52 protein-coding genes (1 of these 52 only partly in view) are annotated in these 46384 nt (G+C 35.0%); 24 read left to right on the top strand and 28 right to left on the bottom strand.

The genetic code is table 11. The annotated features are described in order from the left end of the window. The first annotated feature begins 156 nt into the window (after nt 1-156). From PXC01_RS16710 to PXC01_RS16690, 5 genes are all read left to right on the top strand, one after another. Nucleotides 157-1146 (top strand): AbiH family protein, encoded by a 990-nt coding sequence (locus PXC01_RS16710; RefSeq protein WP_276473419.1) that lies wholly within the window; start codon nt 157-159, stop codon nt 1144-1146. A 253-nt stretch (nt 1147-1399) separates the two neighbouring features. Next, complete coding sequence (locus PXC01_RS16705) at nt 1400-2008, top strand: hypothetical protein (RefSeq protein ID WP_276473418.1); 609 nt, start codon at nt 1400-1402, stop codon at nt 2006-2008. A 169-nt stretch (nt 2009-2177) separates the two neighbouring features. Further along, nucleotides 2178-3017 carry a class D beta-lactamase gene (gene blaOXA / locus PXC01_RS16700; protein WP_276473417.1) on the top strand — a complete coding sequence of 280 codons (840 nt, stop codon included), beginning with the start codon at nt 2178-2180 and terminating at the stop codon, nt 3015-3017. A 254-nt stretch (nt 3018-3271) separates the two neighbouring features. Next, nucleotides 3272-3886 carry a hypothetical protein gene (locus PXC01_RS16695; protein WP_276473416.1) on the top strand — a complete coding sequence of 205 codons (615 nt, stop codon included), beginning with the start codon at nt 3272-3274 and terminating at the stop codon, nt 3884-3886. Nucleotides 3887-4060: 174 nt separating this feature from the next. Continuing rightward, nucleotides 4061-5608 carry a hypothetical protein gene (locus tag PXC01_RS16690; protein WP_276473415.1) on the top strand — a complete coding sequence of 516 codons (1548 nt, stop codon included), beginning with the start codon at nt 4061-4063 and terminating at the stop codon, nt 5606-5608. 125 nt (nt 5609-5733) lie between these two features. On the opposite strand, the gene PXC01_RS16685 is transcribed toward PXC01_RS16690, so the two are convergent. Then, entirely contained in the window at nt 5734-6573 is an 840-nt protein-coding gene (locus PXC01_RS16685; protein ID WP_276473414.1) for a DUF4249 family protein, read from the bottom strand. Nucleotides 6574-6577: 4 nt separating this feature from the next. Then, nucleotides 6578-8986 carry a TonB-dependent receptor gene (locus PXC01_RS16680; protein ID WP_420828595.1) on the bottom strand — a complete coding sequence of 803 codons (2409 nt, stop codon included), beginning with the start codon at nt 8984-8986 and terminating at the stop codon, nt 6578-6580. Nucleotides 8987-9213: 227 nt separating this feature from the next. Here PXC01_RS16680 and PXC01_RS16675 point away from each other — a divergent pair, with 227 nt between their 5' ends. Genes PXC01_RS16675 through PXC01_RS16665 form a run of 3 tightly spaced genes read left to right on the top strand, consistent with a single transcriptional unit; the run spans nt 9214 to nt 11367 of the window. Then, a complete protein-coding gene (locus tag PXC01_RS16675; protein ID WP_252736432.1) occupies nt 9214-9756 on the top strand; it encodes an RNA polymerase sigma factor in 543 nt (180 codons plus the stop codon). After that, complete coding sequence (locus PXC01_RS16670; RefSeq protein WP_276473413.1) at nt 9756-10295, top strand: hypothetical protein; 540 nt, start codon at nt 9756-9758, stop codon at nt 10293-10295. The genes PXC01_RS16675 and PXC01_RS16670 overlap by 1 nt, the downstream gene beginning before the upstream one ends. Next, nucleotides 10279-11367 (top strand): hypothetical protein, encoded by a 1089-nt coding sequence (locus PXC01_RS16665; protein WP_276473412.1) that lies wholly within the window; start codon nt 10279-10281, stop codon nt 11365-11367. The genes PXC01_RS16670 and PXC01_RS16665 overlap by 17 nt, the downstream gene beginning before the upstream one ends. A gap of 63 nt (nt 11368-11430) precedes the next feature. Here PXC01_RS16665 and PXC01_RS16660 read toward each other — a convergent pair whose 3' ends face one another. Continuing rightward, on the bottom strand, nt 11431-11943 hold the full coding sequence (locus tag PXC01_RS16660; protein ID WP_276473411.1) for a VOC family protein: 513 nt from the start codon (nt 11941-11943) through the stop codon (nt 11431-11433). 116 nt (nt 11944-12059) lie between these two features. Between PXC01_RS16660 and PXC01_RS16655 the strand changes: the two genes are divergently transcribed. The 5 genes from PXC01_RS16655 (at nt 12060) to PXC01_RS16635 (ending at nt 14562) form a co-directional block, all read left to right on the top strand. Next, nucleotides 12060-12380, top strand: coding sequence for a winged helix-turn-helix transcriptional regulator (locus PXC01_RS16655; protein ID WP_071342139.1), 321 nt, complete (start codon nt 12060-12062; stop codon nt 12378-12380). 129 nt (nt 12381-12509) lie between these two features. Continuing rightward, entirely contained in the window at nt 12510-13178 is a 669-nt protein-coding gene (locus PXC01_RS16650; protein WP_143751755.1) for a hypothetical protein, read from the top strand. Then, complete coding sequence (locus PXC01_RS16645) at nt 13175-13369, top strand: hypothetical protein (RefSeq protein WP_058102640.1); 195 nt, start codon at nt 13175-13177, stop codon at nt 13367-13369. The genes PXC01_RS16650 and PXC01_RS16645 overlap by 4 nt, the downstream gene beginning before the upstream one ends. Before the next feature lie 43 nt (nt 13370-13412). Beyond that, nucleotides 13413-13832 carry a GNAT family N-acetyltransferase gene (locus PXC01_RS16640; protein ID WP_276473410.1) on the top strand — a complete coding sequence of 140 codons (420 nt, stop codon included), beginning with the start codon at nt 13413-13415 and terminating at the stop codon, nt 13830-13832. Further along, nucleotides 13825-14562: a class I SAM-dependent methyltransferase gene (locus PXC01_RS16635; protein ID WP_276473409.1), complete on the top strand. Its 738-nt coding sequence runs from the start codon at nt 13825-13827 to the stop codon at nt 14560-14562. Before PXC01_RS16640 ends, PXC01_RS16635 begins: the two co-directional genes overlap by 8 nt. 3 nt (nt 14563-14565) lie before the next feature. Here PXC01_RS16635 and hisIE read toward each other — a convergent pair whose 3' ends face one another. From hisIE to PXC01_RS16530, 21 genes are all read right to left on the bottom strand, one after another. Then, nucleotides 14566-15174, bottom strand: a complete 609-nt coding sequence (gene hisIE, locus PXC01_RS16630; protein ID WP_276473408.1) for a bifunctional phosphoribosyl-AMP cyclohydrolase/phosphoribosyl-ATP diphosphatase HisIE — start codon at nt 15172-15174, stop codon at nt 14566-14568. Nucleotides 15175-15269: 95 nt separating this feature from the next. Then, nucleotides 15270-15962 (bottom strand): aspartate/glutamate racemase family protein, encoded by a 693-nt coding sequence (locus PXC01_RS16625; RefSeq protein WP_276473407.1) that lies wholly within the window; start codon nt 15960-15962, stop codon nt 15270-15272. A gap of 175 nt (nt 15963-16137) precedes the next feature. After that, on the bottom strand, nt 16138-16893 hold the full coding sequence (gene hisF, locus PXC01_RS16620; RefSeq protein ID WP_276473406.1) for an imidazole glycerol phosphate synthase subunit HisF: 756 nt from the start codon (nt 16891-16893) through the stop codon (nt 16138-16140). Nucleotides 16894-17008: 115 nt separating this feature from the next. After that, nucleotides 17009-17524, bottom strand: a complete 516-nt coding sequence (locus PXC01_RS16615; RefSeq protein WP_276473405.1) for a DinB family protein — start codon at nt 17522-17524, stop codon at nt 17009-17011. Continuing rightward, nucleotides 17517-18248, bottom strand: a complete 732-nt coding sequence (hisA, locus tag PXC01_RS16610; protein WP_276473404.1) for a 1-(5-phosphoribosyl)-5-[(5-phosphoribosylamino)methylideneamino]imidazole-4-carboxamide isomerase — start codon at nt 18246-18248, stop codon at nt 17517-17519. Before hisA ends, PXC01_RS16615 begins: the two co-directional genes overlap by 8 nt. A gap of 108 nt (nt 18249-18356) precedes the next feature. Continuing rightward, nucleotides 18357-18650: a four helix bundle protein gene (locus PXC01_RS16605; protein ID WP_276473428.1), complete on the bottom strand. Its 294-nt coding sequence runs from the start codon at nt 18648-18650 to the stop codon at nt 18357-18359. Nucleotides 18651-18766: 116 nt separating this feature from the next. Beyond that, nucleotides 18767-19348: an imidazole glycerol phosphate synthase subunit HisH gene (gene hisH / locus PXC01_RS16600; RefSeq protein WP_276473403.1), complete on the bottom strand. Its 582-nt coding sequence runs from the start codon at nt 19346-19348 to the stop codon at nt 18767-18769. A gap of 83 nt (nt 19349-19431) precedes the next feature. Then, nucleotides 19432-20568 carry a bifunctional histidinol-phosphatase/imidazoleglycerol-phosphate dehydratase HisB gene (gene hisB / locus PXC01_RS16595; protein WP_276473402.1) on the bottom strand — a complete coding sequence of 379 codons (1137 nt, stop codon included), beginning with the start codon at nt 20566-20568 and terminating at the stop codon, nt 19432-19434. A gap of 1 nt (nt 20569) precedes the next feature. Next, on the bottom strand, nt 20570-21616 hold the full coding sequence (hisC, locus tag PXC01_RS16590; protein WP_276473401.1) for a histidinol-phosphate transaminase: 1047 nt from the start codon (nt 21614-21616) through the stop codon (nt 20570-20572). A 43-nt stretch (nt 21617-21659) separates the two neighbouring features. Next, a complete protein-coding gene (gene hisD, locus PXC01_RS16585) occupies nt 21660-22943 on the bottom strand; it encodes a histidinol dehydrogenase (protein ID WP_276473400.1) in 1284 nt (427 codons plus the stop codon). Between the two features lie 126 nt (nt 22944-23069). Further along, on the bottom strand, nt 23070-23927 hold the full coding sequence (gene hisG / locus PXC01_RS16580) for an ATP phosphoribosyltransferase (protein WP_276473399.1): 858 nt from the start codon (nt 23925-23927) through the stop codon (nt 23070-23072). Nucleotides 23928-24161: 234 nt separating this feature from the next. Next, nucleotides 24162-24977: a prohibitin family protein gene (locus PXC01_RS16575; protein WP_276473398.1), complete on the bottom strand. Its 816-nt coding sequence runs from the start codon at nt 24975-24977 to the stop codon at nt 24162-24164. Nucleotides 24978-24987: 10 nt separating this feature from the next. Beyond that, nucleotides 24988-27015: a VWA domain-containing protein gene (locus tag PXC01_RS16570; protein WP_276473397.1), complete on the bottom strand. Its 2028-nt coding sequence runs from the start codon at nt 27013-27015 to the stop codon at nt 24988-24990. A 162-nt stretch (nt 27016-27177) separates the two neighbouring features. After that, entirely contained in the window at nt 27178-27927 is a 750-nt protein-coding gene (gene fabG / locus PXC01_RS16565) for a 3-oxoacyl-[acyl-carrier-protein] reductase (protein ID WP_276473396.1), read from the bottom strand. Nucleotides 27928-28033: 106 nt separating this feature from the next. Continuing rightward, the gene (sucD, locus tag PXC01_RS16560; protein WP_276473395.1) at nt 28034-28906 is read right to left on the bottom strand and encodes a succinate--CoA ligase subunit alpha; all 873 of its coding nucleotides are present in this window, start codon (nt 28904-28906) and stop codon (nt 28034-28036) included. Between the two features lie 70 nt (nt 28907-28976). After that, nucleotides 28977-29912 (bottom strand): UDP-3-O-(3-hydroxymyristoyl)glucosamine N-acyltransferase, encoded by a 936-nt coding sequence (locus tag PXC01_RS16555; RefSeq protein ID WP_276473394.1) that lies wholly within the window; start codon nt 29910-29912, stop codon nt 28977-28979. A 41-nt stretch (nt 29913-29953) separates the two neighbouring features. Next, nucleotides 29954-30520 carry an elongation factor P gene (gene efp / locus PXC01_RS16550; protein ID WP_276473393.1) on the bottom strand — a complete coding sequence of 189 codons (567 nt, stop codon included), beginning with the start codon at nt 30518-30520 and terminating at the stop codon, nt 29954-29956. Nucleotides 30521-30565: 45 nt separating this feature from the next. Then, nucleotides 30566-31351 carry an acyl-ACP--UDP-N-acetylglucosamine O-acyltransferase gene (gene lpxA / locus PXC01_RS16545; RefSeq protein WP_276473392.1) on the bottom strand — a complete coding sequence of 262 codons (786 nt, stop codon included), beginning with the start codon at nt 31349-31351 and terminating at the stop codon, nt 30566-30568. 1 nt (nt 31352) lies between these two features. Then, on the bottom strand, nt 31353-32753 hold the full coding sequence (locus tag PXC01_RS16540; RefSeq protein ID WP_276473391.1) for a bifunctional UDP-3-O-[3-hydroxymyristoyl] N-acetylglucosamine deacetylase/3-hydroxyacyl-ACP dehydratase: 1401 nt from the start codon (nt 32751-32753) through the stop codon (nt 31353-31355). Between the two features lie 2 nt (nt 32754-32755). Beyond that, nucleotides 32756-33772 (bottom strand): UDP-3-O-(3-hydroxymyristoyl)glucosamine N-acyltransferase, encoded by a 1017-nt coding sequence (lpxD, locus tag PXC01_RS16535; protein ID WP_276473390.1) that lies wholly within the window; start codon nt 33770-33772, stop codon nt 32756-32758. A 23-nt stretch (nt 33773-33795) separates the two neighbouring features. Then, on the bottom strand, nt 33796-35025 hold the full coding sequence (locus PXC01_RS16530; protein WP_276473389.1) for an HD domain-containing protein: 1230 nt from the start codon (nt 35023-35025) through the stop codon (nt 33796-33798). A gap of 86 nt (nt 35026-35111) precedes the next feature. Here PXC01_RS16530 and porX point away from each other — a divergent pair, with 86 nt between their 5' ends. The 6 genes from porX (at nt 35112) to PXC01_RS16500 (ending at nt 39936) form a co-directional block, all read left to right on the top strand. After that, complete coding sequence (porX, locus tag PXC01_RS16525; protein WP_276473388.1) at nt 35112-36656, top strand: T9SS response regulator signal transducer PorX; 1545 nt, start codon at nt 35112-35114, stop codon at nt 36654-36656. A gap of 7 nt (nt 36657-36663) precedes the next feature. Next, nucleotides 36664-37077: a tRNA (adenosine(37)-N6)-threonylcarbamoyltransferase complex ATPase subunit type 1 TsaE gene (gene tsaE, locus PXC01_RS16520; protein ID WP_276473387.1), complete on the top strand. Its 414-nt coding sequence runs from the start codon at nt 36664-36666 to the stop codon at nt 37075-37077. A gap of 223 nt (nt 37078-37300) precedes the next feature. Continuing rightward, nucleotides 37301-37432, top strand: coding sequence for a hypothetical protein (locus PXC01_RS16515; protein WP_276473386.1), 132 nt, complete (start codon nt 37301-37303; stop codon nt 37430-37432). A gap of 107 nt (nt 37433-37539) precedes the next feature. Next, entirely contained in the window at nt 37540-38181 is a 642-nt protein-coding gene (locus tag PXC01_RS16510; RefSeq protein WP_276473385.1) for a hypothetical protein, read from the top strand. Nucleotides 38182-38277: 96 nt separating this feature from the next. Then, the gene (locus tag PXC01_RS16505; protein ID WP_276473384.1) at nt 38278-39477 is read left to right on the top strand and encodes an alanine dehydrogenase; all 1200 of its coding nucleotides are present in this window, start codon (nt 38278-38280) and stop codon (nt 39475-39477) included. Nucleotides 39478-39546: 69 nt separating this feature from the next. Further along, on the top strand, nt 39547-39936 hold the full coding sequence (locus PXC01_RS16500; protein ID WP_338089479.1) for a DUF4258 domain-containing protein: 390 nt from the start codon (nt 39547-39549) through the stop codon (nt 39934-39936). A gap of 8 nt (nt 39937-39944) precedes the next feature. Here PXC01_RS16500 and PXC01_RS16495 read toward each other — a convergent pair whose 3' ends face one another. Continuing rightward, a complete protein-coding gene (locus tag PXC01_RS16495) occupies nt 39945-41111 on the bottom strand; it encodes a proline dehydrogenase family protein (protein ID WP_276473383.1) in 1167 nt (388 codons plus the stop codon). 110 nt (nt 41112-41221) lie between these two features. Here PXC01_RS16495 and aroB point away from each other — a divergent pair, with 110 nt between their 5' ends. Further along, entirely contained in the window at nt 41222-42283 is a 1062-nt protein-coding gene (gene aroB / locus PXC01_RS16490; RefSeq protein WP_276473382.1) for a 3-dehydroquinate synthase, read from the top strand. Nucleotides 42284-42391: 108 nt separating this feature from the next. Next, complete coding sequence (locus PXC01_RS16485) at nt 42392-42721, top strand: hypothetical protein (RefSeq protein WP_276473381.1); 330 nt, start codon at nt 42392-42394, stop codon at nt 42719-42721. Here PXC01_RS16485 and PXC01_RS16480 read toward each other — a convergent pair. From PXC01_RS16480 to PXC01_RS16470, 3 genes are all read right to left on the bottom strand, one after another. Continuing rightward, nucleotides 42718-43239: a DinB family protein gene (locus tag PXC01_RS16480; RefSeq protein WP_276473380.1), complete on the bottom strand. Its 522-nt coding sequence runs from the start codon at nt 43237-43239 to the stop codon at nt 42718-42720. The two genes, PXC01_RS16485 and PXC01_RS16480, sit on opposite strands and share 4 nt — an antisense overlap. 80 nt (nt 43240-43319) lie before the next feature. Beyond that, nucleotides 43320-43799, bottom strand: a complete 480-nt coding sequence (locus PXC01_RS16475; RefSeq protein WP_027066901.1) for an Lrp/AsnC family transcriptional regulator — start codon at nt 43797-43799, stop codon at nt 43320-43322. A gap of 119 nt (nt 43800-43918) precedes the next feature. Then, complete coding sequence (locus PXC01_RS16470; RefSeq protein WP_276473379.1) at nt 43919-45019, bottom strand: M14 family metallopeptidase; 1101 nt, start codon at nt 45017-45019, stop codon at nt 43919-43921. A gap of 259 nt (nt 45020-45278) precedes the next feature. Between PXC01_RS16470 and PXC01_RS16465 the strand changes: the two genes are divergently transcribed. The 3 genes from PXC01_RS16465 to PXC01_RS16455 all read left to right on the top strand — a co-directional run. Then, entirely contained in the window at nt 45279-45635 is a 357-nt protein-coding gene (locus PXC01_RS16465) for a helix-turn-helix domain-containing protein (RefSeq protein ID WP_276473378.1), read from the top strand. Between the two features lie 70 nt (nt 45636-45705). After that, on the top strand, nt 45706-46083 hold the full coding sequence (locus tag PXC01_RS16460; protein ID WP_338089478.1) for a hypothetical protein: 378 nt from the start codon (nt 45706-45708) through the stop codon (nt 46081-46083). 2 nt (nt 46084-46085) lie between these two features. After that, on the top strand, nt 46086-46384 hold the 5' end (the start) of the coding sequence (locus PXC01_RS16455; RefSeq protein WP_276473377.1) for a TerC family protein. Its footprint extends 511 nt past the window's final position; the window shows 299 of its 810 coding nt (coding positions 1-299); its start codon is at nt 46086-46088; the stop codon falls past the right edge of the window.

The following is a 46384-nucleotide window of genomic DNA, read 5'->3' as shown; positions in this document are numbered from 1 at the left end:
GTCGCTAAATCTTATGGATTTAGCTTTGAACAAGAAAAAATAAAACTAAACAATAAGCTTTAGCTTCGTGCGCAGACGGCAACGAAAAGTTTCCTTACTTCCGCACTACGCTTAGCCCAAACGTTAGCAACTATACTAAAAGAACATTAGTAATTTATGAAAATTATTTACCTATTAGGAAATGGATTTGACGTTAATCTAAAACTACAGACAAAATACACAGACTTTTATAAACACTATAGAAAGGTCGTTTCAGAAAAGGAAGTAATATCAAAAATAAAAAAAAACATAGAATCAGAAAATACTTGGGCAGATTTAGAATCGGCATTAGGTCAATATACCTCGCAAGTAAATAGCATAGCCGAATTCATAGAAATCTTTGAGGACATTGGTGATAATTTAGCAGAATATCTAAGAGACCAAGAGGAGAAAATAGAGGCTTTAAAAATTAATAAAGAAAAATTTTATGGTTATCTCTCTTTTCCAGAGAATTCTTTACCAGTAGCACAAAAAAATAAAGTAACTGCTATAAGAAACAAATGGGCGAACCACCAATGGGAGACTCACGTTATTACATTCAATTACACAAAAACGTTCGAAAAACTAATTGGTGAAAATATTAAAGCTCTACAACTAGGAAATCATCACAATGCAAAAATATTTTATCGTGGGATTCAACATGTACATGGATTTATTGATGATTCAATGGTTATGGGTGTTAATGATATTTCTCAAATAAAAAATGAATTATTTCATAATGAGACCGAATTAACAAGTGCTTTTATAAAATCTGATTGTAATCAAGCAATGCAACATACGATTGATGAACAATGTAAAAAACATATCTCATCCGCAAACTTGATTTGCATATATGGCTCTTCATTGGGAATTACGGACAAAATATGGTGGGAATCGATTGGTGAAAGATTAAAAAGTGATTGTTATCTTATTATTTTTAGCTATTCCAACGAAAAAATATCGCGCCGAAGAGATTATAAAAAAAAATCTTTAAGACATGAAATTAAAACATCATTTCTACAAAAAACTAATTTAACAGAACAGGAAAAAGAAAAAGCTTATTCTAAAATATTTGTTGGAATAAATAGTGACTTATTCAACATAATCCAAAATGAAGACAAGAAATAAGTTCAGTTGCTGACAAAACCTAAACGTAATGCGGACTTTAGGGTAAAACCGAAAGGTCTGTGTATATTTATGAGGTCGCTAAATCTTATGGATTTAGCTTTGAACAAGAAAAAATAAAACTAAACAATAAGCTTTAGCTACGTCGACAGACCTGCCTGCCGGCAGGCAGGCGGAAACGAAAAAATTTCCTTGCCTCCGCACTATGCTTAACCGACACCTTTTAAAACATTCAAAGCTTAACAATTAAAATTTTATGAAAAAAATATACTATCTATTTTCAATTGTCATTTTATGTTCATGTGGAGGTGGGAAATACAATTATCTATTCGATACCGGTAAACAACTTGATTTTGGAGAAGGACTATGGGTACTCAATAGAACGGAATCCAATTCAAAAATATTCGACAATGAATTGTATGATGCTTCCTACGAACAATTCAAAAAAATTCTTGGAGACTCTTTGATTGACATGAATACATTAAGAATGGACAAACTTATTTCGCCTAAAATTGGATTTGAGCTAAACAAAACGGAATTGGAAACGCTTAAACGAGATACAGATTGTGATTTTCTGATCAACATAAGAGGGAATGTCATTAGTAATGGAGCCGGAACTGTATCATTTGATAGTGGTAATGGCCATTACAGCGCAAGTAATCAATCTTCCGTTTCCATTATGATATATGATCTTAATACGGGCGAGATTATTTCTTCATCTCAGGCCATGGCGAAAGTTACCTCAGATAATTCCCATTTTGAAGATAACAAAGGAGTACCTAGCATTAATTCTAGTGCGGAAACCTTAATGGTAAAGGCTGCTAAAAAACTAATAAAGAAATACGAAACAAATAGACTTGACTAAATTAGTACGGAAATAAAAAAGTTTTACATTGATATCTATAATCCATTGCAAGCGAATTTCCTAGTCGGAAAACTTTTACTTTAGGCAATGGCATGGGACTGGACATGAAAATCCATAAGAATTTCCCCGAAACACGATTATAGCCAAGAAGTTAGCACCACTATAAAAAATGAGAATAACATCGATAGCTGTATTTTTAATTCTTTTTATTTCTTGCAAAGAAAGAAAAGGAACCAATACTCTAAATAACGAGCAATTGGTGAATAGAAACATTATAAAACCTGAATTTCAATCAATTATTGATTCTGCAGATGTTAAAGGTTCAATATTAATCTATGATTTAAACAAAGACATGTACTATTCAAATGACTTTGAATGGTCTAACAACGGAAATTTACCGGCATCTACCTTCAAAATTGCCAATTCTATTATTGGACTTGAAACTGGTGTGATAGAAAATGATAGTGTCATATTTAAATGGGACGGTGAAAAAAAATGGTTAAAAAGTTGGGAACAAGACCTAATTCTTAAAGATGCTTTTCAATTTTCTTGTGTTCATTGTTATCAAGAAGTTGCAAGAAAAATTGGTTCAAAAAGAATGATCGATTATGTCTCCAAACTTAACTATGGGAATCTAGAAATTGATTCTACCAATATTGATAAATTTTGGTTAGAAGGAGAATCAAAAATAAGTCAAATGCAACAAATCGACTTCCTGAAAAGATTCTACAATTTTGAACTTCCTATTTCCAAAAGAACTGATAGTATAATGCGAAAGATTATGCTCATTGAAGAAACTGACCAATATAAACTTAGTGGAAAATCTGGTTTATCAAATTATAACGGAGAATATAATGGTTGGTTTATTGGGTTTGTTGAATTTGAATACAACACATACCTATTTGCCACAAATCTAGAGCCTAAAAAAGAGTTTGATTTAAATTCTTTTATTAAAAAAAGATTGGATTTAACTCTGCTAGGTCTTAGAAAATTGAATGATCTATACTAAATACCGGTGCTAGCCAAACCTGAACGTAATGCGGACTTATGGGCTAAATCGAAAAAATCTGTATAAATTTATAAAGTCGCTAATCCCGATAGCTATCGGGAATGGATTTAGCTTTGGACAAGAAAAAATAAACTGAACAATAAGCTTTAGCTTCTTGCGCTGACCTGCCTGCAGGCAGGCAGGCGGAAACTAAAAATTTCCTTGCTTACCGCACTACGCCTAGCTAAAACGTTGTAAACAAGCTAAACCAACATATGAATTTCTTTAAAAAACTTTTCGGATTAAATAAAAAAAAGGAAGAAGAATACTCTGGAAATTTTATTGTCGCAACTCTAAATGATAAAGTAATGCCAATTGATAGAGGAGAAATTTATGAAGACCCATTAGATGAATTTCTTCAAGCTAATGGAATTGGAGAAGTTACAGGTGGAGGAACTATGCAATTAGAATCTGGAGAATTGGAATACTGTGACATAGAAATCCAACTAAATTCTGATGAGATTAATGAAAATCATATTAAATCAATCATTGAGAAACTTGAAGAGCTTGGAGCACCAAAAGGTTCTAAACTGACAATTGAGAAAACGGAACAGAAAATTGAATTTGGAAAACAGGAAGGTTTAGGAATTTATCTTGACGGAATAAATCTATCCGATGAAGTTTATAAAAATTCTGACTCTGAAGCTTTGGCTATAGAGATTAGACGATTAGCGAATATAAAAGATAATGTTCTTCGATATTGGAAAGGAAATACAGAAACTGGATTATATTTTTATGGAGAATCATTTGAGAAAATAAATGAATCGATTGCTGACTTGGTAAACACTCATCCTGAATGTGAAAATTGCCGAATTGAAAGAGTCGCATAAAAGCCAGTTTACACCGCAATTACGGCAGATTCGACTACGTCCTAATCCACTCGGAATTATTAAAGCCTCTGTTATAAAAAAAATAAACACTAATTTACCTTCTGTAAAATAAAATTTTCGAGCACGTCAACTTAAATTTGTATTGTATTTAACCGCTCAAATATCTAACAACCTATGTTAAAAAAAATACTATTCTTATTATTCATTGCCCTATACATTAGCTGTTCAAAAGATAACTCAGAGAATAACCAACCAGAACCTAACCATAACGAAGATGTTTTACCGGTAATTTCAATCTCTGAACTTGAGAATTTAATTGAGACAAAATCAAGCTTTAATGTTACCATTTCCGGCACAGAAGCACAAACCAACACCACAGTTCTAATTAATGATATTGAAGTGGCTTCTACCGATCAGAAAGATTTTGAGTTAGAAATAAACCCTTTTGATTATCCTAACGGTAAAACATCACTTAAAGTAAAATCAGTAACGGCAGGAAATCTAGAAAGTGTAAAAGACGAAGAAATTGAAATCAATAAATTACTTTTTAGATCTTTTGGAGGGTTGTCTAGCGAATCTGTAGATTCTTATTTAGCCATAAATCTTCAAAGTACAGGAGAACTAGTTGGTTTTAAAAAGATAATTACATATGACGACCCTATCTTTTTGCACGCCGAAGATAATTTTATAGAAGAAAATATTATAGTTACCCAATACATAATTAGTAACAATTCTAGTTTTCAAATGGCTAGAATGTTTGGTAATGTAAAACCTGGTACAGAATTAATAAGTATAGAAGAAGTTGCTAATCAATTAGGTATTGATGTAGTATGGCCAAGTAATCAAACGGCATTTAATGTGACTATTGAAGGGACATCTAATTCAGGTTTCATTTCACTTCTTGGAAGAGATTATAACTTTGGCAATTCATCCTTTCCTACGTTAGAAATTATGTATGATGAAGCACTAACAGAGAATGTTTTTTTGTATTATTATAATCAATACGATAATAATATTTTAAATAATTACCGCTATTCCTTTATCGATAATTTAGAAGATCAGAGCATACAATTTGAAGAAATGACCATGCTTCAAGAAGAGGATATAACTACCTTTCAAATACCCAATACAGTAGATAGTGCCAGTATTACCCTTTTTGGCTTCAACAATGAAGAAAGTTATAGAGAAAATTTATATAGGCTTCTGTTTGTCAATAGCATTCAAACAGGCACCTCTGGTTACACGGCAAGTTATCCATATATAAAAGAATACCCTATTGTTGTAAAAAGCATAGGATTAGATTTTCTAGATGGCAGTAACCTTATTTTAGATCAAAAAAACACCCTAGATATTACTATTCCTGATATTACAGTTCAAAAAAATGAAGGAGATATAGAGATAAATGGAGCGCATGATTTTTCTGAGCTGAACTTAGAAGTTTTGCACCCTGACCCAGCAAAGAACGATATTTTTCGAATGTCGTATAAAAATCTTGGATTGGATACTATTGACATTCCCTTTGATACTTTTGAAATACCAGAAGAAATTGTCCAAATTTTGAATGAGCGAGGATTGGGAATTACTACCACCAATCATACCGGTGAATTGAATATTCGAATCACTAATTATGATGACAATTTGTTTCCCAATGGCGTATTCCATTATTCTTTAGGTCGTGAAAACGGTGATGCATTTTATTGGACAATCCCACTTGATAATTAATAATTTAATTTCTTTTGAAATTATAAAAAGGTACGATTGACATTCGGTTAAACTTCATATTCAAAACTAAAAAACCAAGCACTAATTGCTGTAGCGCTTGGTTTTTCTATTCTTAAAAAAGACTTCTACTCTACCGTATAACTTACCTTATTAGTTTCCGTTACCCTAAAATAGCCATGGGCATAATTATCTGGGTTGGTCGTATTAATGCAATTGCCACGAACATCTACCGGTGTAGCTTCAAAAATACCTACGCCGCCAATTTGGTCTATAACAATATCCATGTAGTTATAGTAAGCTCTAGAAATACCGTTCATGGTAATGTTTACCACATCACCTGGCTGTAACGGTTGTATATCACCTTCCTCATCATCATCGATCTCATACCACCAGTCCACTTCGTTCCCGTTTATAAACTCATCATCACCTGTTTCCAAAGTAGGTAACAGGTCTTGTGGTCGTTCAAACTTAAAAAGGTAATTATCGCCTTCGTCCTCAAAATCGGTAAATACAATATGTAATTCTATTGCCTCATCATCAAACCCATCTTCCGTATCTTGATAGATTTCGGTAATATTGGGAACAGGATTCATAGTATCTTCAGCAACATACCGTTCTCCATTATATACAATTTCCAAAGTATAGGTGGCAAACAATTGAGGTTGAAAGGCACTTGTGGTATAGGTGCCATCATTCTGATCGGTAAAACGAAAAACTTCTCCCGTAGCGTTATTGGTCACAGTAACTTCCGCACCCGTAACATTGGTACTTTGAGTGTCAAAAAAAGGTGTAGACGTACGTAGGGTAATCACTTGGTCATTACCCGTAGTTCCTTTTTCCCAGTCTAAGGAAGCTTCCACCACCAAACGTAAGGTATCTGTTTGTACGTCAACATCTATAACATCTGTACAGCCCGTAAGAATAACGGAGAACAGGGCTATTATTGGTTTTATATAATTTTTCATCGTATTAAAATTTAAAGTTATAGGTAATGGATGGTACAATTCCGAAAATAGCGGTTCTGGTAGCCTCATTTGCTCCCGTTTCTATATTCTGCCCAAAGGATACCGAAGCAGCATTTTTACGATTATAGGCGTTATAAATACCTAGCACCCACTCCCCTTTTAATTTGGCATTTGGCTTTCTGTTGGGCTTATAATTGACCGACAGATCTAAACGATGATACGCAGGTAAGCGATCGGAATTTCTATCGGAATAGCTAGCAATGGAAACGCCCTCATACTCATATTGACCATTAGGATACGTAACAGGTCTGCCCGTTTGAAAGACCAAATTGGTGCCAAAACTCCATTTATCGTTTAATCGATATGACCCGGATATAGAGACATCATGCGTTCTATCATAAGGAGTGTTGTACCAATTACCGTCATTAATACCCAAACCACCCGCATTACCACCAGGAGTTCGCTGCTCTGACTTGGATAGCGTATAGGAGATCCACCCCGTAAATTTACCCTCGTTCTTACGGAATAAAAGCTCTAGTCCGTATGCCCTTGACTCCCCTTTTAATATTTCGGTTTCAATGGTATTCTGTCCAATAAGATCAGAACCATCTATATAATCGATTCTATTATCGGTATTCTTATAATAGATTTCAGCCTCCATGGAATACGCCTTGTTCTTAAAATTACGGAAGTAGCCCAAGGCATATTGATTGGATAATTGCGGGTCTATGTATTGACCGCTTGGTGTCCAAACATCTAATGGCGTAGCAGAAGAAGTGTTGGATAATAGATGTATGTATTGCGCCACCCTAGAAAAGCCAGCCTTTAAAGAAGAATTATCATTTATGGTATATGCCAATGACGCCCTAGGCTCCAAATTGCCAAAGGTCTTAATAGCGTCTCCCTTTTCGTATACCGTTTCACCAATGGCTTCACCACGTTCATAAATACCAAGGTCCTCATTATAGACTACTGGTTGATTATTGGCATATTCCGTCATGGGCTGCCCCCCAAGTCTAGAAAATGCACTGTAGCGCAAACCGTATTGTGCAGTCAGCTTCTCCGTTAATTTATGTTCCGCATTTACATACACTCCAGTTTCCAACGCCCTTTTCTTTTCCAATACTAAAGGATTGACAGATGACGTTTCGGTCGTAGGAATAATTTCACCGGGATCAAACTCATAATGTATGCCGCTTGCTCCAAAATCTAGTTTAAAAGCATCACTGAAGTAATACTTTAAGTCATATTTTAGATTGTAATTGGTAATGGACGACACCCAGTCGAACTCCGCAGAGGTAATACCCAGCTCATAGTCATACTTACTATGAATAGCGGACAGGTTAGAAAAAAGTTTATCGTTAAAAATGTGGTTCCAACGCAGATTAGCTGTTGAATTCCCATAAGAACTACTAAAATTCTCTCCCAGCTCAAAAGCATCGCGTCCAAAATAACCAGAAAGAAAAAGTCGGTTGTTCGTATTGATCTTATAATTCGTTTTTAAGTTTAAATCGTAAAAACTTACGCTATTATCTTCCCCCGCAGCTTTTAATAACAGATCGGCATAAGAACGACGACCGGCAATTAAAAAAGAACCTTTTTCTTTAAACAAAGGTGCTTCTAGTGCCAAACGGCTAGATATGATGCCAATGCCGCCCGTTGCTGCAAACCGTTTACTGTTACCGTCTTTCTGCCTAACATCTAACACTGAAGAAACACGACCACCATACCTTGCCGGTATACCACCTTTGTACAGTTTTACATCTTTAATGGCATCTGCATTGAAGACCGAGAAAAAACCGAACATGTGAGAAGTATTATAAATGATAGCCTCATCCAACAGAACCAGGTTTTGGTCGCCCGCACCACCACGTACGTGAAAACCGCCGGTACCTTCACCGTTATTGGTTACCCCCGGTAGCATTTGTAGCGATTTTAAAATATCCACTTCACCCAGAACCACCGGCATTTGCTTAACCGTTTCAATGTTCATTTTGAGGACGCTCATTTCCGGTTTTCGTAATACGGCAATTTCAGATTCCTCTGCCGTTACCTCTACTTCATCTAACTTGGTAGAAACTTCAGAAATTTCAAAATTGAAGTTTTGGTTTCTGTTCAGGTTTACATCTTGCTTAACATCACCATATCCCATGTAGGTAATGAGTAAACGATAAGATCCTTCTGGTGCGGTCAACGAATAAAATCCGTATTCATTGGTAACCACCCCAATACTGGTACCCTCTAAAAAGACAGATGCCCCAAAAAGAGTTTCACCGTTGTCAATGTCGGTAATTTTACCACTAATGGTATAATTTTCTTGGGCATGCAATTGAATGCTCGCAAATAGTAACATAAGCACTGCCATACGTTTTAGCTGCCTTATGCACACTTGTTGTTTTTGTTTTTTAATCATGCTATTTGTTTAATTGATTGATGAACATTACTAATTGACAACATAATTTGTAAAAGGTTGCACAGCAGATAAAGTTTTATCACAATGGTAACATTCGCCCCTTTGGATCGTACTAACTTACAAGTCTATTAGTTTCAAATAAATTGTAGCAAAATGCAACTATCTAAAAAATTGGTTGTCTTTATTATAGAAACCAATTTTAGAGTACAAATAACCACCTAAATTCATTGGAAACCGAAATTCGTTTTACGCATCGATCCCTTGTTGAGCGCAGCAAGACTGGCGATAGAACCTCGCAGTATCAACTGTACGAGCTCTATGTTGATGCCATGTACAACGTTAGTATGCGGTTTTTGGGAATTAAGGAAGATGCCGAAGATATTGTGCAAGATAGTTTTGTAGATGCTTTCAAAAACCTGGATAGGTTTAAATATGAGTCTTCTTTTGGTGCTTGGTTAAAACGTATTGTCATTAATAAGAGTATTAACCATTTAAAGGTAAAGCGGCTACCGCTTACCTCTATGGATGAGCATGAATACCACCTAACCGATGAAGTGGAAATTGAAAAAGTGAATGCCATGGATATTTTAAAAGTGAAATCTGGTATTGAAAAACTTCCATTAGGGTATAAGCAAATAATAAACCTATACCTATTGGAAGGATATGATCACAATGAGATTAGTGATGTCTTGGGCATAACCACATCTACCTCTAAATCACAGTATCACAGAGCAAAAAAGAAATTAGTAGAAATTATAAACGGATTGTAATGGATCAATTTGAAAAACATATACGGGATAATAAAGCGGTCTTTGTTGATCACAAGGCAGACCGAGCAAAAATGTGGGCAAATATTGCAGCGCAATTAAACGAAAATCCACCAAAGGTGGTACCACTCTGGAAATCGCCCATGGTACGTATTGCTGCCAGTATAGTAATTCTACTGGGAATTACCGGAATTGTTGGGTTTACCTTCTTTGGCAACCCCAATACACCAACCCATTATGTTTCTAAGGAACTACAGGATATAGATATGCATTACAAAGGTTTGGTAACCTACCAAGTACAATTAGTGCAAAACAACAATCAATTAACGGCGGCAGATAAAGAAGAGTTTCTGTCATTTATGGTAGAGCTTGATGCCGAATATGAGCAACTAAAACTTGAAATGCGGAACAATCTAGATAATGAACAGGTTTTGGCAGCCATTGTTTCCAATTATAGAAAGCGCATAGAACTCATTGAAAATCTATTGCAGCAGCTAAACGAATCTAAAATTAAAGAAGAAGATTATGGATATACTTTGTAAAAAGCTTAAGCTTTTCGCCTTGGCGTTACTGCTTGGTTTTACAGCCTTGGCACAAGAAAAGGTATCTAAGGATATCTCTAAAACCTACCCTTTCACCAATGCAGGAGAGCTTCATTTAGAAAATAAATATGGTAATATCAATATCTACGGATGGGTCAAGAATGAAGTCTCCATCACCGTCAATATTACGGTAACCGATAAGAAAAGGGAAAACGCCCAAGAGCTCTTGAATAGAATAAAACCTGTAATAAGACATAGCGATAAATATATATCCGTTAACTATGAAATAGCGGATAAGAACTCCGGATTTTTCTCTAACCTTTTCGAAAAAGCCAATCCGTTCGATTTTGACCGAAGCAATGTGCAAATTGATTATAAGGTTTACGTGCCCCAAAAAGTTGAACTAGAGGTCATCAATAAATTTGGCGATGTTTTTATTGAGGATTGGGTAGGTATATTAATGGCAGATGTACAGCATGGAGATATGTGGATAAGCGATAATTTGAACAAAGCGGATGTAAGTATCAAATATGGAAAGCTTAGGGCAAAAAATATCAATTACGCCAATATAAATATTACCAATGGCGGTTTGGATATGGACCATGCGAATACCATGAGACTTAATAGCAGCGGCAGCAACATAGAAATAAACCAAGTAGAATCCCTTGAATTTTACTCTAATAAAGATGAAGTTGATATACGGGAGATAGGTACTCTTTACGGCAATCTTAAATTTAGTAAACTACGCTTACATCGCCTTAAAAAGGATATTGATTTGAACTTAAAAATTTCAGATTTATGGGTAAAGAATATCCTTTCTGCAACGTCTAAAATAAGCTTGGAGCAAGAATCATCTGAAATACATATCAATGTTATTAACTTTCCACATGTCTTCTCTGCAACTTTAGAAGAAGGTTTGGTCAGATTGCCAAAATCATTTTATGACGTAGATTCCAAAATGTTGGACAAGGGCAAAAAGTTACGTGAAATAAAGGCGAAATATGGTAAAAAAGGACAAGGACATATTTCTATTTCAGGTAAAAAAGGGGTTGTTCTAATAAAAGAAATTTAATGGAATTAGAAAAAGCGATTAGTTATCTTGTATAAGCTAATCGCTTTTATATCATAACCCAATCTATTCTAAATACGCGCCAGACGAATAGGTTAGTTCATAACTGTGCGTGTATACTTCAAAAACAATCCCAAAAGGGTCTTCAACATAACACATTTTATAGGGTTTGTCATTTGGGTAGTATGAACGTATAGGCATACGCTGTTTGCCTCCATATGCCACAATTTTAGCGACCAAATCTTCTATATTTGGGTCTTGAATGCAAAAATGAAATAATCCTGTATTAAACGGATTGAATTCAGGTGCTTCTTTAACTCCATGAGGAAAAGAGAATAATTCTACGCCTATACTATCAGAGGTAGACATATGTGCAATTTCAAACTCTTCCCAGTCATCACCAAAAACATCAATACACATTAAACCGATCGCTGTTTCTTTTTCTTTTTTAATTTTTGATGGTTTCATAATTACGTACCAACCCATTACTTCTGAGTAAAATTCTACCGCTTTCTTTAAGTCCGGTACTGTAATGCCAATATGCGAAAATGATTTTGGGTATTCTTTATTCTTATCCATAGTTCTAATTTTACTACAAAATAAATCTATATTTGCCTTATGGACAATAACTTACCTAAAAGTGCTATAGTTACCAAAAAGAGTAAAATATTGATTTTCAAATAATTAAATTTTAAATGAATACTAAAAAATATTGCCCGTTAGACCATACGATGAATCTAATTGGTACCAAATGGAAACCTATTGTACTTTTTCATTTATTGGATGGCGCATTACGATCGGGAGTATTACAGAAAAAAGTACCGGGAATATCCAATAAAATGTTTACACAAACCGTGCGCGAATTGGAAAAAGATGGCTTGGTAGAACGTATAGTGTATCCTGTTGTACCACCAAAAGTAGAATATGGTTTGACCGAACGTGGAAAATCCCTTAAAACTATTTTGCTTAGTCTTGACTCATGGGGAGCCAATGACACCTCTAATAAGCTCGTTTAAAAGTAATTAGAGGTATGTTTACACAACAAAATGTAGAATTTTGGGTTTTATCTAAAAAATAGTGGTTTTTGGTGCAACTATTTGTTGCTTAGGTTGTCTATTAGATAATCAATCAAAAATCAAACAGTAATGAAACCACTTCAATTTAGCCTTCTATTGTTTTTATTTCTGTCCGCCATGTGTAGCTACGGACAAGAGGAAACTGATGAATACCTTGAATTTAACGATCGCAACAATGTAGTACATGGCGTCTATGTTGGTATTCATATGGGCTTAGGAGAAGTTGAAAATGAAAGGGCCTATTTGGGGGGATTAAAAATTGCCTATGTTGCCAATCAACAGTTCGAAGTTGGATTTGCTGCCAATTTTTTATATTCCGAACAAGATATCTTTAACAATACACTCTCTAGATATGAAGATTTAATTGCTGTTTATGGCGGGTTACATTTAGAACCCATATTGTTCAGTAAGAAAAGAATTAATTTAAGTTTTCCGTTGTTGCTTGGAGCCGGTGCCGTAGGTTACGTGGATGCAAAATATAGACACGACGACAATTTTGAAGAGGAACTTACCGAAGATGATTTTGACGAAGTATTTGTTGCCGAACCGGGAATAAATGCTCTTTTTAATATCTCTAGATACTTACAACTAGAAGCAGGTGTAAAATATCGTTTTTCTAGCAAAATAGAATTACCACCCACCAGAATTTCTAGAATTAACGGCTTTTCAGCCGGTATAGGCATTAAAGTTGGCATATTTAATATGGGACGTAACCGTTATAAGAAAAACGTGCAATGATCAACAGAAGAAAATCAAAAAAGCGTTACGCTAAAAAAGGTATAGACACGCAACACGTATTCACTGAAAACAATCAGGTTTTCGTAAAGAACAAAGCTTCATACAAGGCAAATCCAAAAAGTGAATGGTCACCGATAACTTTTAAATGGGTGTCAATTGAAAAAGTTCAAGATTGTTTAGTACTTGAATAATCCAGAACCTAGTTATATTTGAGGTCAAGCATGCACCATGTCAATGACCACAAAAATAATTGAGATTTCTGCCGCAGACACACTACCTATAAGACATTTGGTTATGTGGCCAAATCAACCATTGGACTACGTAAAGCTTCCAAAAGACCATGAAGGTCTGCATTACGGACTATTTATAGACCACAAACTTATATCGGTAATTTCTTTATTTATTGATGGCGATGAAGGTCAATTTCGAAAATTTGCTACGTTAGAAGACTACCAAGGAAAAGGCTATGGAAGCTTGTTATTAGAAGAAATAATGCACATTGCGAACACAAAAAAAATGACAAAGATTTGGTGTAATGCCAGACAGAACAAAAGCACTTTTTACACCAAATTCCATATGCTCAAAACCAATAAAACCTATGTGAAGGGAGGAATAGATTTCGTAATCATGGAAAGAACTTTTGAATATGAGTAAAGAGTACGACCAAGTAACAGCTTTGCATTATGCAGCGTATAGACCTTCTTTACATGCAAATATTCTAAAAACGTATCTTCCTACTACCCCTAAAAGTAATTATGGATTAGACATTGGTTGCGGTACTGGGCAATCTTCCATGGCCCTATCCAAATTTTGCAATACCGTAATTGGAGTTGACCCAAGTAAGCAAATGATTAAAAAGTCCATTAAACACACTGGTGTTAGCTATGAGTTAATGGAAACCAAAACCCTGAACTTTGACAGTGATAGGTTCGATATCATTACGTTTGCAGGGTCATTATTCTATGCAAAATCTCAAGAACTACTAGATGAATGTATAAGGGTGTCAAAAGCTAATTCCCACATCATAGCTTATGATTTTGAAATTCTTTTGACAGATATATTAAAACTGCTTGGCGTAGGTACAGAAACAGATATGAATTCTGACTATGATCATGAAATCAACTTTTCTGGACTACATACCACGAACGTACATTTAAATAGCCAGTATAAACTGTCAATTCGCTTTGATATCACAGTAGCCGATTTAGCACATATTTTGTTGTCCTCTAAAAACGACTACATAACAATGGCCAATACTTTTGGAACAGAAAACTTATTTGAAAAGCTACAACAAGAATTAGAAAACAAGTTGAATACAACCCATACTACAATAAAAGCGAACACATTTTTAAGCGCATATACGGTAAAAAAATATGGGTTGTAAAGATTATTTTTTACGTTTCATCAATTCAGCCTCAATATCTTTAAGTGTAAAACCTTTTGCTTGTAAGAGCATTAGATAATGAAACAATAGATCGGCACTTTCGTACAAGAAAAGCTCATCATTATTATCCATAGCCTCAATTACAGTTTCAACGGCCTCCTCTCCCACTTTCTGGGCTACTTTATTAATGCCTTTTGCAAATAAGGAAGCTACATATGATTTTTCTCCATCAGCATTCGCGCGTCTTTGTTCAATAGTTGATTCCAATTCAGAGAAGAACCCGAAGTTTGAATCATTGCTTTCTTTCCAACAAGTATCGGCACCTGTGTGGCATGTAGGACCATTAGGATTTACCAATATCAATAAAGAATCTTGATCGCAATCATTTTTAATGGATACCAAATTTAGAAAATTGCCACTTTCCTCACCTTTGGTCCATAATCGGTTTTTAGTTCTACTAAAGAAAGTAACCTTACCCGTTTCGGTGGTTTTACTTAGCGCTTCAGCATTCATGTAGCCCAACATTAATACGTTTTTAGTACGTGCATCTTGTATGATTGCAGGTATTAATCCGTCATTTGTTTTATTCCAATCCGGTGTTTTAAACTCCATATATACTATCTTCTATTTTTACTTTAAATTATTCTAAATCTTGTTAACCGTAAGGTAAACTCAAAATGACATGCAGTTTTGAAAATTGTCTGCTGTTACCCTAATGCAAACTCAACGGCAGCTTTAGCATGCTCCTTTGTTGTGTCAAATGCAGGTATGTCACAATCTGCTTGGGAAATTAACAATGGTATTTCCGTACAACCTAAAATTACGGCTTGTGCACCTTCCTTCTCCCCTTTTTTGATGATATCCACATATTTTTTTCTAGACTCATCTTTAATTACACCTTTTGCAAGTTCATTATAAATGATGTTATGCACTGTATCTCTATCATTCTCGTTTGGCACCAAAGCTTCAATATCAAATTGATATCTAAGGATATCCTTGAAAAAATCCATTTCCATGGTATACCTGGTACCCAACAACAAAACCTTTTTACAACCTTTGGCTTGTATAGCCTTACCGATTACTTCAACAATATGAAGCACCGGAACAGTCAAACTTCTCTTCATTATTGGAGCACTTAGGTGCATGGTATTGGCGCAAATAACGATAATTTCTGCACCGGCATCTTGCAGCCTTAATGCAATATTCGTCATTTCTTTATGCAAAGCATCCCAATCTCCTGCAGCTTGTTTTTTAGAAAACTCAGCAAAGTTCACAGATTCAATAATGCAGTGACAAGAACTTTGTCCGCCAAGTTCTTCTGCCACCATTGTATTTATCAATTGGTAGTACAACTGAGTAGACTGCCAAGTAATACCACCTATTAATCCTATTTTTTTCATTGTATAACTTCTTCTTGTTGACCCTATTTTTATTCAGTTCACTCAGTGTAACCGATTTGAAAAATTGTGTCCTAAAGCCTTCTAAAGCGTCTGTCTCTGCAGGTAAATTCAGGAGACATTCTGACTACAGAAAACTGTAACCACCTACTAACCAATTATCGACTACTTATTGAAACTAAACCCTCACAGGAATTCCCTTCTCCTGTAATTCAAGTTTCAATTCCTGAATCCCTATTTCCTTAAAATGAAAAACACTTGCCGCCAAAGCTGCATCTGCTTTTCCTTCTATAAAAGTATCTGAAAAATGCTGCATATTACCTGCACCACCAGATGCGATAATCGGGATATTCAATTCTGTGGATAATCTTGCCAAAGCTTCATTGGCAAAACCATCTTTAGTACCATCATTATCCATTGATGTAAATAGAATCTCACCAGCACCGCGCTCTTCAACTTCCTTAGCCCATTCAAACAACTTACGCTCTGTTGGTACTTTGCCACCCACTAAATGCACGATCCATTCTCCATCTATCTGTTTGGCATCTATAGCCACCACAATGCATTGTGAACCAAATTTAGCCACCAAATCATTAATCAACTGCGGATTCTTAACTGCCGATGAGTTTATAGACACTTTATCGGCACCATTTTGCAATAGAACATCTACATCTTCTACCGAGGAAATTCCGCCACCAACGGTAAATGGAATATTAACTTTTTCGGCAACTCTGTACACCAGATCAGCCAATGTTTTGCGTTTTTGTTCCGTTGCAGAAATGTCTAAAAAGACCAATTCATCTGCCCCTTCTTTACTATAAATTTCAGCAAGTTCAACAGGGTCACCGGCATCACGTAAATCAACAAAATTTACGCCTTTAACCGTTCTACCGTCCTTTATATCCAAACAGGGAATTATTCTTTTTGCAAGCATTTTTTTTAAAGTATTAAATACTTAGTATTAAGTACTAAGTATTCTTTGTTAACATCAAGTTGTCAATTACTGTAACCTCAGTACTTCGTACTTTGTACTCTGTACTTTTATCTCGTTACTTATTTTTTATATTCAAATCTACACCGTCATAAAAGCCAAGGTCCTTAATCTTCAGCTGTTTTACCCAAAAGGCTATTTGCCCAGTATGATATGAGTAGTGTTCTATCACGTGGAGAATAATACCTATTCCAGAAAAAGAAAATCCCTGTACTGAACGTTTTTGAACCAATTGAGCTGTTGAAGCATCAAAAATGATTCTTTTTGCCGAGTCTAGCACATCATCCAACTTATTTAGCAATTCTTCTTTGGTGTAACCATTTGTAGCCGCAAATTCTACATCACGATTTCTTGTGTCTTCATTTTCTCCTAAAGAGGATATGGCGTATTGCGATATATTACCACACAAATGAAGAATTAAATTTGCAATGCTATTTAAAGAAGCGTTCGGTTTTTGCCATAGTTCTTCTTCAGAAATATCAGTAAGGCTTTTCTTGATCATACGTGTACTTTCATCTATACGATACAAAGCATTTTGCTTTAGCTCTTCAATAATTTGAAATTCCTTATCCATTGCTTAAAATATAAGATTCCAACTGTTTTAAACTAATTCTGTTCTCGTAAATAGCCTTACCAATAATTGTCCCTTCACAACCCATTTCGGCTAATTTAGGCAACTCATCAAAAGTAGATATTCCTCCGCTTGCAATCAGTTTTATTCCAGATTCCGTTGAACTGATAATTTTTGAGTATAAATTAAAAGACGGACCTTCTAACATACCATCTTTACTAATATCCGTACAAATTACGTATTGAATTCCCTTTTCTTGGTACGATTGTATAAAAGGAATCAACTCTTCTTTAGATTCTTCTAACCAGCCCGAAACAGCTACTTTTTCATCCATGGCATCGGCTCCCAATATTATTTTATCGGAACCATGCTTTTCTATCCAACCCATAAATGTTTCAGCATCCTTAACTGCAATACTACCACCAGTAATTTGCTTGGCACCACTTTCAAAAGCGATACGTAAATCTTCATCGGTCTTTAATCCGCCGCCAAAATCAATCTGAAGTCCGGTCTTGGCTGCAATTTGTTCTAACACTTTATGGTTCACAATGTGCTTAGATTTTGCACCATCTAAATCCACTAAATGCAAGTGTTTTATTCCGTGTGCTTCAAACTCTTTCGCAACTTCTAACGGGTTTTCATTGTATATCTTCTTGGTGTCATAATCCCCTTTGGAAAGGCGTACACACTTACCGTCTATGATATCTATGGCTGGTATTATTCTCATTTTAATAGTTGTGTTAAGTCTTTAGTATTAAGTAAAAAGTACAAAGTATTAAGTCCTTAGGAATAAGTTATTACTAAATTTTATACATCTTACTTATGTTAACTATCATTATTTTAAGCTTTTTTGTAAAGCATAATTCATGTTCTTAATTTCTTGGCATAACACCAATGCTTTATTAATATCGGACTCAGGTACAAATTTTAAGTTTACAATTAGTATTAATTGTGTTTCAAGTTCTGTGGTTGAGCCATTTGCAATACTAAGGAAATGGGCGAATTCTTTATTCGAATTTCTACCTGCTCCCTCTGCAATATTTGATGGTATAGAAACACTACAACTTTTAATCTGAGAAGTCAAACCAAATTTTTCATCATCCGGTAATTTCTTTGATAAGAAATAAATTTCCTCAACAAGCTACATCCCTTTTTTCCAAATATGTAGTTCTCTATAATTATTCATCTATTTAATACCCAGTACTTTTTACTTAATACTTTGTACTCTGTACTTACTACTAAACATTACATTTTTAAAAAATTCTCTAATATTTTTTCTCCAACATCACTTGATTTTTCTGGGTGAAACTGCGTACCGTAAAAATTACCTTTTTGTAATGCTGCGCTATAGTTAAGTCCGTATGAGCATTGAGCTATAGTTTCGTTACACAACGGGGCATAAAAGCTATGAACCAAGTAAATATGCTCATCCTCGGCAATGGAGCCAAACAAATCTGATTTTAGGTTCGATATTTGATTCCAACCAATTTGAGGAACCTTTACGCTAGTATCAAATTTAATGACATCAACATCAAAAATGCCCAATCCTTTGGTATTCCCCTCTTCAGATGAATTACACATTAATTGCATGCCTAAACAAATACCTAAAACAGGCTGTTTTAAGGTTGGTAATATGCTATCCAGACCACTATTCAACAGCATTTTCATAGCACTGCTTGCCTCGCCTACTCCCGGAAAAATTACTTTATCGGCATTTTTTATTTCCTCGGCATCGCTACTTAAAACAGCATCAAAACCTAACCTTTTGATGGCTAATTTTATGCTCTGTATATTTCCGGCGCCGTAATTTATGATTACAATTTTCATTAAAACTAGTATTAAATACATAGTATGAAGTACAAAGTAAATCTTAGAACGATTTAATACTTTATACTTAATACTTTGTACTATTATAGAACTCCTTTAGTACTTGGTAACACCATCTTTTTTACATCTCTTTTTACCGCCATTTTGATGCTTTTTGCAAAGGCTTTGAATATAGCTTCTATTTTATGATGTTCGTTGGTACCTTCGGCTTTAATGTTCAAATTAGCTTTTGCTCCGTCTGTGAAAGACTTAAAGAAATGGTGGAACATTTCAGTTGGCATGTCCCCTACCATTTCACGCTTAAAGTCTGCATCCCATACTAGCCAATTTCTGCCACCAAAATCAATAGCGGATTGCGCCAAACAATCGTCCATTGGTAAACAGAATCCGTAACGTTCTATGCCTAGTTTATTCCCTAAGGCATTATGAAAAACTTCACCTAAGGCAATACCGGTATCTTCAATAGTATGGTGTTCATCAACTTCTAAATCACCATCAACCTTAATGGTTAAATCCATTTGCCCATGACGAGCCAATTGGTCTAGCATATGGTCAAAAAATGCCAATCCGGTTTTGATATCACTTTTACCGGTACCGTCTAAGTTCAATTGTATGGCAATATCGGTTTCATTGGTCTTTCTATGAATTTCAGCCGTTCTATCATTCAGCTTTAAAAACTCATATATCTTTTCCCAATCATTACTTTCAATAGCAATATGGCTATCTAATTCATCACGCTTTACTGTGATTTCACCGGTACCAAGATTGGTATTATCGTTAATGAAAATCCCTTTAGAACCAAGGTTTTTAGCCAATTCCATATCCGTTAATCGGTCACCGATCACAAAGGAATTCTCCAGATCATAATCCTCGGAAAAATATTCGGTCAATAATCCGGTGCCAGGTTTTCTAGTGTCGGCATTTTCATGGGGAAAAGTACGGTCAAGAAAAACCTTATCAAAAACAACGCCTTCATTCTCGAAAGACTTAAGTATGAAATTATGAACCGGCCAAAAGGTATCCTCTGGAAATACATCTGTACCCAATCCGTCTTGGTTGGTAATCATGACCAATTCATAATCCAATTCTTTCGCTATTTTACCTAAATATGTAAATGCCTTAGGATAGAAAATCATTTTCTCAAATGCATCGATCTGCTCATCTACAGTTTCTTTTATAATTGTACCGTCACGGTCTATAAATAGTACTCTTTTTTTCATATTAGCTTGATAGTGCTCTTAAAGCGGTAATTACAATATTATTTTCTTCTGATGTACCCACGGTAAATCTAAGCGTATTTTCGCATAAGGGTTGCGTAGTTCGGTTACGTACAACTATACCTTTTTCCAATAACTGATTATAACGACGTGTAGCATTATCAACCTTGGCCAGAATAAAATTAGCATCGGTAGGATAAATAGTAGAAACAAAAGATATGGTTTTCAATGTTTCCATCAGCTTTTCACGCTCTGCAAGAATGGAAGCAACTTCTGTCTGAACGGCTTTTTGGTCAGACACTCTTTCAATAGCCCTATCTTGAGTAAGCTGATTGACATTATACGGCGGTTTAATTTTATTGATTACCGCGATAATCTCTGCAGATGCCAAACATAAACCCAAACGAATACCTGCCATGCCGTAAGCTTTTGATAAGGTCTGAGTAACAATCAAATTAGAATAATCTGCTAATTTAGATACCCAGCTTTCTTCGGATGAAAAGTCGATATACGCTTCATCGATAACCACTAGCCCATTAAAAGAATGTAAAAGCTCTTCAATGATTGCAGTAGAGAAACTATTCCCCGTAGGATTATTTGGAGAACAGATAAACAACAATTTGGTATGCTCATCAATTGCCTTTTTAATTTCTGCAATATTCGGCTGAAATTCAGTAGACAGTAATACTTCTCTATTTTCGACTAAATTAATACCCGAAAGTACCTTATACATGCCGTATGTTGGTGGCAAGGTGATAATATTATCCTGTTTAGGCTCACAGAAGGCTCTGAACAACAGATCCAAAACTTCATCACTACCATTGCCTAAAAGTATGTTTTCTTCCTGGATTCCTTTCTGTTCAGCTAAAATAGCCTTTAGACCACGTTGTTGTGGATCAGGATATCTATTAACTCCGTTTTCAAACGGATTTTCATTAGCATCTAAGAAAACCATGGTAGAACCATCGGACACATATTCGTCACGTGCCGAAGAATACGGACTTAAACCCTTAACGTTTTCCCTTGTAATATTGTTTAAATTGAAACTCATTAGTTCAACATTGAATTGGTCATAGAGCATAGCCAAAATGACGTTATTTTAAACTGTTTAATCTTAAGGTCACAGCATTCTTGTGAGCCTGCAAGCCTTCTGCTTCAGCCATTAGCTCAATTGCATTACCTATGGTTTGGATTCCTTTTTCATTTATCTTTTGAAAGGTCATACTCTTCATAAAACTATCTAAGTTTACACCGCTGTATTGCTTGGCATAACCATTGGTAGGTAAGGTATGATTGGTACCCGATGCATAATCACCGGCACTTTCAGGCGTATAATTTCCTATGAACACTGAACCTGCATTTTGGGTGTTGTCAATGTAGAAATCTTCATTTTCTACACAAACAATGTAATGTTCCGGTCCGTATTCATTTATTAAATCAATAGCATCTTGATCGTTATCAACATATATTAATTTACTATTTGCAATTGCCTGCTTTGCGATTTCCTTACGTGGCAATTCTTCTAATTGTAGCGCTACTTTCTTCTCAACAGCATCGATCATACTTTTTGAAGTCGATACCAAAATTACCTGACTATCTACGCCATGTTCAGCCTGACTCAGTAAATCTGAAGCAACAAAGGCGGCGTTTGCAGAATCATCTGCAACCACCAATAATTCTGAAGGACCTGCCGGCATATCTATGGCTACACCATACTTAGTGGCAATCTGTTTGGCGACGGTTACATATTGGTTACCCGGTCCAAATATTTTATATACCTGCGGAATAGTGGCTGTACCAAAGGTCATTCCTGCAATAGCCTGTATACCTCCTACTTTTACTATTTTGGTGACACCACATAAATTTGCCGTATATAGTATAGCCGGGTTTAGTTTACCATCCTTATCCGGTGGGGAGCACAATACTATTTCTTTACAGCCAGCTATAGCTGCAGGCACGGCCAGCATTAAAATAGTGGAAAATAAAGGTGCCGTACCGCCAGGAATATACAATCCTACCTTCTGTATAGGTCTTTTCTCTTGCCAGCAAGAAACTCCCGCAGCAGTTTCCACTTCAATACGCTCAGTTTTTTGAGCTTTATGAAATACCTCTATATTAGATTTTGCAAGCTTTATAGCTTCTTTCAAATCATCCGAAACCAATTTTTGAGCATCTTCAATTTCGGTCTTTGTCACAAGCATATTTTCCAAGACCACCTTATCAAATTGTTCGGTATACTTTTTAATGGTATCGTCACCATTTGATCGTACTTCTTCAAAAATACCATTCACCAAACCTTCAATATCAGCAACGGTTTGCGTAGGTCGTTTTAAAACGTTGTTCCAATCTGCTCTCTGTGGATTATATATTTTATTCATTATTTATTTAATTGTTCGTTGATGGTTGTTCGTTTTTGGTTTACGAAATGTAAATAGAACAATGAACATTTCCATCTAATATCAATTCCAAATAATACTACTTAATACTTAGTACTTAATACTATTTTACAATACCATCTTTTCAATTGGGCAAACCAAGATACCTTCTGCACCGGCTTTCTTTAATTCATCTATTACTTCCCAAAAAGTATCTTTATTGATTACGGTATGCACAGAACTCCATCCCGCATCCGCTAAAGGTAAAACTGTAGGACTCCTCATGCCCGGTAGCAATTTCAAAATACCTTCTAATTTATCATTTGGCGCATTCAACAAGACATACTTTGAAGCTCTTGCGCGCAAAACCGATTGAATTCTGAATTGTAGTTTCTCAAGCAATTCTCTTCGCTCTTTTGATATTTTGGGAGAAACCGCCAACACCGCCTCACTGGTAAGCATTACTTCTACTTCTTTCAAGTTATTCTTGAATAAAGTACTACCACTAGATACAATATCACAAATGGCATCTGCAAGTCCAATATTGGGCGCTATTTCAACAGAACCGTTAATAATGTGCAGGTCTGCCTTAACCCCTTTATCCTTCAAATAGTTAAGTACTGTATTTGGGTAAGAAGTAGCAATACGTTTACCCTCAAAATCCTTTACCGAATTATATTTAACGGATTTTGGTACGGCCAAGGAAACTTTACATTTAGAGAAGCCCAATTTTTCTGCAATGGAAATATCTTCTCCTTTTTCAATCAATACATTTTCTCCGATAATAGCAATATCTACTACACCATCTCTTAAGTACTGCGGGATGTCACCATTTCTTAGATAAAAAACCTCCATTGGAAAATTTCTTGAAGATGCTTTTAATTGATCTTTGCCGTTATCAATTGAAATTCCGCAGTCCTTTAAAATTTGAAGGGATTCCTCATTAAGTCTTCCCGATTTCTGAATAGCAATTCTAATTTTTGTCATTGTTTTAATTTAATGCTTGGCAACCAAAAGAGATTTAAATACAAAACCCGTTTGATTGCTCAAACGGGTTTTTAAATATGTTGTTCTACTACAATACATTCCTACCTCGCCTGAGCGTGAATATGGAAATGATGATGTGTAGTTCTGTTTTTCATTCTGATGTAAAAGTAAAAGGTATTTTTCATTTCACAAAACAAAAGTTTAAAATGAAACAAAAATAATGTTACACGTGTATTAGTTGTTACCTAAAATTAAAGGTAGACCAGATTCACCACCACCCACGACAATCACTTTAGAATTAGGTGATTCGGACAACTTTAAAGTAGCATCTATACCTTTGTCCTGGAGTATTTTATCAGTTAAGGAAGCACTTAAAATTCTGTTGGCATCTGCTTTACCTTGGGCTTCAATAGTTACTTTTTCCGCTTCTTTCTTGGCCGTTACCAAACGAAACTCATATTCCAAAGATTCCTGTTCTTGGCGCAACTTTCTTTCAATAGCCTCTTTAATTGTTGGTGGCAAAGTTACATCACGTACCAATATTTCGTTTAATTGAATGTACTCGTCTTCCACAATCTTTTTGGTCTCTTCAAATATTTCAGCTTGAATTGCGTCTCTTTTACTAGAATATAACTGCTCTGGTGTATAACGACCAACAACAGAACGGGCGGCTGAACGTATAGTTGGCAAAAGAACACGTTGTACGTAATCTTCACCCTTTTCTTGATGTAATTTCCCTAATTCATTAAACTTAGGCTGAAACCAAGCCGAAGCATCCAATTTTATATCTAGACCATTACTAGAAAGCACATTCATTTTCTCAAAAACTTCTTGCTGCCTTACTTCATAAATAAAAACTTTATTCCATGGTGCTACAATATGAAAACCTTCTCCCATTGGCGGTTCATCCGTTACTACACCATCGCCAAATGTTTTGTACAATACTCCCGCTTGACCAGAGTCTATTGTTACAGTTGATTTTGAAATTGCAATTACAATTACAATAAAAATAAATATTGCGGGCAACGCAATCTTAGGTAACTTATCCATTAGTGTCTATTTAAATTAATCCGTTATATTTTCTGATAAACCATTCTGCAGCAAAGGCTAATATGATAAGCCCTAATAGCAGTTTAAAGTCTATCAAAGATACGATATTTTCAGTGCTTTTCTCTGTAGGAACATATGCGTTGTTTTCACTCAAAACCTTCAATACTTCATTTATCTGAGAAGGATAAAATAATTTACCTCCGTTATTTTGCACAAGTTTTTCCATTTTTTCATTATCACTTGATACAAACTGATTTTCCATATCAAATTCTGAAATAACAAAATTTCCAGATTCTGATTTAGAATCATTTTTTACAGAAACCACAAACGCATATGACCCGGCTATTAAGTTAGAAAGATCGGCTTCAAAATATCCATTTTTTAAGACCATAGGAATATTCTTCACCTGATCAGTTGAAGTATTAGTTATACGGATACTAACTTTCGCATTTTGATCAAACAAAAATGCTTCATCAAAATACGTAGCGGTAATAACTGCATTACCGTTACCATCGTAAACTTTTTGGTAGTCAACATTTAATCTAGATTTACTCTTAGCGCTTGTTAGGTAACGCACCAATTTGCCAATAAATTCATCAAAATTATTAAAATCGTTAGTATTTCTGAAGGTCTGCATTCTCCATTTCCAAAGATTTTCACCTAATAAAATAGCCTGTTTACTATTATTTTTTTCTGTGACGGCCAGCAACGGTTGTTGTATATCCAAACCTTTTATTCGTGTCCCTAATAGCGTTTCTTGAGTTACATTAAAAGTAACGGGACCAGCATCACTAGCTAAAGGAGGAAAATCCGTAAGATCAAACTTAGAAATATCATATTTAGGAAACCCATTATTCAAAACACCAAAAACCTCTTGCTCAGGATAGCCATTCTCTATTTCAAAACCTAAATCAGCATCATTCAGGAAAGAATAATCGGTTTGTAGCCCTGTAACTATAAAAGAATTAGCATTTTTATTTTTGACAAAATCTATTGTCTTTTTAAACTGTGAAGTTGGTTGGTAGAGCACAAATAAGTCAATGTCATCTAAAATGCTGTTTGCAGTGTTAGATTTTAAAATTTGTACTTCTCGCTGTTTATTACTTTCTATAGCCTTTTTCAGCGCACCCAGATCTGGATGCAAAATATCTGATATTAATGCAATTTTAGTTTTCTCATCAATAACTTCAATACTTGTACTTCTCTTATTATTTTGAACATTACGTTCATTTGGCAGTTTGGTTACTTCTACAACTAAATTTTTAATACCTACGGTATTGGCATCAACATCTAAGGCAATAGTCTTAAAGTTAGACTCTGAATCTAAATTCAAATTTTGCGTATACACTATCTTATCGTTCATTTTTACCGATAAGTTTGCGGAAATTGCTGTATTTCCTTGATAGGAAACATAAGTTTCCAATGGAAATTTATTTTTTAGAAATGCATATTTATTTGTCAGAATAGGTCCTACAGAAATATCTTTATACTTTGTAGTATCACCAAGGACAACTGCATAAATAGTATTGTTTTGATCTGTTTTAAAATAACTGTAATCTTCACCAATGGTTTGGTTACCGTCTGATAACAAGATAATTATAGTCTGTTCTCGTGCATAAATTTCTTTTAAGGAAGTAAGTGATTTATTAATATTGGTATTCTTGTCCGCAAAAGAAAGACTATCAAAAACATCTAATGTTGCTCCAAACTTATAAGACGCAATATCAAATATGTCAGTAACCTGTTCAGCGTTTTTTAATTCTGAAACAAAAAGTTCTAAATCACTTGCATTCTCAGTAATAGAAGTAGAATTATCGGCTAAAATAACCAAATTAGGCTTTTCAAGTGTATAAGATTTTCGTAGAAACTTAGGGTTGACCAAAAGTAATAACAAACCAAAAATACCAACAAAACGCAAAAAGGCTAAAAGTAAATGAATATTACTTTTAGCCTTTTGTTTATATATATACTGAAAAACAGCGATACCGAGCGCTACTATTGCAGCAAGAATGATATACAATACCGTTTTAATCTCCATGTATATTATCAAATTGAACTTAGTAAAACACCTCAGGGTAAGCCCATGAGGCATTCAAAGGAAACAAACTTTTAAATTCGAGACAAGCCTCGGGGTATTATACCTTTTGGCGCAGCCAATAAAACACTTTAATTTGCTGCTCTAAAGGGTAAAAATAATATTTTAGGTTAGCATACCCCCATCAACATTCAATACTTGCCCAGTTACATAACTAGATAAATCTGAAGCAAAATATAAACAAGCATTGGCAATATCCTCCGTAGTTCCACCACGCTTCAACGGAATACCGTCTCTCCATCCCTGAACCGTTTTTTCATCCAATTTTTCGGTCATTTCAGTTTCAATGAATCCTGGTGCAATAGCGTTACATCTAATATTTCTAGAGCCTAATTCCAATGCTACGGATTTAGTAAAACCGATCATACCTGCTTTTGACGCGGCGTAATTGGTTTGACCAGCATTCCCTTTTACACCAACCACACTGCTCATATTAATGATAGAACCTTTACGTTGTTTTAACAAAGTTCTTTGTACGGCCTTGGTCATATTAAAAACAGATTTCAAGTTGATATCTATCACCGCATCAAAATCCGCTTCTGACATACGCATCAAAAGATTATCTTTAGTAATACCAGCGTTATTGATTAGTACATCAATTCTTCCATCAAAATCTTCCAGTACTTTGGCAACCAGCTCTTCCGCTTCTTGAAAACTTGCAGCATTACTTTTATATGCTTTTGCCTTAACGCCTTTCTCTGTTAATTCTTTTTCTAACGCTAATGCAGGTGCCTCACTAGAACTATATGTAAATGCAACATTTGCTCCATGATCCGCAAAAACTTGGGCTATTCCCATACCAATTCCTCTGCTTGCCCCTGTTATAATTACGTTTTTATCTTCTAATAATTTCATAAGTCCGTTGTTTTAAACCGATGTTTATCAAATATACCTTTTGTTTCATTTATAGGCTAAAAAAAATCCCGCTATAAACGGGATTTTATACTATAAAGAGGGATTCTTATCCCATTACTTCTTTAACCTTTAAGCCAATTTCAGCTGGAGAATCTACAACGTGAATTCCACATTCTCTCATAATTCTTTTCTTGGCCTGGGCAGTATCATCGCTACCACCAACAATAGCACCAGCATGACCCATTGTTCTACCGGCCGGAGCAGTTTCACCAGCAATAAATCCAACAACTGGTTTTTTACTTCCACTAGCTTTATACCACTGTGCAGCATCAGCCTCTAATTGTCCGCCGATCTCACCGATCATTACCACACACTCAGTAGCAGGATCATTGATCAATAACTCAACCGCTTCTTTAGTTGTAGTTCCAATAATTGGATCACCACCAATACCAATAGCAGTAGTAATTCCTAAACCTTGGCGAACCACCTGGTCAGCGGCTTCGTAAGTTAAAGTTCCTGATTTGGAAACGATACCTACATTACCTTCCTTAAATACAAAACCTGGCATAATACCAACTTTTGCCTCACCTGGTGTAATCACACCTGGGCAGTTAGGTCCTATTAAACGACAATCTTTATTTTTAATATAGTTGGCTACCTTTACCATATCGGCAACAGGAATACCTTCTGTAATTGTAATAATAACTTTAATACCAGCTTCGGCAGCTTCCATAATTGCATCTGCGGCAAATGCAGGCGGAACAAATATAATAGTAGTATCCGCACCTACTTTTTCAACAGATTCAGCAACCGTATTAAATACCGGTTTACCTAAATGCTCTTGTCCTCCTTTTCCCGGAGTAACACCACCCACGATATTAGTACCATACTCAATCATTTGACCAGCATGGAAAGTACCTTCACTACCGGTGAAACCTTGTACGATTATTTTTGAATCCTTATTTACTAATACGCTCATACTACTGTAGTTTTATTTTTTTGTTAGACAAAAATAAAAGTTGTTAATGAATTTTATAGCATTAATAACCTTATTTCTTATCCATTTTTTTAATTATTTCTGGAATTTTCTTGATATGTGCCAATTGCTTCAGCTTTTCACGAGATTCTTCTATAGGTGTACCAAAATAACTCTTACCTCCTTTTACAGATTTTGTTACTCCTGTTTGTCCCATTATTACTGCTTTGGCACCAATAGTTATTCCGCTATTTGTACCAACTTGACCCCATAATGTTACTTCATCTTCAATAATTACACATCCGGCAATACCGGTTTGAGAGGCAATCAAGCATTTCCGCCCAATAATAGTATCATGCCCCACATGCACTTGATTATCCAATTTAGTACCATAGCCTATAGTAGTATCGCCAGTAACGCCTCTATCTATAGTACAAAGTGCTCCAATATCTACATTATCTTTCAACACTACCCTACCTCCTGATATTAATTTATCAAATCCTTCTGGGCGTTTTTTATAATAAAAAGCATCTGCACCTAAAACACTTCCTGCATGAATGATAACATTATTACCTATTAAGCAATTATCATAAATTGTAACGTTTGAGTGAATTATGCAATTCTCCCCTATTACAACATTGTTACCAATAAAAGTATTGGGCTGTATAACAGTATCCTTTCCAATTTTTGCAGTTACGGCAATCGATAGACTGCTTGGTACAAATGGCTGAAAGAACGTGGTAAGCTTATTGAAATCCCTAAACGGGTCATCTGAAATCAATAATGCTTTTCCTTCAGGACAATCTACTTGCTTATTGATCAATATTATGGTAGCCTTGGACTCCAATGCTTTATCATAATACTTTGGATGATCTACAAACACGATATCCCCTGGTTCCACAACATGAATCTCGTTCATGCCCAACACAGGAAAATCATCATGCCCAACATACTCGCTAGAGATTATCTCTGCGATCTGTTTTAACGAAAAAGTAGTAGGAAATTTCAAATGACTTTTTTAGCTCTAAATAAAGAATTCACCAATGGCAATTATTCCTTTACACGCTCCATGTAAGAACCTGTAGCAGTATCTATCTTTACCTTGTCACCTTCATTGATAAATAACGGAACATTTACTTCTGCACCCGTTTCAACTTTTGCAGGTTTTGTAGCATTGGTAGCCGTATTACCTTTAACACCAGGTTCAGTATACGTAACTTCTAAAATAACACTTGCCGGCATATCAACGGATAAAGGCATGCTATCTTCTGTATTGAACATGATTTTTACAATTTCTCCTTCTTTTAATAGACCCGGAGCATCTAAAGAACTTTCTTGAAGTGTAATTTGATTGTAATCATCCGTATTCATAAAGTGATATGTTTCACCTTCTGGATACAGGTACTGATAAGAACGTGTTTCTACACGAACATCTTCTATTTTATGCCCTGCAGAAAATGTATTGTCCAATACCTTACCTGTAGAAACACTTTTTAATTTAGTACGCACAAAAGCAGGTCCTTTACCTGGTTTTACGTGTAGAAATTCAATTATTTTATAGATATCGTTGTTATATCTTATGCATAGTCCTTTTCGTATATCTGATGTAGATGCCATTCTAAATTTATATTAATGTAGTTAACTTAAGTTTAAAGAAATTGTTTAATTATTGCTGAAATATCCTTTCATGATACCACGCTGAGAGTCGCGAATAAACTGTAATATTTCATCACGTTCAGGTGTTGCTTCCATCTCTGCTTCTATAATCTGAACTGCTTGGGTATTATTATAGTTTTTCTGATAAAGGATTCGGTAAATATTCTGAATTTCCCTGATCTTATCAGAAATAAATCCTCTACGTCTTAATCCAACAGAATTGATACCCACATACGATAAGGGCTCTCTTGCTGCCTTAACGTATGGCGGAACATCTTTTCTCACCAAAGACCCACCTGTTACAAAAGCGTGTTGACCAACAGATACAAATTGATGTACCGCGACCAAACCTGCAAGAATAACATTGTCGCCAATGGTAACATGACCTGCTAAAGTTGAATTATTTGAAAAAATACAGTTGTCGCCCACCAAACAATCATGAGCAACATGGCAATACGCCATAATCAAACAATTTTTACCGATAACGGTTTTCATACGATCAGAAGTGCCTTTATGAATAGTGGCACATTCTCTAATGGTAGTATTATCACCTATTACCACGGTGGTATCCTCACCGTCATACTTTAAATCTTGTGGAGATGCAGATATAACCGCACCAGGAAAAATATTACAATTCTTACCAATGCGAGCGCCTTCCATTATCGTCACATTAGACCCGATCCAAGTGCCATCACCAATTACAACATTGTTATGAATAGTTGTAAAAGGTTCTACTACCACATTTTTGGCAATCTTAGCTCCCGGATGTATATAGGCTAAAGGTTGATTCATTCTATGTTCTTTTTACAATTTGAGCCATCATTTCAGCTTCACTTACCAATTTATCATTGGCATAGGCATAAGCTTGCATATGACAGATTCCCCTTCTAATAGGAGTAATTAAGCTACAATGGAAAATTAAAGTATCTCCAGGTAATACTTGCCTTTTAAATTTCACCTTATCAATTTTCATGAAAAGTGTTAAATAATTTTCTGGGTCCGGAACGGTACTCAATACTAGAATACCACCTGTTTGTGCCATTGCCTCTACTTGCAAAACCCCTGGCATTACCGGAGCACCAGGAAAGTGACCAACAAAAAACGGCTCGTTCATGGTAACATTCTTCATACCTACCACATGTGAATCTGAAAGCTCCAAAATTCTATCTATCAATAAAAAAGGAGGTCTGTGCGGCAACATATCCATAATTTTATGGATATCCATCAATGGCGGCAAACTTAGGTCATACTTAGGTACGTTGTTACGCTTTTCCAATTTAATGATTTGCGCAATTTTCTTAGCAAACTGGGTATTTACATAATGACCCGGTTTGTTCGCTATTACTTTACCCCTAATTCTTGTACCGGCCAAAGCTAAATCACCAATTACATCTAATAATTTATGACGTGCAGCTTCGTTTGGTTGATGTAAGGTTAAATTATCAAGAATACCGTTTGCCTTAACAGAAAGCTTCTTTTTATTGAAGGCCTTCTCTAGCTTTTTCATGGTTTCATCGGAAATCTCCTTATCCACATAAACAATGGCATTGTTAAGATCACCACCTTTTATAAGTCCGTTTTCCAATAAAGCCTCTAACTCATGTAAAAAACTAAAGGTACGGGCATCCGCAATTTCCGACTTAAAATCTGAGAGTTTTTCAAGGGTAGCGTTTTGGGTACCCAATACTTTGGTACCAAAATCTACCATTGTGGTAACTTGGTAGGTGTCAGATGGTATTATGGTTATTTCACTTCCAGTTTTTTCATCTCTATAGGAAATGACTTCTTTAACCACATACTCTTCTCTGTAAGCGTCTTGTTCAACAATACCGGCTTCTTCCAAAGCTTCTACAAAAAACTTGGAAGAACCATCCATAATAGGTGGCTCCGCGGCATTTAACTCAATTAAAACATTATCTATTTCCAATCCTACCAAAGCGGCCAAAACATGCTCTGAGGTTTGAATTTTTACGCCGTTTTTTTCCAGATTTGTTCCTCTCTGGGTATTGTTTACCAAAGCGGCATCGGCAGGAATCACCGGTGTACCCTCAAGATCAACTCTTTTAAAGGCATAGCCATGGTTTTTATCTGCCGGAACGAATTTTATCGTAACGTCACTTCCAGTATGTAAACCTACCCCTGTAAGCGTTACTTCTTTACCTATTGTTCTTTGTTTAATAGTTGTTGTGCTCATCGTCAATCTTTCTTTTCTAAGGTGTCGATTCTACTTATTATTTTTGGTAAATTCTTAAAATGAACGTATGATTTGTTATAATCACCATAATTTAATGCGGGAGAACCTTGTAGCACTTCATTATCCTTCACATTTCTACCGATACCCGACTGTGCCTGTATTTTTACATTATCGCCAATAACAATATGTCCTACAATGCCCACTTGCCCTCCGATCATACAATGTTTGCCGATCTTTGTTGAACCGGCAATACCGGTCTGAGCAGCAATTACGGTATGCTCCCCAATTTCAACATTATGTGCAATTTGTATCTGGTTGTCTAGCTTTACCCCTTTTCTCAAGATGGTAGAGCCCAAAGTTGCCCTATCTATAGTAGTACCAGCACCAACATCTACATTGTCTTCTAAAATTACATTACCGGTTTGTGGTACTTTAGCGAATTCTCCATTTTCGTTAGGGGCAAAACCAAATCCGTCCGCACCCAAGACCACTCCACTATTAACTACACAATTATTACCAATAATCGTTTCTGAATATATCTTGGCACCTGCAAAAATGGTAACGTTATCCGCTATCTTAACATTATCACCTATGTAAACATTAGGATAAATTTTTACGTTATCGCCTATAGCAACATTGTTGCCCAAATAAGCAAAAGCACCAATATACACATTGGCACCATAGGTAGCGGTATCTGATTTAAAGACCGGCTCTTCAATACCTACTTTATTATTTTTAACTTGATTATAATATTCCAATAGCTTGGAAAAAGATTTGTAAGCATCTTCTACTTTAATCAGTGTAGTATTTAGATCCTGTTCCGGAACAAAACTCTTATTTACTATGGTTACCGATGCTTTGGTCTTGTAGATAAAAGAAGTATACTTCGGATTCGCTAAAAAAGTTAGCGAACCTTTTTCGCCTTCCTCGATTTTAGCAAGTTTATGAACGGCTATATCTGGATTTCCATGCACCTCTCCTTCTAAGATTCCTGCAATCTGGCCTGCTGTAAATTTCATGAGCGTAAAAGTAAGAAAAATTGTTAAACCCCTTCTTTAGGATAACACATATAATATTTGGTCACCGTTTTTGAAAGTGCATTTAAATTAAGGTGATCGGATAATTTGGCAACATCGGTTATCTTTCCGTTTTTCCTTAAAATGTTGATAGTCTGGTGTTGCCTATCGTAAGCTTTATTTTTAAGCTCTCCTTTAAACACAAAGTAAGATGCATCTTCATCTGTAAGGTTATACTGATTTTTTACTTTATTTAATTGCATCAAAAACTTGCTTTCCGCAGTAGGTTCTTTTTTAACCTTAATATGAAGCAGTTTTCGATTTATAATCATTTCGCATAAAGAGGCCAGAACAAAATCATCTGAATACTGCCATTCTTTCAATGCTGCAAGAATATCTATATCATCAAGCCTTGCAAATTTTGCCAAGGTTTCATTATTGAAATTGTTGATATCAATATGGTTGGTAAGAAAAAAATGTAGCGCCTCACTAGAATTTAAGGAATCACCCCTTTCTATTAAAAAACGAGCCCTCTTTAGAATACTAATAAGTAATCTTTCAGCAACAACGGCAGTTTTATGCAGATATACTTGCCAATACATAAAGCGGCGTGCCATTAGAAACTTCTCAACGGAGTAAATACCTTTCTCCTCTATGACCAAATCACCTTCTACAACATTTAGCATGGTAATCAATCGCTCGGCATTGGTATTTCCTTCTGCAACACCGGTATAGAAGCTATCTCGTTTTAAATAATCCAACCTGTCCATATCTAGCTGACTGGACACCAGCTGATTTAAGAATTTTTTTTCGTGATTTCCGGTAAATATTGAAATGGCCTCCGTTAAACTTCCGTTAAATCGGCCGTTTAGTTCATGCATAAATTGAAGTGAAATAAACTCATGGCTTACTCCTTCCACAATACTATGTTCCATGGCATGAGAAAAAGGACCGTGGCCAATATCATGTAATAGAATAGCACATAAAAGCCCTTCCTCTTCAGCTTCTGTAATCTCAACACCTTTAAAACGAAGCACTTGAATAGATTTCTGCATTAAATACATACAGCCTAGAGCATGATGAAATCTGGTATGGTGTGCCCCAGGATATACTAAATAGGATAAGCCCATTTGTGAGATCCTACGAAGCCTTTGAAAGTAAGGATCTGCAATGAGGTCAAAAATGAGCGCATTGGGAATTCGGATAAATCCGTAAATTGGGTCATTAAAAATTTTCAATTTGTTTGATGTCTTCAAGATAACGTTGTCTTTTCTGAATTAAACATTTCAAAGTTATACAAAAGCATTAGCATAGAATTTGATTATCGTCAAATAATAATTCAATGAACAAAATAAAAATATTGTGGGTAGATGATGAAATTGATCTACTTAAGCCACATATCATCTTTTTAGAATCTAAAAATTATAGTGTAATTACTTGCCAAAGTGGACAAGAGGCGTTACAAGAATTAGCCGAAACCAGAGTTGATATAGTTTTTTTAGACGAGAATATGCCAGGTATCTCTGGACTTGAAACACTTTCCGAAATAAAAGTTATTGATAATTCTTTACCGGTGGTCATGATTACAAAGAGCGAAGAAGAATCTATAATGGAAGAAGCCATAGGCTCTAAGATTGCAGATTATCTTATAAAACCGGTGAATCCGAATCAGATATTACTTTCGTTAAAAAAGAATTTAGATCATTCAAGACTAATTTCCGAAAAAACCACTAGCAATTATCAGCAAGAATTTAGAAAAATTGCAATGGACCTTTCTATGGTAAGCACTTATCAAGAATGGGCCGATTTGTACAAAAAACTAATTTATTGGGAATTACAGCTAGAACAGATTGAAGATAGTGGAATGTTCGAAATCTTAGAATCCCAAAAAACGGAAGCCAATCAGCAATTCGGAAAATTCGTGGATCGCAACTATAAGGATTGGTTTACCGACAATGATGCTCCCGTAATGTCTCACACCTTATTCAAGAATTGGATAGCACCAGAGCTGAAAAACCAAAAGACCTTACTAATTGTAGTAGATAATTTACGTTATGACCAATGGTATGCTTTTGAAGATTCAGTAAACTCATTCTATAAAAAGAAGAAAGAAGACTCATATTACAGTATTTTACCAACTGCAACCCAATACGCACGTAATGCTATTTTTTCTGGATTGACACCATTGGATATGGAAAAGAAATATCCGGAATGGTGGAAAAACGATACCGATGAAGGTGGCAAAAACCTGTTTGAAGACAAGTTTTTAGATGCACAATTAAAAAGATTAGGGTTAAATTTAAAATGGGAGTATCATAAAATAAGTAGTCTTAAACAAGGAAAGCATCTAAGCCAAAACTTTAAAGGACAAAAAGATAACGACCTTACAGTTATCGTTTATAATTTTGTTGATATGCTTTCTCATTCTAAAACGGAGATGGAGGTAATTAAAGAACTGGCATCAACCGATAAATCTTATCGATCACTAACAACTAGCTGGTTCAAGAATTCACCTATGCTAGAAATTATACAGCAAGCACAGACATTGGGCATGAAATTGATTATTACGACAGACCACGGCACAATCAATGTAAAGTCGCCCTCTAAAGTTGTGGGTGACAGAGATACAAGTTTAAACCTACGCTACAAAACAGGAAGAAGTCTTACCTATGAAAAAAACGATGTATTGGCAGCGAAAGACCCTAAATCAATTCATCTTCCAAGTATTAACATGAGTAGTTCTTTTATTTTCGCAAAAAACGATTTGTTTTTTGCCTACCCAAACAACTACAACCATTATGTTAGTTATTATAGAAATACATATCAGCACGGTGGAGTTTCATTAGAAGAAATGATCATACCTTTTGTAGTTTTGGAACCTAAATAATACGGAAATGGAATTCATTTATCATAAAGGTGAATTAAAGAATATTGCCAAGCAAATAATTAAACACACCAAAAGCAAGACACTTGCTTTCTACGCACCTATGGGCGCAGGAAAAACCACCTTAGTAAAAACACTGATCAAAGAATTAGGCAGTAATGACCATGCTAGCAGCCCAACATTTGGCCTGGTCAATGAATATGCGTTAGAATCTGGTGATGTATTAGGCTATCATTTTGATTTCTATAGATTAGATGATGAAAATGAAGCACTTGATATGGGGTTAGATGATTATTTAGATTCTGGCAACTGGATATTTATGGAATGGCCAGAAAAAATTCCGAACCTACTTCCTACAACGTATCAAAAAATTACAATTGAAGTAATTGATGAAACAAAAAGAAAGCTAACACTATATAAATAAAGTGATTAACCCTTGTATTTATTGATTTCATTGGTAAAATTCTAACTATCGTAGACGCTAAAGATTTATTGTATTTTTTCGATGAAAAACAAGCATTTCGATGAAGTGTGCAATAAATCCGATAAAAACGGCAATTTTAACGTTTAAAAACAAGTTAGTTGTATATTTTTTCTTACGTTTGTAGGAGAACTAAATATTTAGTATAACCAAAAACCCCTTGAAAATGAAAAACAAAAAGACTTTATTAGCATCAATCGCATTAGGCTTATTTCTTTTAGCAATGACTGCACCTATTGTTGATATTGACAATCAAGACACAAATGTTGACAAAAGAAAGTTAACAAAAAGAATATAACTTAAAAGTTTGTTATAATCATAAAGAAGAGAGCATTTGAATGCTCTCTTTTTGTTTATAATAATTAGTAATATCGTTCGTTAGCATATAGTAATACTATTGTGCAAATGATCAATAAAACAAAAAAAAAGAAAGCTAAAAAGAAGATATTTCTAGAAACTCTTCTAGTCTTTTTTATAGCAATTTCTCCTTTTCTATATAAGGTTTACGACTATTTGCCTTATGACGAACATGGTGACGCTTTAATTTTAGGACTCACCTTAGGAAACAATGGATTTCCCGATACTCTAACTTACCTATGGTATCTTACTTCTAAAATAGTTCCTCTTTATTTAATGATTTTTTGGTTCCTTACTTCACGTGATTGGTGGTACCATATCATCATCATTCCAATAGCTATGTACGCATTTCAAATGTTTGAAGTGTTCTATGACTCTGACAATATGATTGACACTGACAATATATGGTGGCTGATTCCAATTTGTATGATTACGATACCATCAGTATATTTTATTCGTATAAAACTTTACGATAAACACGTTCATGGTATAGACCTAGAAGCTATGGAGGCAGAACTTGAAGAATTAAAAGCTAAAGGTTATACCAACGATAAAAGTAAAGATGGTGTACTTAATGAAAAGCAATCTATATCTGACGATATAAATTCTAGTCTCTCTACAGGAAATTTAGAGAACATTTTTAAAACCGTTCAACATCGTATAGAAAGCTGGTTACATTTAAAATCGTAACCATTAAATATCTTTAAATAGGACAAATCATTCATTTCTTTAAAAATTGTACATTTGAGTTTCAAGTCAATGATTTGAACAACTCATTATTAAGTTATGAATCAACCCACCTCCCCTTTTAGTAAGCATCAATTAATTCCGCAAGAAGAAACCTTAGAAGTTTTACGTCAAAAAGGTGAATTGTTCATTGGTATTCCAAAAGAAAACCAATATCAAGAAAAAAGAATTTGTCTTACTCCAGATGCCGTTAACGCTATTACCGCTAATGGCCATAGGGTGCTTATAGAATCTGGCGCAGGTGAAGGCGCCCATTTTTCTGATGCAGATTATATAACCGCAGGCGGGGAGATTACCAGAGATATCAAAAAGGTTTTTGCCTGTCCGTTAATCTTAAAAGTTGAACCCCCTACGTTAACGGAAATTGAGTACGTTAATCCGCAAACAACAATAATATCCGCTCTTCAAATAAAAACCCAATACAAAGAGTATTTTGAAGAGTTGGCCAAAAAACGGATTACTGCCATTGCTTTTGAATACATTAGGGATGAGGAAGGAAAATATCCAGCAGTGCGATCACTTAGTGAAATTGCAGGGATATCATCAGTATTGATCGCCGCAGAATTAATGGCTGCAAATAATAATGGTAATGGGCTAATGTTCGGCAACATAAGCGGTGTGCCACCTGTAGAAGTCGTGATCATTGGAGCTGGAACAGTTGGTGAATTTGCTGCACGTTCAGCTATTGGTATTGGTGCGAACGTTAAGGTTTTTGATAACTCTATCACCAAATTAAGAAATATACAGACCAACCTAAAACAAACGGTCTACACCTCTACTATTCAACCAAAAAACCTTTTAAAAGCCTTAAAACGCTGTGATGTAGCTATTGGCGCAACACGTGGCAAGGATAGATCTCCTGTTGTAGTAACCAGTACAATGGTAGAGCACATGAAAAAAGGTGCGGTAATTATTGATGTAAGTATTGATACCGGTGGTTGCTTTGAAACCAGTGAAATCACTGACCACAATAAACCCACAAGAAAAAAGTTCGATGTTATTCACTACGGCGTACCCAATATTCCTTCTAGATATCCAAAAACGGCATCGGTAAGTATAAGCAACATATTTACACCTTATTTACTAAAAATTGGAGAAGACGGTGGGCTAGAGAATTCCCTACGTTTTGATAAAGGTTTACGTAACGGTCTGTATATGTACCATGGTATTCTAACAAATAAGTCTGTAGGAGAATGGTTCGATTTGCAATATAGCGATATAAATTTCTTGATTTTTTAGATTACTTAAGCCATTCTTTTTCCATTCCATTTTAAAAGGCATAATTTCGCGACTTTAAATGCATGAGCTATGAATATGGATTTTGTTAAGAGGTTAGGTTTTTTCCTGGTAGGCCTTTCAATAGGTATCATTTTTCTAACCTTTTTTCTAAAAAAGAAATCTCAAGAAACAGGAGTTTATTTCTGTTATCTACCAGACTGCAGAACGCTTAAAGATATTCGCTCCAAATCTATGCATTACAGTGATGAAGCCAAAAAACAACTCCAAGAATATCAATTAGATTCTGTCGCAGTTACGTACATTTTAACCGAAGGTGATGTAGATTTCAGTAAAAGTGATACAAAATCAGTTCCCTGTAAGACTTACGTTGTTGAGTCTGACTACAAGGAACTTGATTATATATTTACAGTAAGAAATTGTAGGGAAAAAGCTATTTTGCAAAAAGTAGAAATAGAGTAATTCATTAACTACATTTTTCTACGCTTTCTTTCTTTTTTTAACAGGGACAACTCTCTACTAGTCTGCCCGGCAACCGAGGTATTTTCGTCAGCTCTCCTGATCAGATATGGCATAACGTCCCGTACTGGTCCAAACGGCAAATATTTGGCAACATTATACCCATTAGCAGCTAAATTGTAAGAAATATGATCGCTCATACCATACAATTGACCAAACCAGATATGTGTATTATTTTTTTCGATACCTCTCTCCTCCATTAATTCCATTAACTTATAGCAACTCTCCTCATTATGAGTACCTGCAAAAATGGAAAGCACATCAAGGTTATCTATCATATACGCTATGGTTGCATTGAAATTAGCATCGGTCTCTTCTTTGCTCTTACAAATAGGGGAAACATAACCCATTTCTTTAGCACGGTCATTTTCTTTCTCCATGTAAGCACCTCTTACAACCTTCATTCCTACCAGAAAACCATCAGAAACGGCACGTTCATGTAACGCCTTCAAATATGGCAAACGATCCCATCTATAGGTCTGCAACGTATTAAAAACAATTCTCTTTTTCTTATTATACTTACGCATCATTTGCTCTGCCAAATCATCAGCGGCATCTTGCATCCAACTTTCTTCCCCGTCTATCAGCAAGGATACTTCAAGATCGTGAGCTTTTTTACATACCTTATCAAACCTATTGACTACACGCTGCCATTCTTCTTCCTCTGATTTGGTAAGTGCTTTCTTTTTGCTAATTTTTTGATACAGTGCAAAACGACCGAAACCTGTTGGTTTAAAAACAGCATATGGAATTGCTTCTTTCTCTTTTACGAAATCCAAAATGGTTAAAATAATATCTGTAGCAACATCAAAAGGGTCTTCTTCTTCTTTTCCTTCCACAGAATAATCAAGTACGGAACATACGCCTTTTTCCCACATACGATCCACAACGGGCAAACAGTCACGTTCGTTTACCCCACCACAAAAATGATCAAAAACGGTTGCCCTGATCAAACTTTCTACCGGCAAGTGTGCCTTAAAGGCAAAATTGGTAATAACCGATCCCATTTTCACCAAGGGTTCATTGGAAATCATTTTAAAAAGAAAGTAAGCTCTTTCTAATTCCGAATCGGTTTTTAAGGCAAATGCAGTTGCAGTATTTTCAAAAATTTGGTCCATTCTTTATTATTTCAATAACGATCAAATATAATAACAGAATTTATAATCTTAAGACTAAAAATAACCTTTATTTTGTGCTAGAATAGCAAACAAAAAAAGCCATATTTTCAATGGATTCCATAATCTCAGATTCTTACGCAGTACATTTTAACGAAGAAGCCTTTAAAGCTTTAAATACTCATTTAGCCAATAAAAAATATTCTATAGTTTTTATTCTAGTTGATGAGAACACACACGAACTTTGTTTGCCAAATTTTATGGCAGAGATAAATGGTGAATATCAATTTGAGATTATTGAAATAGAATCTGGCGAAATCAATAAGAATATTGAAACCTGCGTAGGTGTTTGGGAAGCTTTGTCTGAATTAGGAGCAGACAGAAAAAGTGTTTTAATAAACTTAGGAGGCGGAGTTCTTACGGATATGGGAGGGTTTATAGCCTCAACCTTTAAAAGGGGTATAGATTTTATTAATGTACCTACCACCCTACTATCTATGGTAGATGCTTCTGTTGGCGGTAAAACCGGCATAGATTTAGGTGCTTTAAAAAATCAAGTTGGTGTTATAAACCAACCTGCAATGGTACTTGTAGTGCCTGATTTTCTTGATACATTAGAAAAAAGACAAATTATTAGTGGTTTTGCGGAAATGCTCAAGCATGGTCTTATAAAGGACAAAACCTATTGGGAAGCTTTAAAAGAGGCCCAAAGCCTAGAGCATATGAAAAGTCATATTCTTACCTCTATTCAAATAAAAAATGAAGTCGTACTTAAAGACCCTACGGAACAGAACATACGAAAAATTTTGAATTACGGCCATACACTTGGGCATGCTATAGAATCCTACTTTTTGGAGAATGCATCCAAAGAAATGTTATTACATGGCGAAGCAATTGCCGTTGGTATGATTTTAGAAGGTTATCTATCTCACAAAATTTTAGGTTTATCCGAGCAATCTTTAGAGGACATAAAATCTACTTTCTTAAATAAATATGATAAAGTAGAATTTTCAGATACCGACATTGAGAATATTTTAAAATTGATGAAATACGACAAGAAAAATTCTCATGGGAAAGTGAATTTTGTGTTATTGAAAAACATTGGAGAACCTGTTGTTGACGTTGAAATTCCCGTTGAATTATTTACCGATGCATTTGCTTACTACAAAGTTTAAAAACTTCACCTACCTAAAATAGTGTTTTCACAACTCTATAAAACGATATGTAGCATAAATGACTAGTTTAGTTATAGATAAACACAACCTTCTATAAATAAAACAGTTATGACACGACGCCTTATCGATTACCGTAAATTGGACCACAAGTTAGCATCATTATTAATAGAGACATACCCACATGGCTATGGGGACGAAGACATTATCACTTTTAAAAATATAAATGGAGATTATGTTGAAGCTGTTGAATTAAAGACTGCAGACACACTATACTTGGTCAAAATCAGCAAAAGCCTTTCTAACTTCATAGCAAACTTTGAGGAAAATATAGAAAAAGAGCTTGAACCTAAAACTCCAGAAGAGGTAATGCAGTCCGAAGAAATGACAAGAACACTTGATCTTAATTTTGAAACGGAAACCGAAGAAGAGTTCGATTAATTAAAATAACGCTCGTGCAGTATATTTTCATGATGCCTTTGATGCCCACTTATTACCAAGCCCAAAGCGGCAACGGACCAAGGTATACCACTTGCCGTACCTATTCTTTTTAAATTTTTATTCAACATATTATCAAACAAACTAATGGAAGCATCACGTACAGTAAGATATTCCTTTAATATATCTTCCTTGGTACGTTCGTTTGCATTGCTCTCAAGTACAAAAATATTATGATCAAAACCTGGTAAAGCAGTTTTATCATTTCTAGAAATTCTAAAAGCGCGATATTGAAATACACGTTCCGTATCAATTAAATGAACCAATACTTCGGCCACGGTCCACTTTCCTTCACCATAACTATACAAAAATTGATCCTCGGTAAGACCGTGAACCAAATCTTCTATACTTTTTCGTCCCTTCAACAAAGCTGACTTCAAATCTTCATTAACATCTAAGGTCTTTAAATAAGTACCATAGAAAAATTGGAATTCGTCTTGTTGTAAATCTTTAACTGTCATTTTAAGTAATTAAAATTGAAAATGAAAAAAGCCCAATTATCATATAACCGGGCTCCATAAGTTATTGAGTATATCTTTATTTATAGCTCATTAAATATGGTATGCATTAAACGTTTCTTATCATTAAAGCTTTCCTCTAATGAAATCATCGTTTCTGTTCTACTAATACCATCTATATCATCAATTTTAAAAATAATATTTTTGGCATGGGTTGTATCCTTTGCTCTAATTTTACAGAAGATATTGAATTTACCAGTTGTAATATGTGCAATGGTAACATTAGGTATCTGATTTAAACGCTCAAGTACAAATTTGGTTTGATGCGTTTTTTCAAGAAAAATACCTACATATGCTATGAATGCATATCCAAGCTTCACATAATCCAACGTAAGGGAAGAACCTTTTATGATTCCGGCTTCTTCCATTTTCTTAACTCTAACGTGTACGGTACCGGCAGAAATAAGAAGTTTTTTTGCAATATCGGTAAAAGGAGTTCTGGTATTGTCAATCAACATATCCAGAATTTGGTGGTCTATTTCGTCTAATTTGACTTTGCCCATAGTTGTAAAATTTTTGCCAAAAATAAAAAATAATCACATTAAATTCATTGAAACTTGATTTTTTTTAATGAAAATGTAAACAATATTACTATTTCAAAGAAATAAGATAATAAATATCACTAAAGCAGATGCATTAAGCCATTCTCTTTTAAGTACAAAAGATCATTTTCATCATTGCAATTCAATGTCTTATGACCAAAAATTTCATTAGGAACCTTATCAAATACATGCACTTGAGGTTCAAAAAGTATTTCACCATTATGTAAGACCTCTTTATAATGTATGGGTACAATCTTGGTTTTGGTGGTCTTGTTTTCCTTGTAATCTGGATTAATAACCAAAATATCTACAAACTGCTTTCCGTTTTCTGGGATAGACAAATATTGTGTTACAGTATAATCATTTATACTATTTTTAGAAATTACATGTATAGCTTTTAAAATTGATTTAAAGATTAAAGCTCTGGTCTTATTTCTATTATAGTCACCTGGATAGTGCCCAGATTCAAACAAAACAGTAGGTGTTTCTCTCATTTGAAAAGCATCGCCAACACAGTTTGCATTAAAACCATCATCATACCTTCCTACCTGACCAGGAATCTCTTTCTGCATTTCTTCGTTCATTGCGGCTATTAACTGCATGCTTAGCATACGAGAAGGTGAATTGTTACGCTCTTGATCAAACGCTGGAGCTAAAAATGAAACTGTTGCAGGTTTGTTGGTTTCACCAACATTGAATATGGTACGCTGGTCATGCAAGTTAAAACAATAGTTAGGCTTAAAATCATCAAAAACCTTTTTTAAAACCAGGCTCTCTGGTTGCGACAAATCTTGAGCATCCCTGTTCAAATCTACTTCATTTGCATTGAACCTGGTATAATCTCGAGCTCCGTCCGGATTTAAGATAGGAATGATCTTTAATGTACAAGAACTTGAAATATGCGAAACATCACCCGCATCATTACTAAGCAAACTAAATAAATCAATCACTGCTTTTGTAGTTGTAGATTCATTCCCATGCATTTGAGACCACATCAAAATTTTGTTAGGTCCATTACCAAAGGTGACACATGTAATAGGTTCTTTTCGCACAGACTCACCTACAACATCAACTTTAAAAGTATCCGGAAGCGAGTTTAAAAAATCATTTATATGATCATATGTCACATAGCGTCCAGATATATTAGGCACCATTATTTTATTATAATCCAAATCTTTCATTTTAACCAATTAAAAGAATCACAAAAATACTACAGCCCATGTTTACAATTGTAAACATTTAATTATATCACAAGACTATATAATTAACACAAGAAATTCACATTACTAAACACCCACTGCCAAATTTTACCAACTTATTATTAATCAGATTATTAGACAAATTAAAATAAACTATAACTTGTAACAATTCTATGTTTTTAACAGTATTATAGATCTCTTTTAACTGTTTAGGTTTATATAAAATATTAGTTTTGTAAACATGCTAGATACTGTTTCTTTCATTTCAAGGTTAAAGACAATTTTGACGCATAACGAACTTTCTTCTGCCGCATTTGCAGATTTAATAGCTGTGCAACGATCAAGCATTTCCCATATTTTAAACGGAAGAAATAAACCTAGTTTAGAGTTCATTATGAAGGTGAACGATGCCTTTCCTGAAGTTGATCTACAATGGCTACTGTACGGTAAAGGCAATTATCCAAAAACCAAAACTTCAGATTCCCAAAAGAACACCAAAGGCAGTAATGATAAAATCCATAAAACCATAGGTAAAAAATTAGAACGCATAATAATGTTTTATAGCGATGGCACTTTTAAGACATATACCGAGCTTTAAAATACATTACACCTCAGAACTATATTAACTTTTTACATCTACATAACCCCTATTTTCATTATTTTGCGGCATGATGAAAAAAATTATTACGACCCTGGCAATAGGTTTAATTTTAGGTTCATGCTATGAACCCGAGCGTGATTGTGAAAAGTATAAAACAGGTACTTTTAAATTTAACTATGAAATAGACGGCACCTTAAAAGAAGGTAAATTTACAAGAACAAATAATTACAGCGTTGATTACTATGAAAATAAAGTAGACAGTGCCACTGTACGCTGGTTTAACGACTGTGAATTTGTTTTACAAGATATAAATAGCAAGACGGCCATACATTATAAAATTATCAGTACCACAGATTCCTCATACACCTTTCAATACAAAAGCGCTGTAAAAGATCCAAATAAAAAATTAATAGTTAAAACAGGAACCGCAATTAAAACCAACTAACCATGTTTGAAATTTTTACTAATCCAGATGCCTGGATTGCATTGCTAACATTGACCTTTCTTGAAATAGTCTTAGGAATTGACAATATCATATTCATATCTATAGCCGCAGGCAAACTAGACCCTGCACAACGAAAAAAAGCAACGAATATTGGTCTGATCCTAGCAATGGTAATGCGTATTGTTTTGTTATTCGGTATTACGTTATTGACTTCAATGAAAAAACCTTTTTGGGTATTTGATAGCGACTGGATTACCGGTGGAATAAGTGGCCAGGGAATTATACTCTTTTCAGGAGGACT

Source organism: Maribacter huludaoensis (genome assembly GCF_029350945.1).
Taxonomy (GTDB): Bacteria; Bacteroidota; Bacteroidia; order Flavobacteriales; family Flavobacteriaceae; genus Maribacter; species Maribacter huludaoensis.
This window is presented reverse-complemented; position numbering and strand designations above follow the sequence as displayed.

Bases quoted from the DNA above. Each gene is read 5' to 3' on its own strand.
- sucD (WP_276473395.1), bottom strand. From the start codon at position 28,906: ATGAGCGTATTAGTAAATAAGGATTCAAAAATAATCGTACAAGGTTTC.
- PXC01_RS16615 (WP_276473405.1), bottom strand. From the start codon at position 17,524: ATGGATAAGGAATTTCAAATTATTGAAGAGCTAAAGCAAAATGCTTTG.
- PXC01_RS16695 (WP_276473416.1), top strand. From the start codon at position 3,272: ATGAATTTCTTTAAAAAACTTTTCGGATTAAATAAAAAAAAGGAAGAA.
- PXC01_RS16470 (WP_276473379.1), bottom strand. From the start codon at position 45,019: ATGAAAGATTTGGATTATAATAAAATAATGGTGCCTAATATATCTGGA.
- PXC01_RS16515 (WP_276473386.1), top strand. From the start codon at position 37,301: ATGAAAAACAAAAAGACTTTATTAGCATCAATCGCATTAGGCTTATTT.
- PXC01_RS16540 (WP_276473391.1), bottom strand. From the start codon at position 32,753: ATGAGCACAACAACTATTAAACAAAGAACAATAGGTAAAGAAGTAACG.
- efp (WP_276473393.1), bottom strand. From the start codon at position 30,520: ATGGCATCTACATCAGATATACGAAAAGGACTATGCATAAGATATAAC.
- hisIE (WP_276473408.1), bottom strand. From the start codon at position 15,174: ATGGAGTTTAAAACACCGGATTGGAATAAAACAAATGACGGATTAATA.
- hisB (WP_276473402.1), bottom strand. From the start codon at position 20,568: ATGAAAAAAAGAGTACTATTTATAGACCGTGACGGTACAATTATAAAA.
- PXC01_RS16685 (WP_276473414.1), bottom strand. From the start codon at position 6,573: ATGAAAAATTATATAAAACCAATAATAGCCCTGTTCTCCGTTATTCTT.
- PXC01_RS16670 (WP_276473413.1), top strand. From the start codon at position 9,756: ATGGATCAATTTGAAAAACATATACGGGATAATAAAGCGGTCTTTGTT.
- PXC01_RS16705 (WP_276473418.1), top strand. From the start codon at position 1,400: ATGAAAAAAATATACTATCTATTTTCAATTGTCATTTTATGTTCATGT.
- PXC01_RS16500 (WP_338089479.1), top strand. From the start codon at position 39,547: ATGAATATGGATTTTGTTAAGAGGTTAGGTTTTTTCCTGGTAGGCCTT.
- PXC01_RS16465 (WP_276473378.1), top strand. From the start codon at position 45,279: ATGCTAGATACTGTTTCTTTCATTTCAAGGTTAAAGACAATTTTGACG.
- PXC01_RS16475 (WP_027066901.1), bottom strand. From the start codon at position 43,799: ATGGGCAAAGTCAAATTAGACGAAATAGACCACCAAATTCTGGATATG.
- hisG (WP_276473399.1), bottom strand. From the start codon at position 23,927: ATGACAAAAATTAGAATTGCTATTCAGAAATCGGGAAGACTTAATGAG.
- PXC01_RS16650 (WP_143751755.1), top strand. From the start codon at position 12,510: ATGAAACCACTTCAATTTAGCCTTCTATTGTTTTTATTTCTGTCCGCC.
- PXC01_RS16575 (WP_276473398.1), bottom strand. From the start codon at position 24,977: ATGGATAAGTTACCTAAGATTGCGTTGCCCGCAATATTTATTTTTATT.
- PXC01_RS16680 (WP_420828595.1), bottom strand. From the start codon at position 8,986: ATGATTAAAAAACAAAAACAACAAGTGTGCATAAGGCAGCTAAAACGT.
- fabG (WP_276473396.1), bottom strand. From the start codon at position 27,927: ATGAAATTATTAGAAGATAAAAACGTAATTATAACAGGGGCAAGCAGA.
- lpxA (WP_276473392.1), bottom strand. From the start codon at position 31,351: ATGAATCAACCTTTAGCCTATATACATCCGGGAGCTAAGATTGCCAAA.
- PXC01_RS16510 (WP_276473385.1), top strand. From the start codon at position 37,540: ATGATCAATAAAACAAAAAAAAAGAAAGCTAAAAAGAAGATATTTCTA.
- aroB (WP_276473382.1), top strand. From the start codon at position 41,222: ATGGATTCCATAATCTCAGATTCTTACGCAGTACATTTTAACGAAGAA.
- PXC01_RS16665 (WP_276473412.1), top strand. From the start codon at position 10,279: ATGGATATACTTTGTAAAAAGCTTAAGCTTTTCGCCTTGGCGTTACTG.
- PXC01_RS16645 (WP_058102640.1), top strand. From the start codon at position 13,175: ATGATCAACAGAAGAAAATCAAAAAAGCGTTACGCTAAAAAAGGTATA.
- PXC01_RS16710 (WP_276473419.1), top strand. From the start codon at position 157: ATGAAAATTATTTACCTATTAGGAAATGGATTTGACGTTAATCTAAAA.
- hisC (WP_276473401.1), bottom strand. From the start codon at position 21,616: ATGAGTTTCAATTTAAACAATATTACAAGGGAAAACGTTAAGGGTTTA.
- PXC01_RS16485 (WP_276473381.1), top strand. From the start codon at position 42,392: ATGACACGACGCCTTATCGATTACCGTAAATTGGACCACAAGTTAGCA.
- hisD (WP_276473400.1), bottom strand. From the start codon at position 22,943: ATGAATAAAATATATAATCCACAGAGAGCAGATTGGAACAACGTTTTA.
- PXC01_RS16480 (WP_276473380.1), bottom strand. From the start codon at position 43,239: ATGACAGTTAAAGATTTACAACAAGACGAATTCCAATTTTTCTATGGT.
- hisA (WP_276473404.1), bottom strand. From the start codon at position 18,248: ATGAGAATAATACCAGCCATAGATATCATAGACGGTAAGTGTGTACGC.
- PXC01_RS16570 (WP_276473397.1), bottom strand. From the start codon at position 27,015: ATGGAGATTAAAACGGTATTGTATATCATTCTTGCTGCAATAGTAGCG.
- PXC01_RS16640 (WP_276473410.1), top strand. From the start codon at position 13,413: ATGACCACAAAAATAATTGAGATTTCTGCCGCAGACACACTACCTATA.
- tsaE (WP_276473387.1), top strand. From the start codon at position 36,664: ATGGAATTCATTTATCATAAAGGTGAATTAAAGAATATTGCCAAGCAA.
- blaOXA (WP_276473417.1), top strand. From the start codon at position 2,178: ATGAGAATAACATCGATAGCTGTATTTTTAATTCTTTTTATTTCTTGC.
- hisH (WP_276473403.1), bottom strand. From the start codon at position 19,348: ATGAAAATTGTAATCATAAATTACGGCGCCGGAAATATACAGAGCATA.
- PXC01_RS16655 (WP_071342139.1), top strand. From the start codon at position 12,060: ATGAATACTAAAAAATATTGCCCGTTAGACCATACGATGAATCTAATT.
- porX (WP_276473388.1), top strand. From the start codon at position 35,112: ATGAACAAAATAAAAATATTGTGGGTAGATGATGAAATTGATCTACTT.
- hisF (WP_276473406.1), bottom strand. From the start codon at position 16,893: ATGCTTGCAAAAAGAATAATTCCCTGTTTGGATATAAAGGACGGTAGA.
- PXC01_RS16505 (WP_276473384.1), top strand. From the start codon at position 38,278: ATGAATCAACCCACCTCCCCTTTTAGTAAGCATCAATTAATTCCGCAA.
- PXC01_RS16660 (WP_276473411.1), bottom strand. From the start codon at position 11,943: ATGGATAAGAATAAAGAATACCCAAAATCATTTTCGCATATTGGCATT.
- lpxD (WP_276473390.1), bottom strand. From the start codon at position 33,772: ATGAAATTTACAGCAGGCCAGATTGCAGGAATCTTAGAAGGAGAGGTG.
- PXC01_RS16690 (WP_276473415.1), top strand. From the start codon at position 4,061: ATGTTAAAAAAAATACTATTCTTATTATTCATTGCCCTATACATTAGC.
- PXC01_RS16495 (WP_276473383.1), bottom strand. From the start codon at position 41,111: ATGGACCAAATTTTTGAAAATACTGCAACTGCATTTGCCTTAAAAACC.
- PXC01_RS16635 (WP_276473409.1), top strand. From the start codon at position 13,825: ATGAGTAAAGAGTACGACCAAGTAACAGCTTTGCATTATGCAGCGTAT.
- PXC01_RS16625 (WP_276473407.1), bottom strand. From the start codon at position 15,962: ATGAAAAAAATAGGATTAATAGGTGGTATTACTTGGCAGTCTACTCAG.
- PXC01_RS16460 (WP_338089478.1), top strand. From the start codon at position 45,706: ATGATGAAAAAAATTATTACGACCCTGGCAATAGGTTTAATTTTAGGT.